General features: G+C 66.1%; 57 protein-coding genes (1 of these 57 cut by a window edge). 32 read left to right on the forward strand and 25 right to left on the reverse strand.

Translation table 11 applies throughout. The features are described from left to right. Positions 1–266: 266 nt before the first annotated feature. The gene (locus AWJ14_RS04980) at positions 267–1397 is read right to left on the reverse strand and encodes an anhydro-N-acetylmuramic acid kinase (RefSeq protein WP_066175734.1); all 1131 of its coding nucleotides are present in this window, start codon (positions 1395–1397) and stop codon (positions 267–269) included. A 212-nt stretch (positions 1398–1609) separates the two neighbouring features. On the opposite strand from AWJ14_RS04980, the gene tyrS reads away from it, so the two are divergent. Then, a complete protein-coding gene (tyrS, locus tag AWJ14_RS04985) occupies positions 1610–2866 on the forward strand; it encodes a tyrosine--tRNA ligase (RefSeq protein ID WP_066175737.1) in 1257 nt (418 codons plus the stop codon). A gap of 81 nt (positions 2867–2947) precedes the next feature. Here tyrS and AWJ14_RS04990 read toward each other — a convergent pair whose 3' ends face one another. Beyond that, entirely contained in the window at positions 2948–6337 is a 3390-nt protein-coding gene (locus AWJ14_RS04990; RefSeq protein ID WP_066175740.1) for a YhdP family protein, read from the reverse strand. Positions 6338–6461: 124 nt separating this feature from the next. Here AWJ14_RS04990 and AWJ14_RS04995 point away from each other — a divergent pair, with 124 nt between their 5' ends. The 4 genes from AWJ14_RS04995 (at position 6462) to AWJ14_RS05010 (ending at position 10934) form a co-directional block, all read left to right on the forward strand. Then, complete coding sequence (locus AWJ14_RS04995) at positions 6462–6929, forward strand: peroxiredoxin (protein ID WP_066175966.1); 468 nt, start codon at positions 6462–6464, stop codon at positions 6927–6929. A gap of 2 nt (positions 6930–6931) precedes the next feature. Further along, entirely contained in the window at positions 6932–7780 is an 849-nt protein-coding gene (locus tag AWJ14_RS05000) for a ferritin-like domain-containing protein (protein WP_245304134.1), read from the forward strand. 110 nt (positions 7781–7890) lie between these two features. Then, entirely contained in the window at positions 7891–9192 is a 1302-nt protein-coding gene (locus AWJ14_RS05005) for a M23 family metallopeptidase (RefSeq protein WP_066175742.1), read from the forward strand. Positions 9193–9392: 200 nt separating this feature from the next. Further along, complete coding sequence (locus AWJ14_RS05010; RefSeq protein WP_066175748.1) at positions 9393–10934, forward strand: DEAD/DEAH box helicase; 1542 nt, start codon at positions 9393–9395, stop codon at positions 10932–10934. A gap of 126 nt (positions 10935–11060) precedes the next feature. Here the strand turns inward: AWJ14_RS05010 and AWJ14_RS05015 are convergent, their stop codons facing one another. Then, positions 11061–11384 (reverse strand): TfoX/Sxy family protein, encoded by a 324-nt coding sequence (locus tag AWJ14_RS05015; RefSeq protein ID WP_066175749.1) that lies wholly within the window; start codon positions 11382–11384, stop codon positions 11061–11063. Positions 11385–11491: 107 nt separating this feature from the next. On the opposite strand from AWJ14_RS05015, the gene AWJ14_RS21845 reads away from it, so the two are divergent. Further along, positions 11492–11653: a DUF2256 domain-containing protein gene (locus AWJ14_RS21845; RefSeq protein WP_139112534.1), complete on the forward strand. Its 162-nt coding sequence runs from the start codon at positions 11492–11494 to the stop codon at positions 11651–11653. 6 nt (positions 11654–11659) lie between these two features. Here AWJ14_RS21845 and AWJ14_RS05020 read toward each other — a convergent pair whose 3' ends face one another. From AWJ14_RS05020 to AWJ14_RS05045, 6 genes are all read right to left on the reverse strand, one after another. Continuing rightward, positions 11660–13291, reverse strand: a complete 1632-nt coding sequence (locus tag AWJ14_RS05020; protein WP_066175750.1) for an NTP transferase domain-containing protein — start codon at positions 13289–13291, stop codon at positions 11660–11662. Positions 13292–13294: 3 nt separating this feature from the next. Next, positions 13295–13996, reverse strand: a complete 702-nt coding sequence (locus tag AWJ14_RS05025) for an XdhC family protein (protein ID WP_066175752.1) — start codon at positions 13994–13996, stop codon at positions 13295–13297. Further along, positions 13996–14340 carry an XdhC family protein gene (locus AWJ14_RS05030; RefSeq protein ID WP_245304138.1) on the reverse strand — a complete coding sequence of 115 codons (345 nt, stop codon included), beginning with the start codon at positions 14338–14340 and terminating at the stop codon, positions 13996–13998. The genes AWJ14_RS05025 and AWJ14_RS05030 overlap by 1 nt, the downstream gene beginning before the upstream one ends. Positions 14341–14423: 83 nt before the next feature. Further along, positions 14424–15650, reverse strand: a complete 1227-nt coding sequence (locus AWJ14_RS05035; protein ID WP_066175754.1) for a vWA domain-containing protein — start codon at positions 15648–15650, stop codon at positions 14424–14426. Further along, a complete protein-coding gene (locus AWJ14_RS05040) occupies positions 15650–16576 on the reverse strand; it encodes an AAA family ATPase (RefSeq protein ID WP_066175756.1) in 927 nt (308 codons plus the stop codon). The genes AWJ14_RS05035 and AWJ14_RS05040 overlap by 1 nt, the downstream gene beginning before the upstream one ends. Positions 16577–16607: 31 nt before the next feature. Further along, positions 16608–17057 carry a flavin reductase family protein gene (locus tag AWJ14_RS05045; RefSeq protein WP_083220043.1) on the reverse strand — a complete coding sequence of 150 codons (450 nt, stop codon included), beginning with the start codon at positions 17055–17057 and terminating at the stop codon, positions 16608–16610. A gap of 198 nt (positions 17058–17255) precedes the next feature. Here AWJ14_RS05045 and AWJ14_RS05050 point away from each other — a divergent pair, with 198 nt between their 5' ends. The 7 genes from AWJ14_RS05050 to AWJ14_RS05080 all read left to right on the forward strand — a co-directional run bounded on the left by AWJ14_RS05050 (position 17256) and on the right by AWJ14_RS05080 (position 23233). After that, positions 17256–18389: an ABC transporter substrate-binding protein gene (locus AWJ14_RS05050; RefSeq protein WP_083220031.1), complete on the forward strand. Its 1134-nt coding sequence runs from the start codon at positions 17256–17258 to the stop codon at positions 18387–18389. Next, on the forward strand, positions 18386–19420 hold the full coding sequence (locus AWJ14_RS05055; protein WP_066175762.1) for a P1 family peptidase: 1035 nt from the start codon (positions 18386–18388) through the stop codon (positions 19418–19420). The genes AWJ14_RS05050 and AWJ14_RS05055 overlap by 4 nt, the downstream gene beginning before the upstream one ends. 53 nt (positions 19421–19473) lie before the next feature. Further along, complete coding sequence (locus tag AWJ14_RS05060) at positions 19474–20220, forward strand: DUF2259 domain-containing protein (RefSeq protein WP_083220033.1); 747 nt, start codon at positions 19474–19476, stop codon at positions 20218–20220. Beyond that, complete coding sequence (locus AWJ14_RS05065; protein ID WP_245304135.1) at positions 20217–20801, forward strand: hypothetical protein; 585 nt, start codon at positions 20217–20219, stop codon at positions 20799–20801. The genes AWJ14_RS05060 and AWJ14_RS05065 overlap by 4 nt, the downstream gene beginning before the upstream one ends. A 79-nt stretch (positions 20802–20880) precedes the next feature. Continuing rightward, positions 20881–22203, forward strand: coding sequence for an adenylosuccinate lyase (purB, locus tag AWJ14_RS05070; protein WP_066175771.1), 1323 nt, complete (start codon positions 20881–20883; stop codon positions 22201–22203). A gap of 160 nt (positions 22204–22363) precedes the next feature. After that, positions 22364–22597, forward strand: coding sequence for a hypothetical protein (locus tag AWJ14_RS05075; protein ID WP_139112535.1), 234 nt, complete (start codon positions 22364–22366; stop codon positions 22595–22597). An 81-nt stretch (positions 22598–22678) separates the two neighbouring features. Further along, positions 22679–23233: an RBBP9/YdeN family alpha/beta hydrolase gene (locus tag AWJ14_RS05080; protein ID WP_066175777.1), complete on the forward strand. Its 555-nt coding sequence runs from the start codon at positions 22679–22681 to the stop codon at positions 23231–23233. A 36-nt stretch (positions 23234–23269) separates the two neighbouring features. Here the strand turns inward: AWJ14_RS05080 and AWJ14_RS05085 are convergent, their stop codons facing one another. Both AWJ14_RS05085 and AWJ14_RS05090 read right to left on the reverse strand, forming a co-directional pair. After that, positions 23270–24031 carry an HpcH/HpaI aldolase family protein gene (locus tag AWJ14_RS05085; protein ID WP_066175778.1) on the reverse strand — a complete coding sequence of 254 codons (762 nt, stop codon included), beginning with the start codon at positions 24029–24031 and terminating at the stop codon, positions 23270–23272. Between the two features lie 136 nt (positions 24032–24167). Continuing rightward, the gene (locus AWJ14_RS05090; RefSeq protein ID WP_066175781.1) at positions 24168–24488 is read right to left on the reverse strand and encodes a DUF1476 domain-containing protein; all 321 of its coding nucleotides are present in this window, start codon (positions 24486–24488) and stop codon (positions 24168–24170) included. Between the two features lie 224 nt (positions 24489–24712). On the opposite strand from AWJ14_RS05090, the gene purC reads away from it, so the two are divergent. The 7 genes from purC to AWJ14_RS05125 all read left to right on the forward strand — a co-directional run bounded on the left by purC (position 24713) and on the right by AWJ14_RS05125 (position 29951). Further along, positions 24713–25477, forward strand: coding sequence for a phosphoribosylaminoimidazolesuccinocarboxamide synthase (purC, locus tag AWJ14_RS05095; protein WP_066175784.1), 765 nt, complete (start codon positions 24713–24715; stop codon positions 25475–25477). Positions 25478–25496: 19 nt separating this feature from the next. Further along, positions 25497–25739 (forward strand): phosphoribosylformylglycinamidine synthase subunit PurS, encoded by a 243-nt coding sequence (gene purS / locus AWJ14_RS05100; RefSeq protein ID WP_066175787.1) that lies wholly within the window; start codon positions 25497–25499, stop codon positions 25737–25739. Positions 25740–25742: 3 nt separating this feature from the next. Then, the gene (purQ, locus tag AWJ14_RS05105) at positions 25743–26417 is read left to right on the forward strand and encodes a phosphoribosylformylglycinamidine synthase subunit PurQ (RefSeq protein ID WP_066175790.1); all 675 of its coding nucleotides are present in this window, start codon (positions 25743–25745) and stop codon (positions 26415–26417) included. Between the two features lie 219 nt (positions 26418–26636). Continuing rightward, the gene (locus AWJ14_RS05110) at positions 26637–27014 is read left to right on the forward strand and encodes a hypothetical protein (protein WP_066175792.1); all 378 of its coding nucleotides are present in this window, start codon (positions 26637–26639) and stop codon (positions 27012–27014) included. 147 nt (positions 27015–27161) lie between these two features. Then, the gene (gene purL / locus AWJ14_RS05115; protein WP_066175796.1) at positions 27162–29393 is read left to right on the forward strand and encodes a phosphoribosylformylglycinamidine synthase subunit PurL; all 2232 of its coding nucleotides are present in this window, start codon (positions 27162–27164) and stop codon (positions 29391–29393) included. Between the two features lie 21 nt (positions 29394–29414). Next, the gene (locus tag AWJ14_RS05120; protein WP_066175798.1) at positions 29415–29648 is read left to right on the forward strand and encodes a BolA/IbaG family iron-sulfur metabolism protein; all 234 of its coding nucleotides are present in this window, start codon (positions 29415–29417) and stop codon (positions 29646–29648) included. 9 nt (positions 29649–29657) lie between these two features. Beyond that, positions 29658–29951 (forward strand): hypothetical protein, encoded by a 294-nt coding sequence (locus AWJ14_RS05125; RefSeq protein WP_066175802.1) that lies wholly within the window; start codon positions 29658–29660, stop codon positions 29949–29951. Positions 29952–30005: 54 nt separating this feature from the next. On the opposite strand, the gene AWJ14_RS05130 is transcribed toward AWJ14_RS05125, so the two are convergent. Continuing rightward, positions 30006–30836 (reverse strand): phosphodiester glycosidase family protein, encoded by an 831-nt coding sequence (locus tag AWJ14_RS05130; RefSeq protein WP_245304136.1) that lies wholly within the window; start codon positions 30834–30836, stop codon positions 30006–30008. Between the two features lie 106 nt (positions 30837–30942). Between AWJ14_RS05130 and grxD the strand changes: the two genes are divergently transcribed. From grxD to AWJ14_RS05150, 4 genes are all read left to right on the forward strand, one after another. Beyond that, the gene (grxD, locus tag AWJ14_RS05135; protein WP_066175808.1) at positions 30943–31275 is read left to right on the forward strand and encodes a Grx4 family monothiol glutaredoxin; all 333 of its coding nucleotides are present in this window, start codon (positions 30943–30945) and stop codon (positions 31273–31275) included. A gap of 92 nt (positions 31276–31367) precedes the next feature. Beyond that, positions 31368–31850: a YtoQ family protein gene (locus AWJ14_RS05140; RefSeq protein ID WP_066175811.1), complete on the forward strand. Its 483-nt coding sequence runs from the start codon at positions 31368–31370 to the stop codon at positions 31848–31850. Further along, positions 31847–32560: a TIGR02453 family protein gene (locus AWJ14_RS05145; protein ID WP_066175812.1), complete on the forward strand. Its 714-nt coding sequence runs from the start codon at positions 31847–31849 to the stop codon at positions 32558–32560. The genes AWJ14_RS05140 and AWJ14_RS05145 overlap by 4 nt, the downstream gene beginning before the upstream one ends. Before the next feature lie 11 nt (positions 32561–32571). Beyond that, positions 32572–33591 carry a hypothetical protein gene (locus AWJ14_RS05150; RefSeq protein WP_139112536.1) on the forward strand — a complete coding sequence of 340 codons (1020 nt, stop codon included), beginning with the start codon at positions 32572–32574 and terminating at the stop codon, positions 33589–33591. Here the strand turns inward: AWJ14_RS05150 and AWJ14_RS05155 are convergent. Beyond that, complete coding sequence (locus AWJ14_RS05155) at positions 33588–34628, reverse strand: Gfo/Idh/MocA family protein (RefSeq protein WP_066175818.1); 1041 nt, start codon at positions 34626–34628, stop codon at positions 33588–33590. The two genes, AWJ14_RS05150 and AWJ14_RS05155, sit on opposite strands and share 4 nt — an antisense overlap. A 356-nt stretch (positions 34629–34984) precedes the next feature. Between AWJ14_RS05155 and AWJ14_RS05160 the strand changes: the two genes are divergently transcribed. Both AWJ14_RS05160 and AWJ14_RS05165 read left to right on the forward strand, forming a co-directional pair. After that, positions 34985–36181: a multidrug effflux MFS transporter gene (locus AWJ14_RS05160; RefSeq protein WP_066175979.1), complete on the forward strand. Its 1197-nt coding sequence runs from the start codon at positions 34985–34987 to the stop codon at positions 36179–36181. A 203-nt stretch (positions 36182–36384) separates the two neighbouring features. Further along, complete coding sequence (locus AWJ14_RS05165) at positions 36385–38094, forward strand: flagellin N-terminal helical domain-containing protein (RefSeq protein ID WP_066175823.1); 1710 nt, start codon at positions 36385–36387, stop codon at positions 38092–38094. 119 nt (positions 38095–38213) lie between these two features. Here the strand turns inward: AWJ14_RS05165 and AWJ14_RS05170 are convergent, their stop codons facing one another. After that, positions 38214–39050: an inositol monophosphatase family protein gene (locus AWJ14_RS05170; protein ID WP_066175826.1), complete on the reverse strand. Its 837-nt coding sequence runs from the start codon at positions 39048–39050 to the stop codon at positions 38214–38216. Further along, the gene (gene ttcA / locus AWJ14_RS05175; RefSeq protein ID WP_425349612.1) at positions 39047–39931 is read right to left on the reverse strand and encodes a tRNA 2-thiocytidine(32) synthetase TtcA; all 885 of its coding nucleotides are present in this window, start codon (positions 39929–39931) and stop codon (positions 39047–39049) included. The genes AWJ14_RS05170 and ttcA overlap by 4 nt, the downstream gene beginning before the upstream one ends. 194 nt (positions 39932–40125) lie before the next feature. On the opposite strand from ttcA, the gene AWJ14_RS05180 reads away from it, so the two are divergent. After that, positions 40126–41712: an ABC-F family ATP-binding cassette domain-containing protein gene (locus AWJ14_RS05180; protein WP_066175828.1), complete on the forward strand. Its 1587-nt coding sequence runs from the start codon at positions 40126–40128 to the stop codon at positions 41710–41712. 94 nt (positions 41713–41806) lie between these two features. Here the strand turns inward: AWJ14_RS05180 and rpsD are convergent, their stop codons facing one another. After that, positions 41807–42424, reverse strand: coding sequence for a 30S ribosomal protein S4 (gene rpsD, locus AWJ14_RS05185; RefSeq protein ID WP_066175831.1), 618 nt, complete (start codon positions 42422–42424; stop codon positions 41807–41809). 308 nt (positions 42425–42732) lie between these two features. Here rpsD and pepT point away from each other — a divergent pair, with 308 nt between their 5' ends. Beyond that, a complete protein-coding gene (pepT, locus tag AWJ14_RS05190) occupies positions 42733–43965 on the forward strand; it encodes a peptidase T (RefSeq protein ID WP_066175834.1) in 1233 nt (410 codons plus the stop codon). A gap of 374 nt (positions 43966–44339) precedes the next feature. Continuing rightward, a complete protein-coding gene (locus AWJ14_RS05195) occupies positions 44340–45101 on the forward strand; it encodes a hypothetical protein (protein ID WP_066175844.1) in 762 nt (253 codons plus the stop codon). Between the two features lie 163 nt (positions 45102–45264). Here the strand turns inward: AWJ14_RS05195 and AWJ14_RS05200 are convergent, their stop codons facing one another. The 4 genes from AWJ14_RS05200 to AWJ14_RS05215 all read right to left on the reverse strand — a co-directional run bounded on the left by AWJ14_RS05200 (position 45265) and on the right by AWJ14_RS05215 (position 48474). Next, positions 45265–45429, reverse strand: coding sequence for a DUF3309 family protein (locus tag AWJ14_RS05200; protein WP_066175847.1), 165 nt, complete (start codon positions 45427–45429; stop codon positions 45265–45267). Positions 45430–45718: 289 nt separating this feature from the next. Beyond that, positions 45719–46510 carry an AAA family ATPase gene (locus AWJ14_RS05205; protein WP_066175851.1) on the reverse strand — a complete coding sequence of 264 codons (792 nt, stop codon included), beginning with the start codon at positions 46508–46510 and terminating at the stop codon, positions 45719–45721. Positions 46511–46540: 30 nt separating this feature from the next. Continuing rightward, complete coding sequence (locus AWJ14_RS05210) at positions 46541–48073, reverse strand: helicase HerA domain-containing protein (RefSeq protein ID WP_066175986.1); 1533 nt, start codon at positions 48071–48073, stop codon at positions 46541–46543. A 149-nt stretch (positions 48074–48222) separates the two neighbouring features. After that, positions 48223–48474, reverse strand: coding sequence for a DUF1127 domain-containing protein (locus AWJ14_RS05215; protein ID WP_066175854.1), 252 nt, complete (start codon positions 48472–48474; stop codon positions 48223–48225). 115 nt (positions 48475–48589) lie between these two features. On the opposite strand from AWJ14_RS05215, the gene AWJ14_RS05220 reads away from it, so the two are divergent. Next, positions 48590–49306, forward strand: a complete 717-nt coding sequence (locus tag AWJ14_RS05220) for an ArsR/SmtB family transcription factor (protein ID WP_066175859.1) — start codon at positions 48590–48592, stop codon at positions 49304–49306. Positions 49307–49315: 9 nt separating this feature from the next. On the opposite strand, the gene murI is transcribed toward AWJ14_RS05220, so the two are convergent. From murI to AWJ14_RS05245, 5 genes are all read right to left on the reverse strand, one after another. Continuing rightward, positions 49316–50107 (reverse strand): glutamate racemase, encoded by a 792-nt coding sequence (murI, locus tag AWJ14_RS05225; protein WP_066175862.1) that lies wholly within the window; start codon positions 50105–50107, stop codon positions 49316–49318. Beyond that, positions 50104–50919: an RNA methyltransferase gene (locus tag AWJ14_RS05230; RefSeq protein ID WP_066175865.1), complete on the reverse strand. Its 816-nt coding sequence runs from the start codon at positions 50917–50919 to the stop codon at positions 50104–50106. The genes murI and AWJ14_RS05230 overlap by 4 nt, the downstream gene beginning before the upstream one ends. After that, complete coding sequence (locus AWJ14_RS05235) at positions 50920–51483, reverse strand: GNAT family N-acetyltransferase (protein ID WP_245304137.1); 564 nt, start codon at positions 51481–51483, stop codon at positions 50920–50922. Positions 51484–51548: 65 nt separating this feature from the next. Further along, positions 51549–52820 carry a beta-ketoacyl-ACP synthase II gene (gene fabF, locus AWJ14_RS05240; RefSeq protein ID WP_066175871.1) on the reverse strand — a complete coding sequence of 424 codons (1272 nt, stop codon included), beginning with the start codon at positions 52818–52820 and terminating at the stop codon, positions 51549–51551. Positions 52821–52896: 76 nt separating this feature from the next. Further along, positions 52897–53313 carry a MarR family winged helix-turn-helix transcriptional regulator gene (locus tag AWJ14_RS05245; RefSeq protein ID WP_066175874.1) on the reverse strand — a complete coding sequence of 139 codons (417 nt, stop codon included), beginning with the start codon at positions 53311–53313 and terminating at the stop codon, positions 52897–52899. Positions 53314–53546: 233 nt separating this feature from the next. On the opposite strand from AWJ14_RS05245, the gene AWJ14_RS05250 reads away from it, so the two are divergent. Further along, positions 53547–54758, forward strand: coding sequence for an NADP-dependent isocitrate dehydrogenase (locus AWJ14_RS05250; RefSeq protein ID WP_066175877.1), 1212 nt, complete (start codon positions 53547–53549; stop codon positions 54756–54758). A 3-nt stretch (positions 54759–54761) separates the two neighbouring features. Beyond that, positions 54762–54869: the start of a hypothetical protein gene (locus AWJ14_RS05255; RefSeq protein WP_066175882.1), read on the forward strand. The gene runs 309 nt beyond the window's last position; only the first 108 of its 417 coding nucleotides appear in the window; it begins with the start codon at positions 54762–54764; the stop codon falls past the right edge of the window.

Below are 54869 nucleotides of genomic sequence, written 5' to 3' on the forward strand. Positions count from 1 at the left end.
ACGCCAGCTGCTCGGCCGCCGAGCAGGCCTGGCTCAGATAGCCGCCATTGTTGCGCATCGAGTGCTCGAACACCCGTCTGCGGATCCCCATGGCGATGTCTTCGGTGGAACGGTCGTTGCGCACGGATGCCTCCCTGTTTGGGGTGACCATGTCGCGACAATAGGCAAATGTCAACGCCACTGGCAAATGTATAAAACATTCACCAGTGGCAGTCGTCCTTGCTCACAGCGGATCTCTGACCGCGCAACCGCGGCCGAATGCCGTGCTAGGCGCGAGCCCGGGCGAGCACGCCGCCGGTGGCCGGTTCGCGCACGCCGGTGGTGCCGGGATAGGTGAGCGGCAGCCCCTTGAGCGAGCGCACGGCGAGCCAGGCCCAGGCCTCGGCCTCCATCGAATCGCCGTTGAAGCCGGCGTCCTCGGCCAGGATCAGCTGTCCGGTGTGGCGCGTCGCCACCGTCAGGTCCTCGACGATGCGGCGGTTGTGCCGTCCGCCGCCGCACAGGATCCAGAGCTTCGGCTTGACCGGCAGGTGCGCCTGGGACTTGGCGATCGCCGCCGCTGTCACGAAGGCAAGCGTGCGGGCTCCGTCCTCAAGACTCGCCTCGCTGTCGTCGGGCAGCGGAAAATCGTTGCGGTCGAGCGAGATCCGCTCGGGCGCGGTGAAGAACGGATGGTCGAGATAGCGGTTGACGAGGCCCGCTAGCACCCGGCCTTCGGACGCGATCGTGCCGTCCGAATCGTAGGGAACCCCCGCATGCCGCTTGACCCAGCGGTCGATCAGCGTGTTGCCGGGCCCGCTGTCGAAGGCGATCAGCGTATCGTCCTCGCCGATATAGGTGATGTTGGAAATGCCGCCGATATTGACGAAGATGACCGGCGTCTTCCCGGCCCAGTCGCCCTCAAGGCCTGCGGCCAGCGCCCGGTGATAGGCCGGCACCAGCGGCGCCCCCTGCCCGCCGAGCCGCATGTCGTTGGCGCGCAGGTCATGCACCACGTCGATGCCGAGCCGGTCGGCAAGCCGCTGGCCGTCGCCCAGTTGTACCGTCAATCCCTCGTGCGGCCGGTGCAGCACCGTCTGGCCGTGGAAGCCGACCACGCCGATCGCGTCCGGCGAGAGCTTTTCGCGCGCGAGGAATGCCTCGACCGCAGCGGCATGCCGGTCCGTGAGCTCTGCCTCGAGCGCGGCCAGATCGCCGGGACGCTCTTCGCGCGCACCAATCTCCCTGGCCGCATCCAGAGCCTGCTCAAGCCGTGCGCGAAACGCCGGCTCATAGGCCGTGAACGAACTGGCGCCGCGGCGGACGACGCAGTCCCCGTCGGTTTCGACCATCGCCAGGTCGATGCCATCCATCGACGTGCCGCTCATCAGCCCGATCGCCCGTGTCAGCTCTGCCATCCTGTTCGTCCTCGATGCTCGTGTCGTTCCGCTTCCAGACGGAATCGGGGTGCGGGAGTGACCTAGCATGCGAGCGGCGGCCGCGTCAGCACCGGCGTGGCCCGGCTTCGGTTGAATGCGCCTGCGGCAAGTGCTAAAGGCCCGCGCGGGCAAGGCGCATGATGCACTGCCCAGAGTTTTTCCGGATCTGCCGAAACCCCGAGGACAGTGATATGTCAGCCTTCAAGTCCGATTTCCTGCGCACGCTCAGCGAGCGTGGATTCATTCATCAGATGTCCGATGAAACCGGCCTCGATGAACTGCTCGCCAGGGAAAGCGTGACGGCCTATATCGGCTTCGATCCGACGGCGCCTTCGCTGCATGCCGGCGGTCTCATCCAGATCATGATGCTGCACTGGTTCCAGGCGACCGGGCACCAGCCGATTTCGCTGATGGGCGGCGGCACGGGCATGGTCGGCGACCCCTCCTTCAAGGAGGAAGCCCGCAAGCTGATGACGGTGGAGATGATCGAGGACAACATCGCCTCGATCAAGCGCTGCTTCTCGAACTACCTGAACTACGAAGCCGGCCCCAAGGGCGGCGCGCTGATGATCAACAATGCCGAATGGCTGCGCGACCTGAACTACCTCGAATTCCTGCGCGATGTCGGCCGGCACTTCTCGGTCAACCGCATGCTGTCCTTCGACAGCGTGAAGACGCGCCTCGACCGCGAGCAGTCGCTGTCGTTCCTGGAATTCAACTACATGATCCTGCAGGCCTACGACTTCGTGGAGCTCAACCGGCGTTACGGCTGCCGGCTGCAGATGGGCGGCTCCGACCAGTGGGGCAACATCATCAACGGCATCGATCTCGGCCACCGCATGGGCACGCCGCAGCTCTACGCACTCACCTCGCCGCTGCTGACCACGTCGTCCGGCGCCAAGATGGGCAAGTCTGTCAACGGCGCCGTCTGGCTGAACGCCGACATGCTGTCCGCCTATGATTTCTGGCAGTACTGGCGCAACACCGAGGATGCCGATGTCGAGCGCTTCCTGAAGCTCTACACGACGATGCCGATGGACGAGATCAAGCGTCTTGCGGCGCTTGGCGGCTCCGAGGTCAACGAAGCGAAGAAGATCCTCGCCACCGAGATCACGGCCATTCTGCACGGCCGTGCGGCGGCCGACGAGGCCGCCGAGACCGCGCGCAAGACCTTCGAGGAAGGCGCGATCTCGGAAAACCTGCCGACCATCCAGGTCGAGGCGGGCGAACTCGACGCCGGCATCGGCCTGCTCGCCCTGTTCGTGCGCGCAGGGCTCGCCGGCTCCAACGGCGAAGCCCGCCGCCATGTCCAGGGCGGCGCGATCCGCGTCAACGACACGCCGGTCTCCGACGACAAGACGCTGATCACGGCAGACCATCTCAACGCCGACGGTGTCGTCAAGCTGTCGATGGGCAAGAAGAAGCACGTGCTGGTGCGCCCAGCCTAAGGACCGCAGCACTGGTCCACCCAGATCAGGCCGCAGGACCCAGCAGGTCCTGCGGCTTTTTCTTTGCCTGCGGGAATGGCGTTACGGCCGGTATTCGAAGATCGAGCGGAACACGCCCGGCGCGATCACCGACAGCGGATTGATCTGCAGGAGCGGCGACTCCGACTTGCCCGCGAGCCGGAAGGTGATGCCGAACAGGCCGCGGTCGCGGCCATTGCCGAGAAGGGTCCCGATCACCGGCAGCTCGGCGAACAGGCGGTTGATGCCATAGGCGAGCATCACCGTTCCGGTCATGTCGATATTGCCCTTGGCGTCGCTCACCGTCCCCTGGAACGAGGCGCCGATCTGCGGACCGCGGATGATCCCTTCCGAAACCCGGAGTTCGCCCCGGCCCGAAACCACCTTGGCATTGGCCACCTCGAAGCTCGCGCGGGAGACGTCCACATTCGCCCGCGCCGCGTCCTTGAGGCTGCGGCCGTCCTTTCTGCTCGGCGTCGAGACCAGCGATTCAAGCCGCGGCTCGCCCACCACCACGAAATTGCGCACATCGATCACGCCGCGCCGCCACGGCCCCTCGGTGCGGGTGAGCCGGAGATTGAGCAATCCGCCCTGCATGCGCGCGTAAAACCCTGCAAAGCGGGCAAAGGCGCCCGCGTCGCCGCTGGTGATCGTCACCGTTTCGCCACCCGTCGTGGTCGACACCTTCATCACCACCGCCTGGCCGCTCTGGGTGACGCCCTTGACGTCGAGCAGGTCCGTGCGCGCGCCCTGGCCCGCATAGCTGATCGTGGCCGCAGTCAGGCGCTCGTCGGAATAGCCGTGCATGGTGGCAACCTCGCCGCTGAGCTCGACCCGCGCCGCCCCGCCCCCGTCCGCGCCCTGGGCGGACGGGCCGTCTGCGGCCTTGGCCAGCGCGATCACCGGGCGCGTGTCGATCGAGGCGCCGCCGAGCCGGACCCGGTAGGTCTTGCCGTCATAGGCGATGTCGACGTGATAATCGTCCCGCGCCGAGAGCGCGACGCGGTCGAAGCTCGCCGTCGCAAGCCGCCCGCCCTTGAGCGTCACCGCCCCGCTTGCCGCAAATCCCTTGCCGGAAAGGGCAAGGTCGGACAGCCGGGTCTCGTCGCCTTTGGCCTGCATCGCAAAGGTCAGGTTCGCCGCGATGCCCTTGTCCTTGGTCCAGCCGATGCCGGGAACCGTCAGCCGCGCGGGCTTGAGATCGAGGCTGACCTTCTGCACTCCGTCGGCCTGGGTCTCGAGCCGGAACCCGACCGGACCGCTGATCAGCACGCCCGAGCCCGGCGCCATCTTTTCCCGCATCTCGGCACTGAGCGTGCCCGAGAATTTGCGCCGGGCCGCAACGCCGGATCCGCCGACCGGCTGCAGCACATCGAGCGTCATCCGTGCGCCGTCCACCAGCGCATCCGCCTTGAGTTCCGCACGGTCGGGCGTCACATACAGGCTGCCGTCCATGTCGGTGAGGGTGCGACCCTCGACCGGCTTGCCGAGATCGACGCCGCTCATCTGCAGATCCACCGTCCAGTCCGGCGGCGGCGGCGACTGGTCGGCGATCAGGCCGAACCGCGCCGTCACCCTGGACGAGATCTCGCCGCTGAGTTCGGAGGGCTTGAAGCCGATCTGGTCGAGCGCGTTGATCGGATGGTAGCTGATCAGTTCGGCCACCGCATCGGCATGGCCTTTGACCGCCATGGAGAGGTCCGCCATCAGCGGCTGCTGGTTGGTGGCCGGGATCGAAAACAGCGCGTCCGACAGCTCCACCGTGCGACCGGTGGGGAAAAAGGCGGTGGCCGTATCGATGCTCAGATCGACGCGCGAACCGCGCAGCCGCATGTGGCCCACCGTGTCGCGCAGCGGCGGAATGTTGCCCGCGACATTGATCCGCGCGCGCTCGACGTCGAAATCGATCTGCAACTGGTCTTCGCTGAAACTGACGTCGCCGAACGGCTTGTAATGGCCCGCGGGCGCGGCCAGCTGGATGCGGGCATTGCTGACCGTGCCGCCATAGAGATTTTCAAGCACCCATTTGCGCGCGAGCTTGCCCACCCAGTAGGGCCAGAACTGCTTGACCGCGGTGGTCGACATGCGCCGCGACTGCGCGACCAGATTGATCTCCGGCGAGATGCCCTCGACAAAGCGCCAGGAGGCCGATCCGACCATGTCGCCCTGCGGCGTCGCCAGCGCCAGTTCCTCGGCCACCAGCAGCCGCTTGGCGGCATCGAAACGGCCGAGCGCCTTGCCATCGAACGAGATCGGCGCCTCGTCGGAATCGCCCGGCGCCGCCCGTCCCTCCTTGATGACGAAGTCGAAGGCGATGCCCGCCCCTTCGACCTCTTCGACCCTGTCCGCGTCGATCAGGCCGCCGGTGAACGGCAGCACCGTCTCGCCGACCCGGATCAGCGAGCGCGTGACCTCGATCTTGTTCTGGAGCGGCATGTAGACCAGCTTGACCCGCGCATCGCGCAGCATCGCCTCGACCCCACCCATGGTGATGGTGCCATCCACGGCCTTGACGTCGACCGCCAGTTCCGGTGGCTTGCCGGCCTGGGCCCGCGCTGCGGAAAAGGAGATCGCCAACGGCGCGGACACGCCGTTGCGGCGATCCGGCGCCACGTCCGTCATGTAATTGAGCGCGAAGCCCTCGACGCTGCCGGAGATCTGCGACAGCCCGCGTTCGCCCGCAAGCCCGGCGGCGCTGCCGACAAAGGTGATGCCATGGCCCGCACGCTCCAGTTCCACGCCGATCTGGTAGTGTCGCCGGTCGATCCTGCGCACCTCGGCATTGCGGATCACGATCCCCTCGCCCGGCCCCGTCATGGTGATGTCGGTGAACCGGAAGGCGCCGGCCTCGATCGCATCGATCTGGCTTACAACCTGGTTGAGCCCCAGGAAGGCCTGCTCGATCATCGCGCCAGTGGCATCGATGCGGAAGCTCGCAAGATCGGTGAGGTTGAACCCACCCCCCTGCGGCGCGGCCACGCTGACGCCACTGATATCGACGAATTTCACCGACAGCCGCCCCGTCAGCAGCGCCACCGGATCAAGCCCGATCAGCACGCTCTTGATCGAATTGGCCTTGGAGGGATCCTCGCGCGGGGCCACCGACACCCCGCGCGCCTCGAGCGCGAGATGCCCCCGGCGGGTCAGACGCACCGCAGCCGAACTCAGTTCCGCCCGGTATCCCGGCCCGACCGCCTGCGCCAGCGCATGCTCGGCCCGGCTCCTGACCAGCCCGTCGACGACGCCTGCCTCGAGCAGCAGGAACAGCACGGCGGCGAGGAGCGCCAGCCCCAGCACCGGAACCGCGACCCAGCGCATGAGCCGCCCCGTCCAGCGGCGCGGGTGGTGACCGCGCACGACAATCAGGTCTTCGCCCTGGGCCGACGGAAGTTCGTGCAGCGCGACGATGTCGCGTTTCCTGAACTGGACCTTGTCGATGCGGTTTTCCGGCATGGGTTCTGGTATGTCCGCTTTCTTTTTTTGACGATTCTGTGGACTGCGACCCTTGCGTTTATATATCGCCCCGGGACAGGGTCACCTGCAAAACCAATTCGAGTGACGATGAAAGGTCTGGATGATGAGTGAACTTGGCGAAGGCATGACAGCCCCCCGATTCGACCTGCCACGCGATGGCGGCGGAAACGTGTCGCTTGACGATCTGGCAGGCAAAATCGTGGTGCTCTATTTCTACCCCAAGGACGACACCAGCGGCTGCACCACCGAAGCCGTCGATTTCACGGCAATGGCGGAGGATTTCGCCAAGGCCGGCGCGGTCGTGGTCGGCATGTCTCCCGATTCGGTCAAGGCGCATGACAAATTCGTGGCCAAGCACGGGCTGGGCGTGATCCTCGCCTCTGACGAGGACAAGACCACGCTCGAGGCCTATGGTGTCTGGACCGAGAAAAGCATGTATGGGCGAACCTATATGGGCGTCGAGCGCTCCACCTTCCTGATCGACCGCGACGGCAAGATCGCCCGGGTGTGGCGCAAGGTAAAGGTCAAGGGCCACGCCGCCGAGGTGCTCGACGCGGTCCGGGCGCTCTGAGCGTGACCGACCAGGCAAGTCCCGCCGCGCTCAACCGCCCGGTGCTGTCGCTGCGCGACGGCGCGGCACGGGCGATCCGTGCGGACGATCTCGACCTCAAGACCCGGCTCGCCCAGGACGTGGCGAGCCGCTGGCATTCCCGGCGGCTGTCGCTGCGCTCGCCGCTCGACACGCTTGCTCCCGAGCGGCCCGGCCGGCCGGCGCGGCCCGAATTGGTGCCGCCGACCCAGGTCAAGCGGCGGTCGTTGCACTCCACCCACGGCCGCATCTCGCTGCTGCACGCGCTCGCCCATATCGAGTTGAATGCCGTCGATCTGGCGCTCGATATCGTCGCCCGCTTCGCCGCCGCACCGATGCCGCAGAGCTTCTTCGACGGCTGGATGCAGGTCGCCTTCGAGGAAGCCAAGCATTTCAACATGATACGCAAGCGTCTTCATGCGCTCGGCGCCGATTATGGCGACATGCCCGCCCATGACGGGCTGTGGCAGGCCGCCCACGACACGCGCAACGACCTGACCGCGCGGCTCGCCATAGTGCCGCTCATCCTCGAAGCCCGCGGGCTCGACGTCACGCCCACGCTGCGCGCCAAGATGCGCGAGGCCGGGGACGAGGAGAGTGCCGCGGTGCTCGACGTGATCTACGAGGACGAGAAGAAACATGTCGCCATCGGCGCCAAGTGGTTCCGCTTCCTGTGCGCCCGGGAAGGCAAGGATGCGGCGGAAACCTTCCGGCTGCTGGTACGGGCCAATTTCCGCGGCGCGCCCAAGCCGCCCTTCAACGATCTCGCCCGCGCGGCCGCGGGCCTCACCCCCACCTTCTACCGCGCGCTGTCCAGCCAGAGCATGTCGTAGCGCGGGCAAATCGCTGCCGGACCGGCCGCGATCAAAGCTTTGTTAACCTTAACAGGGTGTAATCACGCTCGATCAAGCAACGGTGAACCGTTCTGACGAGGTGGTATTCAGTGGCGCACAGACAGGACAGCCGCGTCTTCGGCAAACGGCCGAAACAGTCGCACACCCTTATCCTCGCAAGCGGCGACACCGTCCGCCACATGACGGTGCGCCCCTGGGTCGCCGGCGTGTGCATGTCGATGCTGGGCGTGATGGCGATCGGCTATCTGGCAGCCACCTCCTATCTCGTGCTGCGCGACGACCTTATCGGCGCCTCGATGGCGCGCCAGGCGCGCATGCAGCATGCCTATGAAGACCGGATCGCGGCGCTGCGCTCGCAAGTCGACCGGGTGACCAGCCGGCAACTGCTCGATCAGCAGCTGATGGAAGAGAAGGTTGCCGAACTGATCGCGCGCCAGAACGCGCTGAGCACCCGCCACGGCAAGCTCGGCCCGCTGCTCGATCGCGCGGCCGCACTGCCGACCCCCGCCCCCGAAGCCTCCGATACCGCCAACACCCAGGCATCGCTGTCGCCGGGCACCGGCAAATCCGGCCGCCTCGCGGCACTTGCGGCCATGCCCGAGACACTGTCCAATCCGGCCACCAACCCGATCAATCCGCTGGCCTATGCCCCGACGCCCGGCACAGGTTCCGGCGAATCCGTGAGCGAGCGCGCGGACCGCGTGTTCTCGACGGTGACGCTGTCGCTCAAGTCGATCGAGCGCGACCAGATCGCGCGCATGCAGGGCCTTGCGGTCGAAGCCTACGAGACCGCATCGGAGATCGACGACATCATCCGCGCGACGGGCCTTCCCGGCGCCTCGGTCGACGACACCGCCGTCGGTGGCCCCTTCGTCAGGCCCAACGATCCGAACGCCTTCGACACCACCCTCGAGGATCTCGACCAGGCCCTGAACCGGCTCGACACCGTCAAACGCCATGCACGCGCGCTGCCGATCGGCATTCCCGCCCCCGGCCGCGAGATCACCTCGCGTTTCGGCAACCGTCCCGACCCGTTTCTCGGGCGCCTCGCCTTTCATGGCGGCATCGATTTCCGCACACCGACAGGAACCCCGATCTTCAGCACCGGCGCCGGCGTGGTCACCCATGCCGGGCGCAATGCCGGCTACGGCAAGATGGTCGAGATCGACCACGGCAACGGGATCACCACCCGCTACGCCCATCTTTCCGCCGTCGAAGTGGCCGAAGGCGACCGTGTCGCGCCCGGCACGCGGATCGGCAAATCCGGCTCCACCGGTCGCTCCACCGGCCCCCACCTGCACTACGAAGTCCGCCGCAACGGCAACGCCGTCGACCCGATGCGCTACCTGAAGGCAGCCCGCGAACTGAAGCCGCTGCTGGCCTCCAACTGAGCCACGGCGGAGCCCCGGGCCCGCCCTTCCCTGACCCAAAACCGGCCACCCGCGGCGGCATGCGGACGGGGGTGCGACACCGCGAAACCGGGCTTTTCCTTGACTTCCCGCACTGCACCGACTATGCGGAGCACAAAGGGCACGCACTTGCACCGCGCGCTCGCGCATTGACGCAACTCCGAAACGGAAAACACTCCCAATTGACCACTTTCGCTGACCTTGGCCTAAGCCAAAAAGTTCTGTCCGCCGTTGCCGACGCAGGCTACACGACGCCAACCCCGATCCAGGCTGGCGCAATCCCCCCAGCGCTCGAACGGCGCGACATTCTGGGCATCGCCCAGACGGGGACCGGCAAGACAGCAAGCTTCGTCCTGCCGATGCTGACCATGCTCGAAAGAGGTCGCGCCCGGGCGCGCATGCCGCGCACGCTGATCCTCGAGCCGACGCGCGAACTCGCTGCCCAGGTCCACGAGAACTTCGAGAAATACGGCAAGAACCACCGCCTCAACATCGTGCTCCTGATCGGCGGCGTGTCGTTCGACGAACAGGACCGGAAGCTCGAGCGCGGCGCCGACGTGCTGATCGCCACCCCGGGCCGCCTGCTCGACCACACCGAGCGCGGCAAGCTTCTGATGACCGGCGTCGAACTGCTGGTGATCGACGAGGCCGACCGCATGCTCGACATGGGCTTCATCCCGGACATCGAGCGGATCGTGAAGTTCATCCCCTTCACCCGCCAGACCCTGTTCTTCTCGGCCACCATGCCGCCGGAAATCCAGAAGCTCGCCGACACCTTCCTGCAGAACCCGGCCCGCATCGAGGTGGCACCGCCGTCCTCGACGGCCGCCACCGTGGAGCAGCGCCTGGTCGCCTGCGGCAGCAAGGATTTCGAGAAGCGCGAAACCCTGCGCACCCTGATCCGCTCGCAGGAGGAACTGACCAACGCCATCATCTTCTGCAATCGCAAGAAGGACGTGGCGGATCTCTACAAATCGCTGCAGAAGCACGGCTTTTCGGTCGGCGCCCTGCATGGCGACATGGACCAGCGCTCGCGCACCAACACGCTGCAGGGCTTCAAGGACAACGAGATCACGCTGCTGGTCGCCTCCGACGTCGCCGCCCGTGGCCTCGACATTCCCGCCGTGAGCCACGTCTTCAACTTCGACGTTCCGATCCATGCCGAGGACTATGTCCACCGCATCGGCCGTACCGGACGCGCGGGCCGCGCCGGCGCCGCCTTCACGCTGGTCACGCGCCGCGACGGCAAATATGTCGACGCCATCACCAAGCTGATCGATCGCGAGATCGACTGGCTCGACGGCGACGCCGCCCTGCATGCCTCCTCCGACGAGGCCGACGACAAGCCGGCCCGCGGCCGCCGCAGCGACAGCAAGGGCACCGCCCGCCGCTCGAGCCGCGGCGCCAAGCAGGCTCGCGCCGACAAGGTCGAGACCCAGGCCACTGAGGAGAGCGTGGAAGACACCGCCGCCAACGACATGGCCGTGGATGCCGACCCCATTGCCGCGCGCGAGGAAGCCGATACCCGTCCCGCCAGGGCCGAGCGCCAGCCGCGGCAGGAGCGCGACCACCGCTCGTCGCGCCAGCGCGCACCCGAGCCCGCCAACGCCAATGACGACCGCAGCCGCAATCGCGGCCGCCACAACCGCGACAATGACGACCGCGAACCGACCCCGGTCGGCTTCGGCGACGAGATCCCCGCCTTCATGATGATCGGCAGCTGAACCTGCCGCATCGACACAAGTTCAAGCCGCTGGCAGCAATGCCGGCGGTTTTTTTCATGGGCCGGTTCCACAGGGCCTGACTTCGCGCGGAGCCTGGGCGAAAGCCACGTTCTTGGCGGCCCGCGGCTATTTCCTGGTCCGCAGCGCCGCCTCCCAGGCAAACCGGACCCAGCGCGCCATCTCGACGGCATCGTCGAGCGCCGCATCGGGGATCGACCAATAGGGCATCGCCACCGGACGCGCGCGTGCCTTGCCCTCATAGACCCACTGGCCCGCCCCCGCCTCGCGAAAGACCGGCGCGCTCTCGGCATCCGCCTTGAGCAGGATGTCGCCTCCCACCTCCAGCGCCAGGATCACGCCCTCGTGGTAGATCCCCTTGCCGCCGAACATGCGCTTGATCGTCACCTCGCCGAGACTGTCGAACATCTCGCAGATCGCCTCGTTGTCCATCGGCTCCACCTTTCCCGCCCTGTCGCCGCACCCACGGCAAGATCAACTTCTGCTGCCCATCGTCGACGGCGCCTTGCCGCTGAGCCGCCCCGCGCCATATCCCGCCCATGCCCAAGCGCCTAGGCAAATCCGATCTTCCGCAAAAACCCTGCGCCTACTGCGGCCGGCCGTTTTCCTGGCGGCGCAAATGGGCCGCAGTCTGGACCGAGGTCCGCTACTGTTCGGACCGCTGCCGGACGGAGGCGCGCCGCAAACGCCCGCCTGCATGAACCGGGTCAGGTGATTTCCGTCGCGCCACCGGCGCGCCGCACGGCTTCGGGCGTATCAACGTCGAGCCGGGCGGCCGGGCCGATCTCGACATCGACCACCGACCAGGCGCCGCTTTCGATCAGTGCGCGTGCGCCGACATCGCCCGACAGCTGCATTGCCTCGGCAAAGGCCGCACGCGGCAGGATCACCGGATTGCCGCGCCGCGCGCCATCGCAGGCCCTGACGATTGCCTGCCCGCCATGGCTTGAAAAGCGTTCGATCAAGGCATCGAGATGGGACGCCTCGATCGCCGGCATGTCGCCGAGCAGCACCAGCGCGCCCGCCATGCGCCCGTCGAGCGCCGCAAGCCCGCAGCGCAGCGACGTCGCCATGCCGGCGGCATAATCTGGGTTGGAGACCAGCTCGACATCGAGGCCTTCAAGCTGGCGCGCGATATCCGCGCCGCGATGGCCGGTCACCACGACGGTCCGGGTCGCCTGCGACGCGAGCGCGGTCTCGGCCATGCGGCGGATCAGCACCTCGCCGCCGAAGGTGGCGAGCAGCTTGTGGCCCGCGGCCTCGCCCATGCGGCTCGCGCGGCCGGCGGCAAGCAGCACCACGCCCACCTCCGTTTCGGCTCCCACCTTCACATCGCTCTCGCCCGCCTGGCGCGGATGCGGACGGGACGGGATTTCTTTCAGCAAGCCGCCCACGCCCATCCGCGAAATATCCTGCGAGGCCAGCTGCTGGCCTGTCAGCAGCCGGTGAAGCACCCAGTCGAAGCCATTGACCTTGGGGCTGCGCGCACAGCCCGGCGCGCCGATCACGGTCGCATCGCCGACCCTGCCCAGCACCAGAAGATTGCCCGGATCGACCGGCATGCCGACCCGCTCGACCATCCCGCCGGCGGCACGGATCGCGGCCGGGATCACGTCCGCCGGATCGATCACCGCGGAGGCGCCGAACACCACGATCAGGTCCTCCCGGGCCGCCATGCGGGCGAGTTCGGCGCCCAGATCCGCTTCCGCGTGGGCCACGCGGGTCTCCTGCGACAGTTTCAGCCCGGTAAGCGCGAGCCGGCTGTCGAGCATTGCCCGCGTCTTGTCCATCACCGAGGCCTTGAGCCCGGGCAGCGTGGTCGCGATCAGGCCCACGCGCAGGCGCCGGAACGGCAGGATCCGCGCCATGGTTCGCGTCTCGATCGCCGCCTGTGCGCGCTTGAGCGAGGCACCGGGCACCGCGAGCGGTATGATCTTGATGGTGGCCACCATTTCCCCGGGCTGAACCGGCGTCTGGTCGGCCAAACAGGCAAATGTGATGGCCGGATCGATGGCGTTGAAATGATCGACCAGCAGGCGTTCGGCACGGAACAGCCCGGCGCGCTCGGCATGCAGGTTGACCCGGCCGGTGGACGCATTGGCGGCGCGGATATGGGCGCCGCCGAAGGCCTGCGCCAGCGCTTCGGCCGCTGCGTCCTCGGCGACATCGCCCGGATCGAGGCGCGCCGCGATCACCTCGGTGACGCCGCCCTGCTCCAGCATCATCAGGTCGGAGGCTGTGAGCCTGTGCCCCTTCTTCAGTTTCAGCGTGCCCAGAGCGAGCGAATGCGCGAGCAGCGCATCTTCGGCATCGGCGATGGCGACCGGGCCGAACCGCATGGCCTAGGCCCCCGCGGCGTCGGCGGGCTTGCGCAAGGCGGCCACCGCCTGCGCCAGGATCGCCACCGCGATCTCCTGCGGGCTCTGCGCGCCGATATCGAGCCCGATCGGCGCCGCGATCCTGCCGATCTGCTCCGCGGAAAGCCCCGCTTCCGTCAGGCGCTCCACGCGCCTGGCGTGGGTCTTGCGCGAGCCGAGCGCGCCGACATAGAAGGCGCCGGCTTTCAGCGCCGAAACAAGCGGCCAGTCGTCGATCTTCGGGTCATGGGTCACGGCCACCAGCGCCGTATAGGCGTCGATCGGCCGATCCGCCAAGGCTTCCTCCGGCCATTCCGCGCGCAGATCGATGCCGGCAAACCGCTCTTCGGTGGCAAAGGCCGTGCGCGGATCGATCAGCCGGACATCGAAGCCGGTCATCGCCGCCATCGGCGCCAGCGCCTGGGAAATATGCACCGCGCCAATGATGACCATGCGCGGCGCGGGCAGATGCACATTGAGAAACAGCCGGCTTTCGCCGGCCTCCACCACCCCGGATTTGCCGGTGACGAATGCCTTGGCGACCGCCTCGGCAAGCACCGGGTCAGATGGCGCGACGTCGCCCTTCATCACCAGACGGCCTTCGCCGGTGGCGAGATCGGTGACGAGAACGGCGGCCTGCCGGTTGCGCCGCGCGGCGTTCAGGCCCTTGAGCAGCTCCGCATCCATCAGCCGACGCGCTCCAGATAGACCCTGATCCGGCCGCCGCAGGAGAGCCCCACCCGCCAGGCGGTTTCGTCGGCCACGCCGAATTCGAGCATGCGCGGCGCGCCGGCCGAGATCACCTCGGAGGCTTCGGCGATCACCGCGCCCTCGACGCAGCCGCCCGAGACCGAGCCGCTAAAATTGCCCTCGCCGTCGATCACCAGATGGCTTCCGACCGGTCGCGGCGCCGAGCCCCAGGTTTCGATCACGGTGGCGACGGCCACGCTGCGGCCCTCATCCACCCAGCGTTCGGCGACCGCCAGCGGATCGAGCCGCTCGTCTCCCGGCGCACCAGTCTCCATGTCCATGGACGTCATGCCTGCCTCCAACTCCCTTAATGCGAGTATGGTCGCGGCTCCGCGACGAATTCAAGACACAACCGCAGCTTCGTTCAAAGATACCTGCGCGGATCGGCGCCGGCGGCATTGCGCGCGCCGAGCGCGGCCACCAGGTCGGCCATCGCCGCGATGTTGTGGACGGCGCGGAACTCATCGACATGGGCGAGCATGGTGCGCACGCCCCGCGCGCGCGCCTCGAAGCCGTCGAACCGCAGCAGCGGGTTGAGCCAGATCAGCCGCCGGCAGGAGCGGTGCAGCCGGTCCATCTCCGCGTCGAGCTCGTCGATCGAATCGCGCTCAAGCCCGTCGGTGATCAGGATCACCACCGCTCCCTGACCCAGCACCCGGCGCGACCAGTGCCGGTTGAACAGTTTCAGCGCCGCGCCGATGCGGGTGCCGCCCGACCAGTCCTTCACCGCGCCGGCGCACTGGTCGACCGCCTCGTCGGGGTCCTTGTGGCGCATCTGCCGGGTGATGTTGGTGAGCCGCGTGCCGAACAGGAAGGTGTGCACGCCGCGCCGGGTCTCGCTGATCACATGCATGAAATGCAGGAAGACGCGCGTATACTGGCTCATCGAGCCGGAAATGTCGGCGATGATCACCAGCGGCGGCTGCACCTCGCGGCGCGTGCGGAAGCGCGGCAGGATCAGGTCTCCGCCGGTGCGCATGGCCGCCCGCATGGTGGCGCGTGGATCGATCCGCCGGGCCGAATTCGACGGCCGATAGCGCCGCGTCTTGACGCGATCGAACGGCAGCGACAGCGCGGCGATCGCCCGCTTGGCCTGATCCAGTTCCGCGGCCGTCATCTGCGCGAAATCCTGCGCGCGCAGCACCTCGTTGCCCGACGCCGTTTCGCGCGCGTCGACGTCGATCATCGGCTTGTCCTCGGGCGGGCGCGCCTTCTCGTGGCCTTCGAACAGCGCCTGGCTCACACGGGTCTCGCCGGCTTTCAGCTTCTCGCGTTGCTTGTTCTCCATCGCCACCGGCGAGAACATGGCGATCATCTTCTCGATCAGGTCGCGCGTGCGCCAGAACAGCCGGAACGCCTGGTCGAACACCTGGTGGTCCTCGCGCCGTTTCACGAAGACCGAATGCAGAACCCAGTAGAATTCCTCGCGGCTGCCGATCCCGGCGACCTGAACCGCCTCCACCGCGTCGCGCACCGCCGCCGGCCCGACCTTCATGCCGGCCTTGCGCAGCACACGGGCGAAATAGACGATGTTGTCGACGATGCGCCCGTCGCCGTCGCGGAAGACGATGGCGTTGCCGGCCTCCGCCATCACAGCGCCCGGGCCAGCTCGGCCTTCACGTCCGCAAGCACTTCGCGCCCCGCCCCGCCCTCGATCCGGGCGATGTCGTCCTGGTACTTGAGCAGCGTGCCCAATGTGTCGGACACGGTCTCGGGATCGAGCGCCAGCCGGTCGAGTTCGGTGAGTGCCGTGGCCCAGTCGATGGTCTCGGCCACGCCCGGGCTCTTGAACAGGTCCATTTGCCTCAGCTTCTGCACGAAGGCCACCACCTGTCGCGACAGCTCCTCATGGCAGCCGGGCACCTTGAGCCGGATGATCTCGAGCTCCACCTCGGCGCTCGGATAATCGACCCAGTGATAGAGACACCGGCGCTTGAGCGCGTCATGGATCTCGCGGGTGCGGTTGGTGGTGATGATGACGATCGGCGGTTCCTGCGCGACGATCGTGCCGAGTTCGGGAATGGTGACCTGGTAATCCGACAGGATCTCCAGCAGGAACGCCTCGAAGGCCTCGTCGGTGCGGTCGAGCTCGTCGATCAGGAACACCGGCGCGCGGCCGCCGGAGCCGTCGAGCGCCTGCAGCACCGGACGCCGGATCAGGTGCCGTTCGGAGAAGATCGAGCGCTCGATCGCCGAGCGGTCGTCCTCGCCGGTGGCTTCGGCAAGCCGGATCTCCAGCATTTGCGCGGGATAGTTCCACTCGTAGACGGCCGAGGAGACGTCGAGCCCCTCATAACACTGCAGCCGGATCAGCGGGCGGTCGAGCGCCTTGGCGAGCACCTTGGCGATCTCGGTCTTGCCGACGCCCGCCTCGCCCTCGAGGAACAACGGCCGCTGCATCCTGAGTGCCAGGAACAGCACGGTCGCGAGCGCACGGCCGGCGACATAATCCTGGCCCGCCAGCATGTCGAGCGTCTCTTCAATGGAAGTCGGCAGCGGATTGGTAATCGACATCATGGCTCCATCGGCGGTCGCATCCGCCTCAAGGCTAGATCGAATGGTAGGCGCGGTCCATATACAAAAGCGGCGGCGCGGTCTCGCCGAGCCGCAGTCCCACCACCTCGCCGATCAGGATCGTGTGGGTGGCCACCGGCTTGGCCTCGATCAGCCGGCAGTCGAACACCACGCGCGCGTCCACGAGCGTCGGCGCCCCGGTGGTGATCGTGTCCCATTCGGCAAGCGCGAAGCGGGCGTCGACATCGAGATGGTCGACCCCGGAAAACGCCACCGCCAGCGGTTCATGGGCGCGCTTGAGCGTATTGAGCGCGAACACGCCGGCCTGCGTGAAGATCTCGTTGAGCGGATTGGAATGGTTGAGACACACCAGCAGCGTGCCGGGATTGTCGGAGACCGAGCAAGCAGCCGTCACGGTCACACCGCGCCGCACGCCCTCATGCGCGGTCGTGCAAAGCTGCACATGACCGGCATAGCGCGCCATCGCATCGCGATAGTCCCTGGAATCGATGGTCTGCCGTTTCAACACGCCCTGGCCTCACCCTACGCACTCATATCGGGTCATACATAAAGACTGGCGCCGAATTTGAAACCCGCGGCCACGACTTTTTGTCTTCCGCAACCGGCACGCGGACCGGAGCGGCCCGGAATTCGGTTGGTATTTCAAACGCGGACGGGCTAAATGTCGCGCATGATCTTGCGCGCCCTGCTTTGTCTTCCGGTTCTCGTCGCGGCCCTTGCGGCCGCCCCCTCGCCTGCGCGCGCAGACGCCCTTCACGTCGGCCTCGTCATCCCCCAATCCGGCCAGTTCAGGCTTCTGGGCGATCATGTCCGCGAGGCCTTCCAGGTCTGGGACGCGGACAATCCCGGCGCATTCGGCGACATCGTTGAAGGCGACGACGGCTGCACCCCCGAATCGGGTGTCGATGCGGCCGCGGCCATGATCGAGGCGGGCGTCGACATCGTGGTGGGTTTCCTGTGCACCGAAAGCCTCGCCGCAGCATTGCCGATCCTGTCGAACGAGAAGATCCCGGTGATGACGCTCACGGTGCGCGCCGACATCATCGGCGAGGAAGCGGCACGGCTTGGCTGGAGCTTCTTCCGCCTGGCGCCGCGCGCCGGAAGCGAGGCGGAGATTGCCGCCGACGCGATCTACCGCTTCTGGGCGGACAAGCCCTTCGCCCTGATCGAGGACGGCGCGATTTCCGGCCGCGAGCTGGTCGAGGCGGTCCGCACGCGGCTCGAGGAGCGGTCGCTCAAGCCGAACTTCGTCGACAACTACCGCCCCGGCCAGGCCACCCAGCCAAGCCTGGTGCGACGGCTGAAGGCGGCTGGCGTCAGCCGCGTCTTCGTCGGCGGCGACCGCTCCGACCTCGCCGTGATCGCAGCGGAAGCCGAGCATCAGGGCGTCGCACTCAGCTTCATGGGCGGCGATGCGCTGCACGCGCCCGAGGGCGAACTGCCGCTTCCCGACGGCACCATGGCCGTGCTCGCATCCGGCGTGGTGCCGGGGCCGGAGGCCGAGGCGGCGCGCCAGGCCTTCGCAGCCCACGACATGATCGCCGAGGGACTGCGCATTCCCGCCTATGCGGCCGCCGAGATCATCGGCGCGGCCGCCAACCGGAGCGACTATGGGCAGACCAATCTCGTCGACCTGCTGACCGGCACCCCGTTTTCGACGGCGCTCGGTCCGGTCACCTTCGATGCCACCGGCGAGCGCCAGGAGCCGGGCTTCGTGCTTGCCATCCTTGAGGACGGAAAGTTCCGGCGCCTGAGCGTCGACGATGCCAGCCGACTGACCGGGGAATCCCAATGACCACTGCACAGCCAAGCCAGACGGGCCGGACCGGCGAGCGCAACCTGATCACCGATGTCGCCGGGCTGACCGTCGGCCATGCCTCGCACGAAGCCGTCAATTCCGGCACCACCGCGATCCTGTGCGATCTGCCCGCCACCGCCGCCGTGCAGGTGCTCGGCGGAGCCCCCGGCACGCGCGAAACCGACCTGCTCGAGCCGCACAACACGGTCGAAAGCGTCAACGCCCTGGTGCTGTCCGGCGGATCAGCCTTCGGGCTCGACGCGGCGAGCGGCGTGCAGGCTTTTCTGCGCGAGCGGGGCCAGGGATTTCAGGTCGGCCCGCACCGCATTCCGATCGTGCCGGCGGCAATCCTGTTCGATCTCGTCAATGGCGGGGACAAGGACTGGGGCCGATACCCGCCCTATCGCGATCTCGGCTACCAGGCCGCCGCCGCCGCGGCGCGTGACTTTTCCATCGGCACCGCCGGCGCGGGCACCGGCGCGCTGACGGCGACGTTCAAGGGCGGGCTTGGCTCGGCCTCGACCGTCGTCGCGGGAGAGCATGTGGTCGGCGCGCTGGTCGCCGCCAACCCGGTGGGCTCGGCCACGATCGGCGACACCCGCCATTTCTGGGCCGCGCCGTTCGAAATCGGCGACGAATTCGGTGGCCTCGGCCTGCCGGTCCCCTTCCCCGCCGATGCGGGCGACCTCCGGATCAAGTTCCGGGAGCGGACGCGCGCCGTCGCCAACACCACCATCGCCGTCATCGCCACGGATGCGGTTCTCTCCAAGGCCGAGGCCAAGCGCCTGGCGATCGCGGCCCATGCAGGCTTTGCGCGCGCGATCTGGCCGAGCCATACGCCATTCGACGGCGATCTGGTGTTCGCGCTGGCGACCGGCGCTTCGGGCCGCAGGCCTGCGCCGGAGGCCTTCCTGGATCTCTGCGCGGCGGCCGCCTCGACCATGTGCCGGGCCATCGCCCGCGGCGTGCATGCCGCCACGCCCGACCCGCGCGACCTGAAGCCCGCCTGGGGCCGCGACCAAGTTTGAGCCCGATCCCGGTTGCCCGGCCCGCGGCGTGGTGATACCGGGTCGGGATCGCCATGAAAGAAGTCCGAATGCCGATCGTCCGCCATCTTTTCCGCGCCCTTTGCGCCTCGCTCCTGCTTTCCGGACCGGCCCTCGCCGGCGAGGTTTCCGAGCTGCGCCCGATCGGCTTTTCCGCGGACGGCAAGGTGTTCGCCTTCGAGGAATTCGGCGTCCAGGACGGATCCGGCTTTCCCTTCGCCAACCGCTTCTACATCGACACCACCAGCGACACCTTCCTGCCCGGCTCACCCGTCGAGGTGATTCTCAAGGACGAGCAAAAGCATGTGGGCGATGCCCGCGCCGCAGCCAAGGCACAGGCGGCGGCGTTCGATACCGCTTATGCGTTCGACGCCAATCCCGGTGTGATCGCCGCCTTCAACCCGCTCACGGAACTGGGGGCTGACGCAGGTCGCCTGAGCTACGCGTCGGTCACGCTCGGGCCGCAACCGTTCGGGACCTACGAACTGGCGCTCGAGGAGAAGCAGCTGCCGACGCAAAGGCCCTGCCGCTCCATGAACGGCAGCGCCGCGGGCTTCCACCTCGCCTTCACCCGCGTCAACGGCAAACCCGCCGGCATCACCCTGCACGACGACACCGTGATCCCGGAAAGCCGCGGCTGCCCGCTCGGCTACCGCATCGGCGGCGTCGTCACCCACATGTCCCCCGGCGCGATCACCCATGCCGTGCTGGTGCTGGTCTTCAGCCCCGGCTTCGAGGGCGAAAGCGCCCGCTGGACCGCCGTCACCCGTCGCCTTGAATGAACACGCCCATCAAACGGCACAAGGGACCGGCGCCCAGACCGGCCAACGACAACTCCGATTTTGCCGACCGGTTGCGGGCCGCGCGGCCGGGCTGGCGCGACGCCATTCTCGGCGCCATCGGCTGGGGTGCGGCGATGAGCCTGTCCGCGCAGCTCGCGCTGTGGCTGTCGATGGCCGCGCTCACCTCCCACTACTGGAGCCTGTCCGCGCTGGTGTTTGCCGGCGCGGCGCTCGCCTGGCCGCCAAGCCTGGCGCTGATCCGCTTCCTCGCCTTCGGCCGGTCGCGCGAGACCGCCTTCGCCGCCGCCTTCCTGTGCCTGAGCGTGCTGACCATCGGCATCACCGCCGCGATCTTCGCCATCATCTACCGCAACTTCTATGCCCAGTGGCATGGCGAGCCGTTCACCAAGCTGTGGCTGCTGCAGCTCGCCTTCACCACCGCCTCCGCGCTCTACCAGTTCGCAGTGCTCGGCCTCAGGCTCTACCTGCCGCTCGGCCTGGCCTTCCTGTTCGGCGCCTCCTGGCTGCTGGCGCGCAGCCACAGGCAGGAGAAACTGCCGTCCAGACCCGTTGTCCCCTGAACAACGCCGATCGTGCATTTGATTCCGCGGCAAAATGGACTAGACCGGCCGCACAGCCAACCAATTGACGGAACCCGACATGATCCCGCGTTACTCCCGCCCCGAAATGGTCCACGTCTGGTCGCCCGAATCCAAGTTCCGGATCTGGTTCGAGATCGAGGCGCATGCCTGCGATGCGCTCGCCGAACTGGGCGTGATCCCGAAGGAAGCGGCGCGCACCATTTGGGACAAGGGCGGCGCGGCCACCTTCGACATCGACCGCATCGACGAGATCGAGCGCGAGACCAAGCACGACGTCATCGCCTTCCTAACGCATCTCGCCGAAATCGTCGGACCCGACGCGCGCTTCGTGCACCAGGGCATGACCTCGTCGGACGTGCTCGACACCTGTTTCTCGGTGCAGCTGGTCAAGGCCACCGATCTTCTGCTTGCCGACATGGACGCGCTTCTGGCCGCCATCAAGCGCCGCGCAATCGAGCACAAGGACACCGTCTGCATCGGCCGCTCGCACGGCATCCATGCCGAACCCGTAACCTTCGGCCTGAAGATGGCAGAGGCCTATGCCGAATTCGACCGCTGCCGCACCCGGCTCGTGAACGCCCGCGCCGAGATTGCCACCTGCGCCATTTCCGGCGCCGTCGGCACCTTCGCCAATATCGATCCGCGCGTCGAGGAACATGTCGCCAAGGCGCTGGGGCTCGAGGCCGAGCCGGTCTCGACCCAGGTGATCCCGCGCGACCGCCACGCCATGTTCTTCGCAACGCTGGGCGTGATCGCCTCCTCGATCGAGCGGGTCGCCACCGAGATCCGGCACCTGCAGCGCACCGAGGTGCTCGAGGCCGAAGAATTCTTCTCCAAGGGCCAGAAGGGCTCGTCGGCGATGCCGCACAAGCGCAATCCGGTGCTGACCGAAAACCTCACGGGCCTCGCCCGGCTGGTGCGCATGGCGGTCACCCCGGCGATGGAGAACGTGGCGCTGTGGCACGAGCGCGACATTTCGCACTCTTCCGTCGAGCGCATGATCGGGCCGGACGCCACCGTCACCCTCGATTTCGCGCTGCACCGCCTGACCGGCGTGATCGACAAGCTGGTGGTCTATCCCGAGCGCATGGCCGGCAACATGAACCGGCTCGGCGGGCTGGTGCATTCCCAGCGCATCCTGCTCGCGCTCACCCAGGCCGGCTCCTCCCGCGAGGACGCCTATCGCCTGGTGCAGCGCAACGCCATGAAGGTGTGGAACAGCTACCAGGTCTCGGGTGACTCCGAAGTCGACTTCCTGACCGAACTGCTCAATGACGAAGATGTTCGCAAGTATCTCTCTGAAACGGAGATCCGCGACCGCTTCGATCTTGGCTATCACACCAAGCATGTCGACACGATCTTCAATCGCGTCTTCGGCTGAAATCCTTCCAGGGTGGCGGGTCGCGAAGACAGCCGCGGCCCGCCTGAATCAAGTCTGTCACAAAGCGTGAGCGCTCCGCCTCGCTCTCGCCTATTTGCTGCCGCGTTACCGCCCCTGTTCTCGGCCATGATCGCTTCATCCGTGAGAGATGGAGAGTTTCATGCACGACATTCGCAGTTTCTCGACCGCCCAGCGGCAGAAGAACCAGGAACGGGGCTATGAGCCCCCCGACATGGCGGAAGCCAGCGCGGCGCTCTGGGTGGCGCTGGCCGCCATCATACTGATCATCGCCGGCCTGTCCCTGTTCGCCCACAACGGGCTCAACAATGGCGGCGCGCCGTTCGTGATCACGCCCTCGCCGCAGGCTGGAGACCATTTGTCCGCCGTGCAGTGACGGCGGTTCCGGACCCGGTTTCACCGGTTCTGACGGCATTCGGCGGTTGACATTTGTGCGGCACTCCGCCACCTCGGCCGCATGAAAGCCGCCGAAGCAGACATCCTGATCGTCCCCGGATACACCAATTCCGGCCCTGACCACTGGCAATCGCGCTGGCAGGCGCGCCTCTCCACCGCCCGCCGCGTCGAACAGGACGCCTGGGCCAAGCCGGTCTGCGAAGACTGGACCGCCCGGTTCGCCGACTATGTGGAAAAGGCCAAGCGGCCGGTGGTCGTCATCGCCCATTCGCTCGGCGTGGCCACCGTGCTCAAGGCCGTGCCGCAATGCGGCGACAAGATCGCCGGCGCGTTTCTGGTGGCGCCGCCCGAAGTCGACAATCCCAAGATCAGGCCGCGTCACCTGATGACCTTCGGCCCCTATACGGAAGATCCGCTGCCGTTTCCCTCGATCGTGGTGGCAAGCCGCAACGATCCGTTCGGCTCCTTCACCCATGCCGGCGACATGGCCAATGCCTGGGGCGCGATGCTCGTCGATGCCGGCGAAGCCGGGCACATCAACGCCGAATCCGGCCATGGTCCCTGGCCGGAAGGCATCATGGTGTTCGCGCATTTCCTGGCCCGGCTCACCCGCTGAGCCTGCGCGGGGCGCGCGCCAGGCGCGCCTTCAGGCTCAGCCCCGGGCCTTGCCCAGCATCACCGCAGCCCCGGCCTGCATCAGGCCCGGATCGGTGTTAAGTGCGGCCAGCCGGTAGCCCATGGACGCAAAGCGCGGCACGTCCGCGGGATCGACCGCAAAAATCGCCGCATGCTTGCCGGCGGCGCGGGCCCTGCCGCCGATTTCGGCAATCACGTCCTGCAGTTCCGCATTGTGCGGATCGACCCCCGCCCCGTTGAACCAGGAGATCGACAGGTCGGACGGACCGACGAAGATCCCGTCGATGCCGTCGGTTTCCAGGATCTCGTCGAGTACGGCGAAGGCTTCCCGGGTCTCGATCATCGCCAGCGAGACCGTGCGCGCATTGGCTTCGGCGAAATAGCGCGCGGGCGTGAAATCGGAATAGACCTGCAGCGCCTTGGTCGGCCCCCAGGAGCGCTCGCCGAGCGGCGGGTATTTCATCGCGCGACCGAAAGCCCGCGCATCGGCCACCGAATTGATCATCGGCGCGATCACCGCCTCGAAGCCCATGTCGAGCCCCCGGCTGGCAAGGTCGTTGCGTCCCACGGGAATGCGCAGGATCGCGGGCTTGTTCGCCGCCACGATGCCCCGGACGGAGGCAAAGGCGGTCGATTCGCTGTGGGCGCCGTGCTGCATGTCGATGGTCACGGTATCGAACGGGCACGCGGCCATGAGTCCCGCCATCTCCGGCGAGGCCGAACCCGACCAGGCGGTGATCAGCATCTTGTCCTGATCCAGCAAATTCTTCAAATACATGTCACTCTCTCTCCCTGTCGCGGGTCCCCATGCGGCGGCTGTGTCCCCGCCCCGCGACCCGGCCCTCCTTCAAGACAACAAAAAACCGCCCACGGCAAGCCGAAGGCGGTTTTTCAGGAGCGCTGCCGCGCCCGACTCAGCTGTTCTGGACCTGGTCGACCGCGACGGCCAGCAGTTCCTGCATGTGGCGGCGGATCTGGTGATCCGACTGCTCGACGCCCGCCGCATCGAAATCGCCGCGCACCTTGCGGAACACGTCCTCGTCGCCGACTTCCTCGAGATCGGCCATCACCACCGACTTGGCATAGTCTTCGGCTTCCTGGCCGGATTTGCCGAGCAGTTCGGCAGCCCACAGGCCCAAAAGCTTGTTGCGGCGGGCTTCCGCCTTGAATTTCAGCTCCGCATCGTGGGCAAACTTGTTTTCGAATGCCTTTTCGCGATCATTCATGCTGCTCATGGTTGGCTCCCGGCTTTGAATCGACAGACCCCATATGGGTGTTGGCCCCATAAAACAAAAGAGCGGCGAAAGTGCAATCTAAACCCGCACTGCGCGCGCAAATCGGGGGACACTGCCGATAACGGCGTTGTGAAACGCCGGACAATCGGCTAAAGCACGGCTCAAAATCGACCCAAAGCCGAGTTGCCGCGGCTTCAGCCGGCTCAACTGACAGAGATCCCCACATGACCCGTCGCCGCCGTATCTATGAGGGTAAGGCCAAGATCCTCTATGAAGGCCCCGAACCCGGTACGCTGATCCAGTTCTTCAAGGACGACGCCACCGCCTTCAACAAGAAGAAGCACGATGTCGTTGACGGCAAGGGCGTGCTCAACAACCGGATTTCCGAGTATATCTTCTCGCATCTGAACCGGATCGGCATCCCCACCCACTTCATCCGCCGCATCAACATGCGCGAGCAGCTGATCAAGGAAGTCGAGATCATCCCGCTCGAGGTGGTGGTGCGCAATGTCGCCGCCGGCTCGCTGTCCAAGCGGCTGGGCATCGAGGAAGGCACCGTGCTGCCGCGCTCGATCATCGAATTCTACTACAAGGCCGACGCGCTCGACGACCCGATGGTGTCGGAAGAGCATGTCACCGCCTTCGGCTGGGCAAGCCCCCAGGAAATCGACGACATCATGGCGCTCGCCATCCGCGTCAACGACTTCCTGACCGGCCTGTTCCTGGGCGTCGGCATCCAGCTGGTCGATTTCAAGATCGAATGCGGCCGGCTGTTCGAAGGCGACATGATGCGCATCGTCGTCGCCGACGAGATCTCGCCCGATTCCTGCCGCCTGTGGGACGTCAACACCCAGGCCAAGTTCGACAAGGACGTCTTCCGCCGCGACCTGGGCAACCTGGTCGAAGCCTACCAGGAAGTCGCCCGCCGGCTCGGCATCATGAATGAAAACGAGATGAACCGTCCCTCCGGACCGGTTCTCGTCAAGTAAGCCTGGGGAGTAACCGGAGATGATCAAGGCACGCGTGACAGTGACGCTCAAGAACGGCGTCCTCGACCCGCAGGGCAAGGCCATCGAGCACGCGCTCGGAGGCTTGGGCTTTTCCGGCGTCGGCCAGGTCCGCCAGGGCAAGGTGTTCGACGTGGTGCTGGAGACGTCCGACCGCGCCAAGGCCGAAGCCGAACTCAAGGACATGGCCGCCAAGCTCCTCGCCAACACGGTGATCGAGGATTTTTCGGTCGAGGTGCTCTGAGCCATGAAAGCCGCAGTCGTCCTGCTCCCCGGTTTGAACCGCGATCGCGACATGATCGCGGCGCTGACCAAGATCTCCGGCCAGGCGCCGCAGACGGTCTGGCAAACCGAATCCGCCATCGATGACGATGTCGACCTGATCGTCATTCCCGGCGGTTTTTCCTATGGCGACTACCTGCGCTGCGGCGCCATCGCCGCGCGAATGCCGGTGATGCAGGCGGTGCGCGAGAAGGCCGAAAGGGGCACCCGCGTGATCGGCGTGTGCAACGGCTTCCAGATCCTGCTCGAAGCAGGCCTGCTACCCGGCGCGCTGATGCGCAACGCCTCGCTCAAATTCGTCTGCCGCGAAGTCCGGCTGGAGGTCGCCAACGCCGACACCGCCTTTACCCGCGGCTACAGCCAGGGCCAGATCATCCGCTGCCCGGTGGCCCATCACGACGGCAATTATTTCGCCGAGGCCGACACGCTCAAGCGCATCGAGGACGGCGGCCAGGTGGCGTTCCGCTACACCGCCGAGACCAACCCCAACGGCTCGGTCAACAACATTGCCGGCATCGTCAACGAGGCCGGCAATGTGCTCGGCATGATGCCGCACCCGGAAAACCTGATCGAATCCGCCCATGGCGGCGCCGACGGGCGCGCCCTGTTCGAAGCGGCCCTCGGGCTCGTCGACGCCTGAGGGCATCGATGCAGCAGGCCGCTCACCCGTCGCGCCTGAAAGGGCCTGACAGGGGCGCCACCCGTCTCCGGCCGGATGGCGACGCCGCTTCGCTTGCGTCGTAACGCTTGTCGGTTCGGGGCGCCCCGCCGGTTGCGCCCGCTTCGCGGCATCGGGAATCGTGCTAAGGCACGGGCATGAACGGTCCGGAGCCTTGCCCGGCCCTATCGGGAGACAGCGATGAAGCGATTTTGGCGAATGCATGTCGTGGCCCTGGCGCTGGCGCTCTCGGGCTGCGGCCCGAGTTCCAAGCCCCCTTCGGCCTCGGGCGCGCATGCGGCCGCGGTCGCCACACTGCAGCGCGTCAACACCCAGGCACATGCCTGCTGGCTGAAAGACAGCGCGTTTTCCGGCTACGGCATCGTCCCCGAACTCGACACCGCAGGCACGCCGCGGCTCCTGGTGGTGCCGCGCGGCAAGCCGCAATCGCTGCCGCAGGCGGTGATCGTCGCCTCCGCCGACCGTGCCCAGTTCTACGGGCCGCTCTCCTCCGCGCCGATCGCCACCCGGATCAACTCCGACATTTCGCGCTGGGCGGCGGGCCGGGCCGGCTGCTAGCGGCATCCTGTCCCCAGGCGGACTGCACAGGCCGAATCCACAGATTTGCCCGCAGATCGACGATTGAGGCGAAATTCAAGGTGCCATCCGGCGCGCCAGTGCGCTATAGGCTCGACAACGCGTATGACCAGAAGGGCGACCGCCGCCATGAGCATTTCCAACACGTTCCCGATCACCGAAGACCTGATTGCCGCCCACGGGCTCAAGCCTGACGAGTATCAGCGCATCCTCGACCTGATCGGTCGCGAACCGAGCTTCACCGAACTCGGCATCTTCTCGGCCATGTGGAACGAGCACTGCTCCTACAAGTCCTCGAAAAAGTGGCTCAAGACCCTGCCGACCACCGGTCCGCGGGTGCTGCAGGGACCGGGCGAGAACGCGGGCGTGGTCGATATCGGCGACGGCGATTGCGTGGTCTTCAAGATGGAGAGCCACAACCACCCCTCCTATATCGAGCCCTACCAGGGCGCTGCCACCGGCGTCGGCGGCATCCTGCGCGACGTCTTCACCATGGGCGCCCGCCCGATCGCGGCGATGAACGCGCTCCGCTTCGGCGCCCCCGACCATCCCAAGACCCGGCATCTGGTTTCGGGCGTGGTGGCAGGCGTCGGCGGCTACGGCAATTCCTTCGGCGTGCCGACGGTCGGCGGCGAAGTCGAGTTCGACGCGCGCTACAACGGCAACTGCCTGGTCAACGCCTTTGCGGCCGGCATTGCCAAGACCGACGGCATCTTCCTGTCCGAAGCCAAGGGCGTCGGCCTGCCGGTGGTCTATCTCGGCGCCAAGACCGGCCGTGACGGCGTTGGCGGCGCCACCATGGCCTCGGCCGAATTCGACGAATCGATCGAGGAAAAGCGCCCGACCGTGCAGGTGGGCGACCCGTTCACCGAAAAATGCCTGCTGGAGGCCTGCCTCGAACTGATGCAGACCGGCGCGGTGATCGCCATCCAGGACATGGGCGCGGCAGGCCTGACCTGCTCGGCCGTCGAGATGGGCGCCAAGGGCGATCTCGGCATCGAGCTCGATCTCGACAAGGTGCCGGTGCGCGAAGAGCGCATGAGCGCCTACGAGATGATGCTGTCCGAAAGCCAGGAGCGCATGCTCATGGTGCTCGAACCCTCCAAGGAAGAGGTCGCCAAGGCGATCTTCGTCAAATGGGGCCTCGACTTCGCGATCGTCGGCAAGACCACCGACGACCTGCGCTTCCGGGTGCTGCACCAGGGCGAGGAAGTCGCCAACCTGCCGATCAAGGAGCTGGGCGACGAAGCCCCCGAATATGACCGCGAATGGCGCGAGCTCGGCGGCCTGTCGCCGCTCGCCACATCCGATGTCGAGGAGCCGGACGATTACGCCCAGGCGCTGCTCGATCTTCTGGGCTCCCCCAACAATGCTTCGCGGCGCTGGGTCTGGGAACAGTACGACACCCTGATCCAGGGCAATTCGCTGCAGATCCCGGGCGGCGACGCCGGCGTGGTGCGCGTCGACGGACACGCCACCAAGGCGCTGGCCTTCTCCTCGGACGTGACGCCGCGCTATGTCGAGGCCAACCCGTTCGAAGGCGGCAAGCAGGCGGTGGCCGAATGCTGGCGCAACCTCACCGCCACCGGCGCCGAGCCGCTCGCCGCCACCGACAATCTCAATTTCGGCAATCCCGAGCGGCCCGAGATCATGGGTCAGCTGGTGATGGCGATCCAGGGCATCGGCGAAGCCTGCCGCGCGCTGGATTTCCCGATCGTGTCGGGCAATGTCTCGCTCTACAACGAGACCAATGGCGAGGCGATCCTGCCCACCCCCACCATCGGCGGCGTCGGGCTGATCCCGGACTGGGGCCACATGGCCCGCATCGGCGGCGCCAAGGCGGGCGACGCCGTGATCCTGATCGGCGGCGACGGCAGCCATCTCGGCCAGTCGGCCTGGATGCGCGATTGCCTCCAGCGTGCGGAAGGCGCGCCGCCCCCGGTCGACCTGATGGTCGAACGCCGCAACGGCGATTTCATCCGCTCGGCGATCCGCAACGATCTCGTCACTTCCTGCCACGACATCTCGTCGGGCGGGCTGGCGATCGCGCTTGCCGAAATGGCGATGGCGTCGGATCTCGGCCTGAAACTCGACCTGTCGGACTGCCAGGGGCCGGCGCATGCGCTGCTGTTCGGCGAGGACCAAGCACGCTATGTGATCACCGTGCCAGCCGATCTCGCGGCCTATGTCACAGCCAGCGCCGAGGGCGCGGGCGTGCCGTTCCGCAAGCTCGGCACGGTGGCAGGCAGCAGCCTGCACATCGAGGGGATTCTGTCCGTGCCGCTTGGCGCATTGCGCAACGCCCATGAATCGTGGTTCCCTTCCTTCATGGACACCCCGGCGGCACTTGCCGCCGAATAGCCCGATCAGGAGCCCTGCCCGATGCCGATGAGTGCGAATGACATTGAGAAGATGATCAAGGCTGCGATTCCCGACGCCCAGGTCACGATCCGCGACCTGGCCGGCGACGGCGATCACTACGCGGCCGAAGTGGTCGCCGAGAGTTTTCGGGGCAAGTCCCGCGTGCAGCAGCACCAGATGGTCTACCAGGCACTGCAAGGCAATATGGGCGGCCCGCTGCATGCGCTCGCGCTGCAGACGAGCATTCCCGAATAGGCTCACCCCATGGCCGGATTTCTCGAAGATCTCGTCTCACAGGTCATGGAAGGCGTGGTCGATGGCCTGACCCAAAAGACCACGAAGCGGCGCACGCCGCGCACCAGCACAAGCCGCAAGAAACAGGCGGCCCGGCGCAAGAAATCGGTCAAGACCACGCTTGAAAAGGCGCTGACGGAGGTTCTGTCTGGAACCCAGACCGCCAGCAAGCGGACCAGGACCCGCAAGCTGGCGACACGAGCCACGCGACGCGCCAAGGCCACCCGTGCCCGGACTCCACGCAAGCCCCGGACGCCAGCCTGACGGCAGACCCACGGCGGGAATCTGCTGCTGTGGTCGGCATTTGGAACGACGGCTTCAGCTTTCGGGCGAGCTGGGTTTTTCGAACACCGCCACGATCGGACCGGCCGGCTCGCCCGGGTCGATTTCCATGTCCGTGCCCCAGGCGAGGCTTGAAACGCTGCCGTCGAAAAAGAGCGCGTCGGGGCACTGCGCCACGTCCCGGAACAGCCGCGCGAACGCCCCGAAGCTCACCGGGTCGCGCGTGATCGCGAACACCAGCTTGCCGTCTGCCCGCACGCCCACACCGTTGCGGATATACCGGGTCGTGCCGTCGGGAAGGATGCGCGGATGGATCTCGCCGCCGATCACCAGCATCGGCCCGGACTGGGTGGCAAAGGCAGGCGCGATCCCCGCCTCGCGGTAGGCCTCCGTCTCCATCACCCCTGCCGATCCATCGGCGCGCAAGAAGAACACGCCGTTGGGCTTGAGGTAGAAATTGCCGAACCCGCCACCGGTGTTGAGCGGCGACAGTTCCACCCCGTCCTCGACATAGAGCCCGACCGGCGTCATGTCGGCGTGATACATCCCGGCATTCATGGCGAGCACCGGTGTCCTGCCCTCGGCCGCGAGCGCGGCCACGGCGGAGCGGACCCGCCCATGGGGCTTGCCGCTCTCGCCGCGGTAGACGAGCCTCGTTGCATGATCGGCCGGATCGACCACGCACAGGATCGCGCGCGCGCCCTCGAAGGTCGTTTCGGAACAGATGTCGGGGCGGACCGCTGCCGTCATCGGCGGTGCCTCCCCAGTGCCGGTGGCACGATCGCGGCGCGGCCCGTGCCATGCCAGAAGTGCTGTCGCCGCCGCCACCACGATGAGCGCGATCCAAAAGATGACGGTGCGACGCATCGACATAGTCTCCGGTTAAAAGGGGCTGCTTCTTGTGTTGTCATGCCGGCCGCGTTATCTGAAGGCAAAGAAATATCGTGGCCACACGTTTTGAAAGGATACAACGATGTCAGGCATCAACGAATTCATCGACAACGAAGTCAAAAGCAATGACGTGGTCCTGTTCATGAAGGGCACTCCCCAGTTCCCGCAGTGCGGCTTTTCGGGCCAGGTCGTGCAGATCCTCGATTACCTCGGCGTGCCCTACAAGGGCATCAACGTGCTCGCCGACGACGATCTCCGCAACGGCATCAAGGAATACTCGAACTGGCCGACCATCCCGCAGCTCTACGTCAAGGGCGAGTTCATCGGCGGCTGCGACATCGTCCGCGAGATGTTCCAGTCCGAAGAACTGCAGCAGCACATGGCCCAGGCCGGGGTGCCCGTCAAGGCAGCCTGATGCTCACTTGAAAAACAGACGGCAAGAGGCGGATTTTCCGCCTCTTTTCGTTTCAGGAAACGGCAATTGCCATCACTGACGGGAGTCTCTTCATGACCTGGACCATCTACCTGTCGGGCGAAATCCACACCGACTGGCGCGAACGGATCGAATCCGGCGCCGCGGAGGCGGGCCTCGCCGTGCGCTTCACCGCACCGGTCACGCATCACGAAGCCTCGGACGACGCCGGCGTCGCGATCCTCGGCGCGGAAGCCGAAAAATTCTGGCACGACCACAAGGGCGCGCAGGTCAACGCCATCCGCACCCGCACCCTGATCGGCAAGGCCGACATCGTGGTCGTCCGCTTCGGCGAGAAATACAAGCAGTGGAATGCAGCTTTCGACGCGGGCTACGCGGCAGCGCTCGGCAAGCCACTGATCGTCATGCACCAGGACGAGCACGCCCACGCGCTCAAGGAGGTCGATGCGGCAGCGCTCGCCGTCGCCAAGACCCCGGAGCAGGTGGTCGCCATCCTGCGCTATGTCATCGACGGCGCGCTCGAGGGTTACACCGATGGCAAGGACGCCGCCCGATGACGACGCCGTCCTATTCGGGCTTCGGCGACAAGGCCCTGCCCTTTCTCAAGGCACTCGGCTTCCACCAGAGCCGCGAGTGGTTTCAGGACAACAGGGATCTGTTCGAGGAACATTTGAACGCGCCGCGCGCCCGGTTGCTCGACGATCTCGCCGAACGTCTCGCCCGCGAGAAGATCCCGCTCACCTGTTCGCCGAAAACCTCGACCTTCCGCATCAACCGCGATGTCCGCTTCACCAAGGAAAAACATCCCGACAACACCCATGTGAGCGCGGTCATCACCCGCTCGGGCACCAAGAAGGACCAGGGCCTGCTCTATGTCCACGTCTCGCCCGACGACAGCTTCCTATCGACTGGCTTCTACGCCATGGAAGCCGACGAACTGCGGGCGTTCCGCGAGGCCATCGTCGCCCGCCCGCAGCAGTTCGCGGCAGCCGTCGCGCCGCTCGTTGCACTCGGCTTCAGCTTCGACCGCGAAGACGCGCTCAAGCGCACACCGCGCGGTTTCGAACACGTGACAGACCCCGGGACCCTCGATCTCGTCAAACTCCGGCACCTGACGCTGTCGCGGCGCTTTTCACCCGACCGGCTTAGGGATAGGTTGCTGCTCGACGATCTCGTCGAACTGGCACGGGCAGCCCAGCCATTCCTCGGGTTCGGCTGGCGGGCGATCGATCCGGTCCGCGCCGCCCGGGATGAAGCAAGCCGCTGAAAGGGTGCACCATGCCGAAACGACTGATGACGGGACTGATGGCCGGTATCCTGGCCTTTTTGCCGGCCACCTCGCACGCAGCCGACGCCAACGACATCGACCTGAAACTGTTCGGCGACGACGTCACCGACGGCTGGGAGGGGTGTCGGCTCGCCTTCTGGCAACAGGACCGCGATCCCACCGAGGACCGCTACGCCTATGTCTTTTTCGCGCCAATTCCGGATGGCGAGGCTCTGCCCGCCTGGGTCAAGATCGGCGACGAGGTGACCGATGTCTCTCCTGTCGACATCGGCTCCGCGGAAACCGGCATGCTGGAACCCTTCCGCCTCTACCGCGGCCAGGACGGCAGTCTGACCGTGATGATGGAAATCTTCGAGCAGGCCCGCTCCGATCGCGGTATCGAGGTGTCGAGCGGGCGCCTCACCTTTCTCGAGAGCGACAAATTTCCCTTCGCGGTGCGCGTCAAGGGCCTCAATGGCTGCCCGGCCGGCATGGAGTCCGCGGACGGGGACAGCGCCGGTGACGGCTTGGGCCTCACGCTCGGCGCCGAGCGCCAGTTGGACGGACTGGACCAGATCCCCGCCGCGGTGATGAAGGCCGTCGCCGAATACGGTTCGCTCTGCGATCCCCAGAGCACGGCCGGCTATTCCTCGGCCTACCCGGTCTCCGACGACATCACGCTCTGGCAGGTGCCCTGCAATCTCTTCGCCAGCAGCGCCTCCAGCGTGTTCGTGGCGAGCTACGCCTCCGCGCCCGATGTCGCCCAGGTCTTGTCCTTTCCGCGCGAACCGGGATCGACGGAGGCGGACATGATCGAGATCGTCGATGCCGTGGTCACGCCTCAATCGGCAACCGTGGAATCGGCTTCTCTGGACAGCGGCGGCGATTGCGGCACCTATGCACGGCACCAGCTCGTGGCCGCCCCTGGCGAAGTGGTCGAATTCGAACTCCGCGAGTTTCGCGCCAAAGCCGTCTGCGACGGGGTGGCGACCGAGCCTGCCGAGTTCCCGCTGGTCTACGAAAGCCGCTAGCCGACCGGCGGCACGGCGACGATCCGGCCCTCGCGCGCCGACCGGGTCATGGCGTCGATCAACGCATGCACGTGAAGCGCATCGCGGCCGGTCACGCGCGGCGGCCGGCCGCGGCGCACCGCGTCGGCGAAATCCGTGATCAACGCGGCATGCCAGTCACAGGGAAACGCCATCGGATCCGCGCCGCCGCCCGTGCCCGAGGGCGCGCAGAAGGTGTCACGCCGCCCGTCATGCCAGGTGACCACGAGTTCCCCGCCGCAGAGTTTCGCCGACCCCAACGTGCCGTCGATCGCGATGGTTTCGGCGCCGCCGGGAAAGGCCGCCGTCGTCGCGGTTACGGATCCCACCGCCCCGGAGCGGAAGCGGATGCCCGCCGCAACGAAATCCTCGGCCTCCATCGCATGCAGCCGCGTGGTCGCGAAAAACGCCTGCACGCTTTCTGCCGGCCCGACCAGGCTCAGCATCAGGTCCAGGATATGGATCGCCTGGGTGATCAGCACACCGCCGCCATCGCGGTCATGGCTGCCGCGCCCAGGCTGGTCGTAATAGGCCTGGTCGCGCCACCACGGCAGGTCGACGCGCACGGCGACGATCTCGCCCAGCACGCTGGCGTCGAGCAGCTCGCGCAGCCGCTGCATGTCGGGCCGGAACCGGTGCTGCAACACGATGCCGAGATGAACGCCCGCGCGGTCGCAGATCTCCACCAGTTGCCGTGCCGCGGCATAGGTGCGCTCGACCGGCTTCTCCATGAGAATGGGCTTGCCCGCCCGCGCGAGCGCCTCGACGAGGTCCAGCCGCTGGTCCGGCGGCGTGGCGAGGATCACGCCGTCGATCGATGCATCCGCGCAGATCTCCCCGATCCCGTCGTAACGGCGCAGGCCGGCCGGTCCCGCCACGGCGTCGGCGGTCGCGCGGCTGCGGCTCATGACCCCGGACAGCTCCACCCCGTCGAGCGGCAGCCCGAGCGCGGCCAGATGCGGCCTGGTCGCCATGCCGAGCCCGATCAGGGCCAGACGCACCGGTCTGATGTCGTTCATCACCTGTCTCCTCCGCGTTCGCGCCCGCCCGCGCCACCCCGGCATGAAACCATTTCCCGCATGCCGCGCACAGGATTTTGTATGCCCCGATCACGCAGATGTCAGCTTTCGCGCACCTTTCCCCGTCTTGCCCGATCCTGCCTCCGGGTCTATGAAAGCCTCTGGTGGTGCGCATTTCAGCCGGCTCCTTACTCCCCAGACCGCAATGGTCCAGGCATGGCGCCTTGAAGATGGTGCCTGTGGGGAGAGTTTTTGCAACGAACAGATATCAGAGCGCGGTCTGTTCCCGACAGGATGGATATTTGATGCACGGAACATCGGCGCCAGCCGCAAGCCAGCCCGCGACCATCGGAGGCATCGGCCGCCCGCAATTCATCGCCATCGTCGCCTCGCTGATGGCGCTCAACGCGCTCGCCATCGACATCATGCTGCCGGCCTTCCCCAATATCGCCGAGGGCCTCGGCGTGGACGATGCCAACCGCGTCCAGTTCGTGCTTCTGTCCTACATCATCGGCTTCGGCGGCGCGCAGCTGATCTTTGGGCCGATTTCCGACCGCTTCGGCCGGCGCAAGCCGCTGTTCGTGGGCATCGCGCTCTATGCGACCTGCTGCATCGCCGGGGCGCTGGCGCCGAGCTTCGAATTCCTGCTGCTGGCCCGCTTCCTGCAGGGCATCGGCGCGGCGGCCACCCGCGTGATCGCGCTGTCGGTGGTGCGCGACACCCATTCCGGCCGCGGCATGGCGGCAACCATGTCGCTGGTGATGATGGTGTTCATGGTGGTCCCGGTGTTCGCGCCGATGATGGGCCAGGTGATCATCCTTGGCGGAGAATGGCATCTCATCTTCATCTTCATGGCGACGGTTTCGCTCGTCGTCGGCTTCTGGGCGGCGATGCGCCTGCCCGAGACGCTCAAGCCCGAACGCCGCCGGCCGCTCACCATCGCCAGCATCGGCCAGGCTTTTTCCATCGTGCTGACCAACCGCATCGCGCTGTTCTACACGCTGGCCACCAGCTTCTATTTCGGCTCGCTGTTCGGCTTTCTCAATGTCGCCCAGCCGATCTATGTCGAGATCTATGGCCTGGGCGAGTATTTCCCGATCGCCTTTGCCGCGGTCGCCGTCGTCATGGCCGGATCCTCGTTCCTGAATTCGCGCCTCGTCGGCCGCCTGGGCCAGCGCCGGCTCTCGCACGGGGCGCTGATCGCCTATCTGGTTCTCGCCACCATTCTCGCCGGCCTCACCGCCATGGGGCCGATCCCGTTCTGGGTATTCTTCGGCATCTCGCTGTTCATGATGCCGCTGTTCGGCTTCGTCGGCTCGAACTTCAACTCGCTCGCCATGGAGCCGCTCGGCGCGATCGCCGGCACCGCTTCATCGACCCTTGGCTTTGCCCAGACGGTGGGCGGCGGACTGGTCGGGGCAGCGATCGGCCAGGCTTACAACGGCTCCGTGTTCCCGCTCGCCGCCGGTTATGCGCTGGTTTCCGGCATCGCCCTGGTGATGGTGCTGATCGCAGAAAAGGGCCGCCTGTTCGGCGTCGGCACCCAGGATTGAGCCATCGCCGGATCACCGGAACCTGCCTGGCGCGCAGCACCGGTGACACGGTTGGCGCGCCTGCACATAAGCCTTTAAATTCAACATGTTGCATTCTTCGGATTTCAGCCGGACGTTAAGCGCCCGTTAACCATCGACCGGCTCTATGGGCTGAATTACGCAGCCCCTTCTTTGTTGCCAAAGAATTTTAGACCGCAGATTTCATGACCAGTCTTCATACCAATGCCGGCGCCATGTCGGCGCTCCAGACGCTGCGCTCGATCGGCGCGAGCCTGACGACGGCGCAGAGGGCCATAAGTTCCGGCCTCGACGTCCAGACAGCTGCCGACAACGCGGCCTACTGGTCGATTTCCACGACGATGCGCTCGGACCACAAGGCGCTCTCGACAGTCACGGACGCGCTCGGACTGGGCGCCGCTGCAGCCGAAGTGGCCTACACGGCAACCGATTCGATCGTGGATGTCCTGACGACATTCAAGGCGCGGCTGGTCGCTGCGAAAGAAGACGGAATAGACAAATCCAAAATCCAGGCGGAACTCTCCGAACTCGTCAAGCAGACCCGGAGCGTGGTGGGTGCGGCGAGTTTCGGCGGCGTCAACTGGCTGGAGACCTCCGCCCCCTCGCATTTGATGAACACGCCGGATCTGCACACCTCCGTGGTCTCCGGTTTCGTGCGGTCAGCCGGCGGTTCTGTCGCGGCAAAAACAACCGAGCTGAACCTCAAGATGACGAGCATGCTCAATGACGGCGGAGGCGGCATTCTGCAAAAGGAATTGGGCGGGATCGGAGACATCGGCGGGTTCCGGGGAACCAACGCCAATTCGATCGCGCATCAGGGCCATGAGGCCCGCACTTTCACCGGGCCGGCGAGCTTCGGCGCGACGGACTATGTCGAGTTCGATCTCCTCGTCGATGCCGGGGCCTTGTCGGCCGGCCAGACATTCGCAGGACTGCGGATCGACAAGGCCCTGGTCGATGCAGCGCTCGGAACGTCCGATGGCACCATCAGCACGGGAGCCGAAATGAGGACGGTGCTCGAGAAGCTCTTTGTCGACAACTCCATTCCCGCGACAGCCTACGAGACCATGTTTTCCAGCACCGATCCCTCCAAATTCGAGATCGGCTCTCTCGAGACATCCGGCGAGCCCGGTTCGAGCATCGAGGTCATGAACGTCAATTCCAGTTTTGGAGGCGCCTACCCGCCAGGCTATGCCCTGGGCCTGGAGAACCCGCCTTACAGGGATCATGACAACATGTATCCGTCGGCCGATATCACGTTCAGCAAACCGTTCACGGTTTCGCCGACCAGCTCCTTCTGGTTTGACGTCCAGGTTGGGACCGGCGCGCTGACCACCCACACCGTCGATCGCAGCGTGGTGGATGCCGCCCTCGGCACGACAGACGGATATATCGCCGATGCGACCGCTCTTGCCACGGTGCTCGCGTATGTGGCGGCGCCGAGCAATCTGGCGGTGACCGCAAACGGCACCGAGATCACCTTTTCAGCGGATCTTTCGGTCTATCCGGAGGCCGGCAATCGCGCCGCCCGGGTGAATGTCGGCAATGTGCAGTCGAATCCGAGCTGGGCTCTGGAGTTCGACCTTGACGAGGTCGACATCACGGGCGACGACTTCACGCTCGACGAATATATCCGCGGCGTGGAATTCATGCTCAAGGGGTCCATTGCGAGCGCCAGCCTACTCGGCTCGCTCCAGTCCCGCATCGATCTCCAGAGTGAATTCACGACGACCCTGATGTCCTCGATCGACAGGGGCATCGGACGCCTCGTCGATGCGGACATGAATGAGCAGTCGACCCGCCTCAAGGCTCTCCAGACACAGCAGCAACTGGCGATGCAGTCGCTTCAGATCGCCAATTCAAACGCGGAAAGCATCCTCGCCCTGTTCCGGTGATCAGATCAGCGATCGATGAACTGCCGCGCCGCGCACCCGTTCGGATGCGCGGCGCTTTAAAACCTTGAATGAATGCCTGGCGTTGGCGTTCAAATGAATCCGTTTGAACGCGACAAGCATTAGGCCCGCCAAAGCGCCTCGCGCACGATCTGCCAGCTGTCGGGATCGGTGGCCGCAAGCACCCCGCCCTCGACATGGTCGGGCCGGTAGGCTTCGCCGTCGAAGCGGCGGACATGCCCGCCCGCTTCCTGCGTGATCAGCGCACCGGCCAGATGATCCCACGGCATCAGCTTGTTGTAGAGCGCGAAGTGGATGTGACCGCCGGCGAGCAGCCGGTATTCCTGCGCCGCACAGCGATAGGCGACGCTGCCCAGGCACTGGCCCTGGTTGCGCGCCACCCGGCTGCGCTCGGGCTCCGCCATGTATTGCCAGGACGCCGAGCCGATCATCGCGCCGATCGAACCGGCGGGCTCCGCCACCTTGAGCGCGCTTTCGCGCCCGTCGCCGCGCCTCAGGGCCGCGCCCGCGCCCTTCTCGGCCAGGATCCAGTCGCGGCCGACGGGATCGTGGATGATGCCGGCGATGGTTTCGCCATCCCTGACCACCGCCAGCATCACGCCGAAGGCGGCCACGCCGGAGGCGAAATTGAAGGTGCCGTCGATCGGGTCGATCACGAAGGCGAGTTGATCGGTCTTCCACCAGCCGTCGAGCAGCGTGGGATCGTCGGCAACCGCTTCCTCGCCGATCACGACGGCGCCGGGAAAGCGCGCGCGCAGCTCAGCCGTGATCATCCGTTCTGCCGCGACATCGGCTTCGGTCACGAGATCGGCGGCCGACGTCTTCTGCTGGACCGCGCCGTCACCCAGATTGCGGAACCGCGGCATGACCTGTTCGCTCCCGGCCCGCGCCAGAAGATCCGTGAGCCAGTCGATGTCGTTTGCGCCAAGCGATGTCATGCCTCTGCCTTTTCCTCAGTGAGCGACAGGCTCGCGAAATCGAACAGCGACCTGTCGAGAAGATGGGATGCGCGCACATTGCCGAGCGCGCGGATCATCGTGTCCTTGCGGCCCGGCATGCGCCGTTCGATATCGGCGATCATCGCCTTCATCGCGTTGCGCTGCAGGCCGTCCTGCGAGCCGCAGAGGTCGCAGGGGATGATCGGAAACTGAAGCGCCTCGGCGAAGCGGACGAGATCCTCCTCGGCGCAATAGGCGAGCGGCCGAAGCACCTGCACGTCGCCCTCGTCGTTCAAAAGCTTCGGCGGCATCGCCGCGAGACGTCCACCATGAAACAGGTTGAGGAAGAATGTCTCGAGAATGTCGTCGCGGTGGTGGCCGAGCACCAGCGCCTCGCAGCCCTCCTCGCGCGCCACGCGGTAGAGGTTGCCCCGCCTGAGCCGCGAGCACAGTGCGCAATAAGTGGCTCCTTCGGGCACCTTCTCGGTCACCACCGAATAGGTGTCGCGGTACTCGATCCGGTGCGGAATGCCGTGGGCACTGAGATAGTCGGGCAGAACGTGCTTCGGGAAATTCGGCTGGCCCTGGTCGAGATTGCAGGCGATCAGGTCGACCGGCAGCAGCCCGCGCCATTTCAGATCCATCAGCAGTGCCAGGAGGCCGTAGGAATCCTTGCCGCCCGACAGCGCCACCAGCCAGCGCGGCCGCGCACCCGATGCCGCCGCATCATGGTCGACCATGCCGAAATCCTCGATCGCCTGGCGCACATTGCGGATGAGCCGCTTGCGCAGCTTGTTGAAGCTGACGCTTGATGGCGCATGCGCATAGACCGACGGCCCGGCGCCGGCATCCGGTTCTGTGATCTCTGAGGGAGGCGTCATTTGGTTCATGGCGTTGGGGATGAGCACTTTGCGCGTATCCGTCAAGCCCGAACACGCATCCGTGCCCGCGTAAACTTGCGCAAGGGCGACAACGCGCCTATCTTTGAGGGGATCCCGAACAGGAGATGCTTTTGTCATGAACAAGTCCCTCGCAGCCCTCACCCCTTTGCCTTTGCCGCGAGAAGTCTTGTCCCATGCCATCATCCATCTCCCTTTCCAATCTCGGTTGGTCCACGCCTGACGGCACCCCGCTTTTCACCCAACTCGATCTGAGTTTCGGCCCCGGGCGTACCGGCATCGTCGGCCGCAACGGCACCGGCAAGAGCACGCTTCTGCGCCTGATTGCAGGAGAACTGACCCCATCGGCTGGCCAGATCACGGCCACCGGAACATGCGCGCTGATGCGCCAGGAGGCGCTGGAGCGGCCCGGCGACACCATCGCCGACCTGTTTGGCGCGGCGTTTGCGCTCGACCTGATCGAGCGCGCCGGACGCGGCGAGGCGGCGGCCGGGGAACTCGCCGATGTAGACTGGACCCTGCCCGCCCGGATCGAGGCGGCCCTTGCCCGCAGCGGCCTCAGGGCCGGGCCGCGCACGCCCCTTGCCACCCTGTCGGGCGGCGAGCGCACCCGCGCAGCACTCGCCGGCCTGATCCTGGCCGAACCCGACATCCTGCTCATGGACGAGCCGACCAACAATCTCGACCGCGACGGACGCCGCGCGGTGATCGAACTGGTGCGCACCTGGCGGGGCGGCGCGATCATCGTCAGCCATGATCGCGGGCTTCTCGAGGAGATGGACGCGATCGTCGAACTGACCACGCTCGGCGCCTCCAGATATGGCGGCAACTACACCGCCTACCGGGAGCAGAAGGCCGGCGAGCTCACGGCCGCGGCCGTGGACCTGGCCCACGCGGAAAAGGCCCGCGCCGAGGCTGCGCGACGGGCGCAGCAGGCCGCCGAGCGCAAGGCGCGAAAGGACAGCGCGGGCCGCAAGTCGCGGGCGAAGGCTGACCAGCCCAAGATGCTGCTGGATGCGGCCAAGGCCCGCGCGGAGGCGTCCGGCGGCGCCGGCAGCCGGTTGCGCGACGCCCGGCGCGAGGACGCCGAGCGTGCGCTGACCGCCGCCCGCGAGAAGGTCGAGGTGCTCGACCCGCTGCGCATGCAGGTGGCGCCGACCGGCCTTGCCTCCGGCAAGCTCGTGCTCAGCCTCGATCGGCTCACCGGCGGTCACGATCCGGACCACCCGGCAATCCGAAACCTGTCGCTGACCGTCACCGGTCCCGAACGGATCGCCATCGCCGGCCCGAACGGCAGCGGCAAGACCACGCTGATCCGCCTGATCACCGGGCAGATCGAGCCGCTGGGCGGGCGGGTGCAGGTTCCCGCCACATGGGCCTTGCTCGACCAGCATGTCGATCTGCTCGACCGCGGCGCCACCCTGCGCGACAATTTCATGCGCCTCAATCCCGGCGCAACCGGACAGGGCGCGCATATGGCCCTTGCCCGATTCGGCTTTCGCGCGTGCGACGCCTTGCGCCCCGCCCGCGATCTCAGCGGTGGCGAAAGGCTGCGCGCCGGGCTTGCCTGTGTCCTCGGCGGCACCCCGCCGCCGCAGCTTATGATCCTCGACGAACCGACCAACCATCTCGATCTTGCGGGAATCGAGGCGCTCGAAGCCGCGCTGGCGGGCTATGACGGGGCCGTGCTGGCGGTCAGCCACGACCAGGCCTTCCTGGCCGCCTTGCAGCCCGACAGAATCCTGCATCTCGAAGAGCAGTGAGAAGCATGGCGGGCCCCGGCTCTTGCCGCCCCGCCAACGCAAAAGGGCCGCCCCGAAGGGCGGCCCTGAACTTGGAAATCCGGGTGGAAGCCGGTTAGCGCGAATAGAATTCGACGACCAGGTTCGGTTCCATGACGACGGCGTAGGGCACGTCGCTCAGCGTCGGGATGCGCACGAAGGTCGCGCTCATCTTGTGATGATCAACTTCGATATATTCCGGCACGTCGCGCTCGGCGAGCTGCGAGGCTTCGATCACGAGAGCCAGCTGCTTGGACTTTTCCTTGACCGCGATCACGTCGCCGGCCTTGCAGCGGTACGAACCGATGTTGACGCGCTTGCCGTTGACGGTGACGTGGCCGTGGTTGACGAACTGACGGGCAGCGAAGATGGTCGGCACGAACTTGGCGCGGTAGACGATGGCGTCCAGGCGCTGCTCGAGAAGGCCGATCAGGTTCTCGGGCGTATCGCCCTTCATCCGGTTGGCTTCGTCATAGGTCTTGCGGAACTGCTTTTCCGAAATGTCGCCGTAATAGCCCTTGAGCTTCTGCTTGGCGCGCAACTGCACGCCGAAGTCGGAGAGCTTGCCCTTGCGGCGCTGACCGTGCTGGCCGGGACCGTATTCGCGGCGGTTGACCGGGGACTTCGGACGGCCCCAGATGTTTTCGCCCATGCGGCGGTCGAGTTTGTACTTGGACGATTCGCGCTTGCTCATCGCATTTCCTTTCAAAAGGTTGCTCCGGCCTGTTGCCAAACCGGATGAAGGAAACGCGCCCTCCTCTGGCCCCCGTTTTCGGGACCTGACAGAACGGTTCACGCACGCATTGTGACAAACCGTCCACGGGACACGTAAGAAAACGCGGGAACCGATCGGCCCTCGCGCTGGCCGGGTGTCTAGAGCATCGGGCCGCAGCTGTCAACGCCGCCGTCCGCCTGTCGCCTCAAAGCTGCGGTAACGGCACCTATTCCCGTGGCCTGCGCGCTTCGTTATAGCTTGGGTTCCCGCCAGAAGGATAGTTTTCCATGACCGATACCGTTCTCGACCGTTTCCTGCGTTATGTCGTCATCGACACCCAGTCCGACGCCTCCTCCTCGACCCAGCCCTCGACCGCCAAGCAGAAGGATCTCGGCCGCCTGTTGGTGGACGAGCTGCTGGCGCTCGGGCTCAAGGACGCGCATATGGACGAGCACGGCAACATCTACGCGACCGTGCCGGCCAACACCGACAAGGACGTGCCGGTGATCTGCTTCTGCTCGCACATGGACACCGCGCCGGATTTCACCGGTACCAATGTCCGCCCGCAGGTGCTCAGGAACTACCAGGGCGGCGACATCACGCTGCCGGGCGACCCGAGTCGCATCATCAGGATGAGCGAGCATCCCGATCTCGCCAACCAGATGGGCCATGACATCGTCACCACCGACGGCACCACGCTTCTGGGCGCCGACGACAAGGCGGGCATTGCCGAAATCGTGAGTGCCGCCGCCACGCTTCTCGCCACTCCCGAGATCCGCCACGGCGCGATCCGGCTCCTGTTCACCACCGACGAGGAGATCGGCCGCGGCGCCGACAAGGTCGACCTCGACAAGCTCGGCGCCGCCTTCGGCTACACCCTCGATGGCGGCGTGATCGGCGAGGTCGAGGACGAAACCTTCTCCGCCGACGGCGTCGAAATCGAGATTGTCGGCGTCGCCCAGCATCCGGGCACCTCCAAGGGCGTGATGGAGAACGCGATCAAGATCGCGGCCGACATCGTCGCGCGTCTGCCCAGGGACCTTGCACCGGAGAGCACCGAAGGCCGCGAAGGCTTCATCCACCCGACCGGCATCTCCGGCACCATGGACCGGGCGCGGCTCGGCTTCATCATCCGCGATTTCGTCAACGAAGGCCTCACCGAAAAGGAAGACCTGCTCAAGACCATCGCCGAGGACGTGATGACCGCCTATCCCGGCTCGACCATGCGCTTTGCCGTGACCGAGCAGTACCGCAACATGAAGGAAGTGCTCGACCGCCACCCGGAGGTGATGGACAATCTCATGGAAGCCGTGCGCCGCGTCGGGCTCGAGCCGGTCACGCATTCGATCCGCGGCGGCACCGACGGCTCACGCCTGTCCTTCATGGGCCTGCCCTGCCCCAACATCTACACCGGCGGCCATTCCTACCACTCGCCGCTCGAATGGATCAGCGTCCAGGACATGGAAAAATCCGTGGCCACCATCGTCGAACTGGCAAAGGTCTGGGAAGAGCGGGCGTGAGCCGGACCGCCCAGAACCAAGCCCAAATGAGGAACTAGTCGACATGGCCTGCTGCAGCTTACGCATTCTCCCCTCTAGTATAGCGCACCAGGTGTTGATGCCGAGGACCGGATAAACCTTCTTCTCGGCCCTATAAGCTGACTGCCCCAATTTACGGCAGGATTATGCGGCGCCGGCTGAGGCCTTGATACCACAACAGTCAGAAAGACACCCACGTCCTGCGACCGCGTGCCACGCCCAAGCGCCCGCCCGGCAACTTGGATTTCATGTAAAAAAAGGCAAATATACTCACGTCAACCTGAGGATGCTCTCCTGCAATCGTACTTTCCAAGAAAGACGATTGCGTATTATTCCAACAGGGAGGCTTGAACACCATGACAAAACCTGTTTCAGGAAGGCGACTGCGCGATCTGTTTGCGGCGACGATACTTGGTGCCGCATTTCTGGCCGGCGGCACGTTCGCAGCCAACGAGCCGGCGTTTTCACAAGAATCTCAAACTGTCCAGGGCGTCACTCCTTGGCAGGCACAGCGGGAGATCCAAGACTTCATTGATAGGTTCGTCGATGCGCAGAAATCCTTCGGACGGAGCAAGCTGGGCAGCAATGATTTCTCGGTGCGGACCAAGGTCGAGGGGCTCACACGCGTCTACAATGAGGAACTGGGCGCGATATGGGTCGCTCAATTCTCAGGCGCAATCCTGCCTGCCGTCTACAATTCAGACGCCGAGCAAGGCTATGCACACGGTATCCTGAAGATCTATTTTGACAAGACCAATGGCATCCAGGTGGTGGTGAACGAAGGTCAAGGCCTCTGGCAGATGCAGCAGAAGACGGGGATCCTGTATGAGGATCTGCCCGAATATCCAGGATCCTGGAAAGAGTGGGGCGGGCCAGGCGAAGAGCCCGAACCCGTCGCCGAAACAGCCGCACCAGCTTCGTCTCCGAGCCAGCCGAACCAGTTGTCTCCGAGCGGCCATTCAGGGGATCAGAGCATGACCGAATTGGGCAGCCGCGTGAAGGAACTGGGGGCCAGACTTGATGAACTTAAGCGATCGGGTGGCGACAGTTCTGAGATTCAGGCGGTGTACGAGGCCTGGCTAGCCGCCAAAAGGGAATACATGGAAGCTGCGCAGTAACGCCATGCAAGGACATCAACCGATCTCAATGAGGATCGCGCCTCCACCCGGTGTTCATGATCGGGTGCGTCGCCGCTACGCGCGCAGCCTGGCCGCATCATCCCTTCTGCAACAGGACGATGGGACCGCACCGGCAGAGCGCTGGCGCAGTCCCGCCAGGCCGTCAGATTCGTCCCATGAGCACGAGAACGAGCAGCACGATGACAAGAAGGCCGAGCACGCCGACGCCGCCGTGTCCGAAGCCGTAGCCGTAGCCTCCGAAGCGGCCGCTGAAGCCGCCAAGCAGCGCGATGATAAGGATGATGAGCAGAATGGTGCCGAGCGTCATGCGATTTTCTCCTGTGCGTGGCGCCGACCTCGACAAGAACTGGGGCCAGGACCCGGATCGGCACGTCTCAACGCGGGCAGGTTTGAATGGTTCCCTTGCGCGTCGATCCCGACTTGCGAAAGCCGCCTTGTGAGTGCCGCCGGCGACCGGCGCTTGCCGGCCTCTGCGTTGGACTGACGGATCGGGGCACCGACGGCTTGCAGCATCCCCCGCTGACGCGGTGATTGCGACCGGACAGAAAGCCTTCAGGCCGCTTCTGCAGGCCAGCCAGTGGCGCCCGGCGGCAGCGCTACAGACCGACCTCGCCATCCTCGCCGAGCGCGTCGGCGATGAAGCGGTCGGGATCGGACGTAAATGTCCAATAGAGCCTGAAATGCTCCGTGTCCTGGTAGTTCACCTCGTCGATGCCGTGCCGGGTGATCTCGAGCAGGCGGGCCCCGGGCAAGGCCATCAGGATCGGCGAATGGGTCGCCATGATGACCTGCGCCGCGGCGCGCTCCTGGATGCCGTGCAGGATGCGCAGCAGCTCCAGCTGCCGCTTGGGCGACAGGGCGCTTTCCGGCTCATCCATGAAATAGATGCCCTGCCGCGACATCCGCTCCTCGAAAAACCGGACGAACCCCTCCCCGTGGCTCCAGGACAGGAAATCCGGGGGCGGCCCGGACATCGGGTCATCGAGCGCGGCGACATCCAGATACCGGGCGACGGAAAAGAACGTCTCGGCCTTGAAGAACCAGCCGGTGGTCACCTTTGGCAGCCAGGCGCCGCGCAGCACGTCGGCCAATGCCGCGCCGCTTCTGTCGAGCGCCCGCTCGTGATCGACAGGGCGGTAGCCCTTGCCGCCACCGGCTTCGTCGAAGCCGCAGAGCGCAGCGATCGCCTCCACCAGGGTTGATTTTCCCGTGCCGTTTTCGCCGATGAGAATGGTGACCGGGGTGGAAAAGCGAAGATCGAAGCTGTCGTCGCGCAACCAGGGCAGATCGAACGGATAGCCGGTCTTGCCCGCGATCTTGTCCTCGACAAGCGTCAACCGCTTCAGAAATGGCGCCGGCAGCCGGGTCTGTCGTTTGTCGCGGGCCAATCGCTCACCCTCAAGCCTGGAAGCCGGACGTTACTCCGCGGCTTCCGCATTCCCGGCCTCGTCGTCCGGCGCATCCGCGGCGCCCGGCGCGGTTTCGGCCTGCAAGTCTGGAAGGCCGACGATGCGTTTTCCGGAATGGTCGGCATGGACGATGATCAGGCCCTGCTCCTCGAAATAGCCGAGCAGCCGACGTGCGCGCCGGGCCGAGTGGGTGCCATAGGCGCGGGCGATGCGCGCGTCCGACGGACAGGGCTCGCCCTTGATCGCGGCATGCGCGAGCATCAGGAACACGCCCTGCAGGTCTTCCGTGACGGTGGCCGAGAGCGTGAGCGCCGTGGCCCAGACCTCGGTTTCCGCGGTTTCGGCATCGACCCCGGAGCGGGCGATGGCCACGCGGCGGCGGAATTCGCCAAGCGGCATCGGTGAGCCCGGCACGCGCCGCATCCTCAGCCGCACCATGAAATCCTGGTAGAGCGCCGCATCGGTGCGGTAGCCCGATTGCGGATCGGCGAGAATTTCGGTCAACACCGCGTCCACCCGCCGCTCGCGCTCGTCCGCATCCATTTCGGGCGCCGAGGCGTCGCGGCCGGGCCGCGGTGACGGCTGGTCGCTCAGGGGCGTGGCGCGGGACAGTTCCGCCAAAATGTCGGTGGTGGGACGCGGCGCCGGCCGTACCCGGCGCTGGGCCAGACGCGTGAGTTCCTCCGGATCCGGCGTGAAGATCAGGTCCTTGAGATCCTCCACATCGGCGGGCGCTTCGGGCATCGGCATCAGCTTCGGGCTCGAGGACCGTGCCTGCGTCTCGACCGCGCCGATGGCGATCGGCAGCGGCCGCCGCGACAGCGCCGGGCCAAGACCCACGAAATTGCCGCGCTGGAGATCGCGGAACATTTCCGCCTGGCGCCGGTCCATGCCCAGGAGATCGGCCGCACGCGCCATGTCGATGTCGAGAAAGGTGCGGCCCATCAGGAAGTTCGAGGCTTCCGCGGCCACGTTCTTGGCGAGCTTGGCAAGCCGCTGGGTGGCGATCACGCCGGCGAGCCCGCGCTTTCTGCCACGGCACATCAGGTTGGTCATCGCGCCGAGCGACATCTTGCGCGCGTCTTCCGAGACGTCGCCGCCGGCCGCGGGCGCGAACATCTGCGCCTCGTCCACCACCACCAGCACCGGATACCAGTGCGCATGCTCGGCATCGAACATCGCGTTCAGGAAAATCGCCGCAGCCCGCATCTGCTGCTCGACTTCCAGGCCTTCGAGCGAGAGCACGCAGGAGACGCGGTGCTTGCGGATGCGGCTGGCGATGCCGGCGATCTCGCCTTCGCTGCGCTCGCCCTCGACCACCAGATGACCGTATTTCTCCGACAGCGTGACGAAGTCGCCCTCGGGATCGATGATCACCTGCTGCACCCACTGCGCCGATTGTTCGAGCAGGCGGCGAAGCAGATGCGACTTGCCGGAGCCGGAATTGCCCTGCACCAGAAGACGGGTGGCGAGCAGTTCCTCGATGTCGAGCTTGGCCGGCTGTCCGCTGGTCAGGCTTCCCATGTCAATTCCGACCTTCACTCCGGCTTCACTCCCAAGATTGAACGCGGGACGGCCCGCAACCGGGTCGCCCATAAAAATCGGCCACCGCACTCCCTAGCAGAAATTATCCGCCACGATTGCGGCGATCCGGGAAATACACAGAAATTCGAGGAATTTCGAGGGGTCGTCTAGGAGAAGAACCAGCGGCTGGCTTCCCGCCGCGCCTCCCGGCGGCTGACGCCGATATCCTTGAGCAGGTGGTCATCAAGTTCACCGAGATGCAGCCGTTGCCGCCGCCGGTCGCAGGCGCGGGCCAACCACCGTCCGAGCGACCATACCACACGTGCCCCCGCAGCAAAGCCCGCCTCCGGCCTGGCGGCGCCCTCCTGGCTCGTCTGCTGGCACAGGGGCAATGCGGTGGGTCGGGTCTCGCTGGTCATGATGTCGCTCCGTTGGCTGAAGCGACCACCTAGCCCGGCGCATGCGGGCGATGCTTCGGCCGTGGCCGAAGCATCGGAGGATGACGCGGCAAGCTGCAGCCGCTAGGGTCCGGGCATGACAAACCAGGCAAGCGCAACCACGATAGCCGCCATCGCCGCCCTGATCGGCGACATGGCCCGGGCCAACATCCTTTCGGCGCTGATGAGCGGCAAGGCGCTCACGGCGACGGAACTCGCCCATCACGCGGGCGTCAGCGCCCCGACCGCCAGCGCCCATCTCGCGCGGCTGGTCGACGGCCATCTGATCGCAGTCGAGAAACAGGGCCGCCACCGCTATTACCGGATCGCATCGTCTGCGGTCGCCGACGCCTTCGAAAGCCTGTCCCATCTCGCAGCCATCGGCCCGAAACGTCACCGGCCCACCGGCCCGCGCGACCTCGCCATGCGCCAGGCCCGCACCTGCTACGACCACATGGCAGGGCGACTGGCCGTTGCCATGACCGATGCGCTGATCGCGCGCGGGCTGATCGTGGTCGAGGACCGCTCCGGCCTCGTCACCAATGACGGCCGGCGGTTTTTCGCCGATTTCGGCATCGAGCTCGATCCGAAGCCGAAATCCGCCCGGCCGCTCTGCCGCACCTGCCTCGACTGGAGCGAACGGCGCATGCATCTGGGCGGCCGGCTCGGCGCGCAGTTGCTCGACCAGTCCCTCAAACGACACTGGGTCCGCCCGTTGACCGACAGCCGCGCGCTCGGCATCACCCGCGACGGCGAGCGCGGCTTTCACGAAACCTTCGGCCTTCCGCTGGATCTGCTGGCGCCGCCGCGTTGATTGCCGGCCTCAGCCGGCGCTCAGTCCGAAGCCGTGCATCAGCCGCTGCACGTTCTGGTCCGGGTTGCCCGAGGTGAACACCACCGTGTCCTTGTCGTCAGGCAGCGCGTCGCCGCCCGGCAGCGTCTCGACGATCGCGAGCGCCCGGCGCGCGATCGCCTCGGCCGGATCGATCCAGTCGACCGGCCACGGCGCCATTTTGCGCATGCGGTTGACCAGAAACGGGAAATGCGTGCAGGCCAGCACCACGATATCGGTCTTGCGGCCGTCCTGCTCGACGAAGCAGGGCGCGATCTCCGCGCTCACCGCCGCCTCGTCGACAAAGCCCTTGCGCATATAGGTCTCGGCCAGGCCTGCGAGATTTTCCGACCCCACCAGCCGCACATGCACCTTGCCGGCATAGTCGCGGATCAGGTCCCTTGTGTATTGCCGCTTGACGGTGCCAGGCGTCGCCAGCACCGAAACCAGGCCCGAGCGGGTGCGCTCGGCGGCGGGCTTGATCGCCGGCACGGTGCCGACGAAAGGCACCTCCGGAAACGCCTGCCTGAGCGCCGACAGCACGATGGTCGAGGCGGTGTTGCAGGCAATCAGCGCCAGCGCCGGCCGGTGCGTTTCGATCAGGCCGGAAAACAGCGCGACGATGCGGTCGCGCAGGGCGTCTTCCTCCCAGGCGCCATAGGGAAAACCCGCATCGTCGGCGACATAGACGAAGCGCCGCCCGGGCATGATCACGCGCGCCTCGCGCAGCACGCTCAGGCCGCCGATGCCGCTGTCGAAAACCAGGACCGGTCCGTCGCTCATTCCTCAGTCTCCCCGTGATCGCGCAGCGCGTCGCCCTCGTCCGGCTGTCGTGTGCGATCAAACTTCTCAAATGAGGCGAAAAGACCGCGCAGCAGATTGATTTCCGCGGTCGAGAATCCGGGCCGGGTCAGCACCGCACGCAGATTGTCGACGGTCTTCATGCGCTTGGTTTCGGAGCGGAAATAGCCGCGGGCATCGAGCCCGCGCTCGATCTGGCCGAACAGCCCGTGCAGGTCGGCCTTGGGGGCTGGCGTGACCTCGGGCCTCGCGAAGGCGGTCTGGTGCGGATCGGCGAGCCCCGATTTCATCCATTCATAGGACATCAGCAGCACCGCCTGGGCGATGTTGAGCGAGGCATAGGCGGGATTGACGGGAAAGGTGACGATCGCGTCGGCAAGTCCGACCTCCCAGTTGCGCAGGCCGATGCGCTCGCGCCCGAACAGGAGGCCGGTCTTTTCGCCCGCATTTTCGCGGCCGCGCAGGGCTTCGCCGGCTTCGACCGGCCCCACCACCGGCTTGTGCCCGTCGCGCGGCCGCGCCGTGGTGGCATAGACGAAATTGAGATCCTCGAGCGCCTGTTCGAGGGTCTCGAACACCACCGCGCCCTCGATCACATGGTCGGCGCGCGAGGCGGCGCTGACCGCCTTGTCGTTGGGCCAGCCGTCGCGCGGATTGACGATCCTGAGATTCGACAGCCCGAAATTGGCCATGGCGCGCGCCACCATGCCGATGTTCTCGCCAAGCTGCGGCTCCACCAGCACGATGGCCGGCCCGCCGGTGATCAGTTCCCGGTTTCTGTCGGTTCCCGCCATCTAAGCTTCTTCCCGGTCCTGTTCCGCCCATTCGCGCGCAAGCAGGGCATAATAATATTCCTGGTCCCACTCGCCCTTGAACAGCGCATGCTCGCGAAAATGCGCCTCGCGGCGCATGCCGAGCCGTTCCATCAGCCGCCAGGAGGCAGCATTGCGCGCATCGCAACGGCCGAAGATGCGGTGCAGCCCGCACGGGCCGAAGCCGAAGCCGAGCACCGCGCGCGCAGCCTCGGTGGCATAGCCCTGCCCGCCGAAGCCCGGATGGAAGGTGAAGCCGATCTCGCCCTGGCGCGCCTCCCTGTCCCGGAAAAACAACACCATGTCGCCGATCAGGGTTCCGTCCTGCTTGAGCGTAACGGCAAACACGGCGCAGTCCTCGCCCTGCGCTGCCATGTGCTGACGCACCCAGTCGTCCACTTCCGTGGCCACCTCCTCGCGCGTGCGCGGCTCCCAGAACTGGAACCGCGCCACCGCGTCGAGCCGGTGGTAGGCATGAACGGCGTCGACATCGGCGGAAGAAAACGGGCGCAGCCGCAGCCGGGCTGTGTCGAGGAAATCTGTCATGGCGGCCATCCGGTGGTCAGGGGCGACAGCACTACTGCCGCATCGGCCGACAATCAAGGTTCGCGCTAGGACACTGCGCTGAACACCAGCGAGGCATTCACCCCGCCGAAACCGAAGGCATTGGACAGGACATGGGTGAGCTTCTTGCGTCGCGGCACCTTCGGAACCAGGTCGAAGCGGGCGGCCGCCTCGTCGGGGTGATCGAGATTGATCGTCGCCGGAATGATCCCTTCGCGCAGTGCCATGATGGAAAACACCGCTTCGATGGCGCCGGCCGCGCCGAGCAGATGCCCAGTCGAGGATTTCGTCGCCGACATCGGCAAGTCCTGCCCCCGTCCCGCGAAGACATGGCCGATGGCGGCAATCTCGGCCGCATCGCCGACCCCGGTCGAGGTCGAGTGGGCGTTGATGTAGTCGATCTCGCCGGGCGCGAGACCGGCCATGGCCAGCGCGCTGCGCATCGCCTTCTGGGCGCCGATGCCGTCCGGGTGGCCGGCGGTCAGATGGTAGGCGTCCGCCGACGTGCCGTAGCCCGACAGGATCGCCAGCGGTGTGGCGCCGCGCCCGCGGGCATGGCTCAGCCGCTCGATCACCAGCATCGCGGCGCCTTCCGACAGCACGAAGCCGGCGCGCGCCTGATCGAAGGGCCGCGAGGCTCGTGCGGGGTCGTCGTTGAAACTCGTGCACAGCGCCCGTGCGGCCGCGAAACCGCCGATCGAAATCGGATCGACCGAACCTTCGGCCCCGCCGCAGACCACCACCTCCGCCTCGCCGGTGCGGATCAGCCGCATGCCATCCCCGATCGCCTGTGCCGACGCCGCGCAGGCGGTGACCGGCGCCCCGATCGGGCCGGTGAACCCCTCGCGGATGGAGATCCACCCGGCCGCCAGGTTCGCAAGGAACGCCGGCACGGTAAAGGGCGACAGCCGCCCGGGCCCGCGCTCCTGGATCGTCGTCGCCGTCTGCGCCATCAGCGGGGAGCCGCCAACGCCAGTGCCGACGATGGTGGCGGTCGCGTCACGCTCGGCGGCGCTTTCCGGCTTCCAGCCTGCCTGCGCCAGGGCCTGCGTCGCCGCCGCGATCCCGTACTGGATGAACCAGTCCATCTTCTTGATGTCCTTGGCCTCGATCCAGTCGCGCGGATCGAACCCGTCCGGATCATCGGCCTTTGAGGGAACCAGCCCGGCGATGGTGCTGGCAAAGGCGCTGACATCGAAGCGGGTATTGGCCACCACGCCGCTCCTGCCGGCAATCAGCCGCGTCCAGGCCGTCTCCACGCCAACGCCCAGGGGGCTGACGACGCCCATTCCCGTCACCACGATCGGATCCAGATTCATTTGATTTGCCTTCTGTTGCTATTACACGGGTGTATCTACACTATGCATGTTGAAAAAAGGCCGGAAGAACGCGATGTCAGCCGGCCGTCAGGGTCTTGAGAGCCGACAGCAGATGGTCGGATTGCAAGGGTTCGAGCAGTCCCCTCACTTCGGCCTGCGCCGCCTGCCAATGCGGCACAAGTTCGTCGGCCAGGCGCTCGCCTTCCGGCGTCAGCCGGAACCTGCGGCCGTTGCCCTTCTCCGCCGGCGCCGCCAGGACCAGCCCCTTGCGCTCAAGCAGGTCGAGATTGCGAATCAGGGTCGTCCGGTCCATCGCGATGCGCTCGGCCATGTGGCTCACCGGTTCATCGCGTCCCTGCCGCAGCACCATCAGGACCGAGAACTGCACCACGGACACGCCAAAACGCTGCAACCGCGCATCGTATCGGCGGGTCATGGCCCGCGCGGCCATCACCGTGTTGAGCAACACGCAGTCGGAAAAGTCATATGCCATTCGCGCACCCTACCGTGTATCTACACCTTGTCAACCACACGCCAGCGCCCAAGCCCCTGCGCCGGGGCCCGCCTGCCCGGTCTTGCCTCCGCAGATCGCGACTACCCACAGGCCGCTCCCGTGGCCGCGCGTGCGTGTTGTGCGCCCGCGTGGCTTTTGTTAAGAGAGGCGCAAATTCAACGGACGGCTTCGCGCCTCCCCCCACGACAACGCTCTCAAAAGGTCGATAAAGTATGGCGAAGATCAAAGTTGCAAATCCGGTTGTGGATCTCGATGGCGACGAGATGACCCGGATCATCTGGCAGTTCATCAAGGAAAAGCTGATTCTGCCCTACCTCGATCTGCCCATCGACTACTACGACCTTTCGGTGCAGTACCGCGACGAGACCGACGACCAGGTCACCGTCGACGCGGCCAACGCCATCAAGAAGCACGGCGTCGGCATCAAGTGCGCGACCATCACCCCCGATGAAGCCCGCGTCGAGGAATTCGGGCTGAAGAAGATGTGGCGGTCGCCCAACGGCACCATCCGCAACATCCTCGGCGGCGTGATCTTCCGCGAGCCGATCATCATGAAGAACGTGCCGCGCCTGGTGCCGGGCTGGACCAAGCCGATCATCGTCGGCCGTCACGCCTTCGGCGACCAGTACCGCGCCACCGACTTCAAGTTCCCCGGCAAGGGCAAGCTCTCGATCAAGTTCGTGGGCGAAGATGGTGAGACCATCGAGCACGACGTGTTCGACGCTCCTTCGGCCGGCGTCGCCATGGCGATGTACAACCTCGACGATTCGATCCGCGATTTCGCCCGCGCTTCGTTGAATTACGCGCTGATGCGCGGCGTGCCCTGCTACCTGTCGACCAAGAACACCATCCTCAAGGCCTATGACGGCCGCTTCAAGGACCTGTTCGAGGAAGTCTACGAGGCGGAGTTCAAGGAGCAGTATGCCGAGGCCAAGATCTGGTACGAACACCGCCTGATCGACGACATGGTCGCCTCTGCGCTGAAATGGTCCGGCGGCTATGTCTGGGCCTGCAAGAACTACGACGGCGACGTCCAGTCCGACATCGTCGCGCAGGGCTTCGGCTCGCTCGGCCTGATGACCTCGGTGCTGATGACGCCGGACGGCAAGACCGTGGAAGCCGAAGCCGCCCACGGCACGGTGACCCGTCACTACCGCCAGCACCAGAAGGGCGAGGAAACCTCGACCAACTCGATCGCCTCGATCTTCGCCTGGACCCGCGGTCTCGCCCACCGCGCCAAGCTCGACGACAATGCCGAGCTCGCAACCTTCGCCGAAACGCTGGAGCGGGTCTGCGTGCAGACCGTCGAATCGGGCTTCATGACCAAGGACCTGGCGTTGCTGATCGGCCCCGACCAGCCCTGGCTGTCGACCACCGGCTTCCTCGACAAGATCGACGAGAACCTGCAGAAGGCCATGGGCTGACGCATGGCCGCCGGCCCCGTCGCGACCCTCAAAAGGCTGTGGCGGTCCAACCGGTGGCTCACTCTCGGGTTCATCCTGACCATCACGCTGGCGCTGGTGTTTCTCATCCGC

This window comes from Parahoeflea olei (genome assembly GCF_001703635.1).
In the GTDB taxonomy this organism is placed as follows: Bacteria; Pseudomonadota; Alphaproteobacteria; order Rhizobiales; family Rhizobiaceae; genus Hoeflea; species Hoeflea olei.

What these genes read in the sequence shown, in the direction of transcription:
- AWJ14_RS05110 (WP_066175792.1), top strand. Translation starts at nt 26,637, where the DNA reads ATGAAGCGATTTTGGCGAATGCATGTCGTGGCCCTGGCGCTGGCGCTC.
- AWJ14_RS05230 (WP_066175865.1), bottom strand. Translation starts at nt 50,919, where the DNA reads ATGGCGGGAACCGACAGAAACCGGGAACTGATCACCGGCGGGCCGGCC.
- ttcA (WP_425349612.1), bottom strand. Translation starts at nt 39,931, where the DNA reads ATGACGCCTCCCTCAGAGATCACAGAACCGGATGCCGGCGCCGGGCCG.
- AWJ14_RS05130 (WP_245304136.1), bottom strand. Translation starts at nt 30,836, where the DNA reads ATGCGTCGCACCGTCATCTTTTGGATCGCGCTCATCGTGGTGGCGGCG.
- AWJ14_RS05200 (WP_066175847.1), bottom strand. Translation starts at nt 45,429, where the DNA reads ATGACGCTCGGCACCATTCTGCTCATCATCCTTATCATCGCGCTGCTT.
- AWJ14_RS05195 (WP_066175844.1), top strand. Translation starts at nt 44,340, where the DNA reads ATGACAAAACCTGTTTCAGGAAGGCGACTGCGCGATCTGTTTGCGGCG.
- purL (WP_066175796.1), top strand. Translation starts at nt 27,162, where the DNA reads ATGAGCATTTCCAACACGTTCCCGATCACCGAAGACCTGATTGCCGCC.
- purS (WP_066175787.1), top strand. Translation starts at nt 25,497, where the DNA reads ATGATCAAGGCACGCGTGACAGTGACGCTCAAGAACGGCGTCCTCGAC.
- AWJ14_RS04995 (WP_066175966.1), top strand. Translation starts at nt 6,462, where the DNA reads ATGAGTGAACTTGGCGAAGGCATGACAGCCCCCCGATTCGACCTGCCA.
- AWJ14_RS05085 (WP_066175778.1), bottom strand. Translation starts at nt 24,031, where the DNA reads ATGTATTTGAAGAATTTGCTGGATCAGGACAAGATGCTGATCACCGCC.
- tyrS (WP_066175737.1), top strand. Translation starts at nt 1,610, where the DNA reads ATGTCAGCCTTCAAGTCCGATTTCCTGCGCACGCTCAGCGAGCGTGGA.
- AWJ14_RS05145 (WP_066175812.1), top strand. Translation starts at nt 31,847, where the DNA reads ATGACGACGCCGTCCTATTCGGGCTTCGGCGACAAGGCCCTGCCCTTT.
- AWJ14_RS05170 (WP_066175826.1), bottom strand. Translation starts at nt 39,050, where the DNA reads ATGACATCGCTTGGCGCAAACGACATCGACTGGCTCACGGATCTTCTG.
- AWJ14_RS05065 (WP_245304135.1), top strand. Translation starts at nt 20,217, where the DNA reads ATGAACACGCCCATCAAACGGCACAAGGGACCGGCGCCCAGACCGGCC.
- AWJ14_RS05125 (WP_066175802.1), top strand. Translation starts at nt 29,658, where the DNA reads ATGGCCGGATTTCTCGAAGATCTCGTCTCACAGGTCATGGAAGGCGTG.
- AWJ14_RS05155 (WP_066175818.1), bottom strand. Translation starts at nt 34,628, where the DNA reads ATGAACGACATCAGACCGGTGCGTCTGGCCCTGATCGGGCTCGGCATG.
- AWJ14_RS05060 (WP_083220033.1), top strand. Translation starts at nt 19,474, where the DNA reads ATGAAAGAAGTCCGAATGCCGATCGTCCGCCATCTTTTCCGCGCCCTT.
- AWJ14_RS21845 (WP_139112534.1), top strand. Translation starts at nt 11,492, where the DNA reads ATGCCCAAGCGCCTAGGCAAATCCGATCTTCCGCAAAAACCCTGCGCC.
- AWJ14_RS04990 (WP_066175740.1), bottom strand. Translation starts at nt 6,337, where the DNA reads ATGCCGGAAAACCGCATCGACAAGGTCCAGTTCAGGAAACGCGACATC.
- AWJ14_RS04980 (WP_066175734.1), bottom strand. Translation starts at nt 1,397, where the DNA reads ATGGCAGAGCTGACACGGGCGATCGGGCTGATGAGCGGCACGTCGATG.
- AWJ14_RS05050 (WP_083220031.1), top strand. Translation starts at nt 17,256, where the DNA reads ATGTCGCGCATGATCTTGCGCGCCCTGCTTTGTCTTCCGGTTCTCGTC.
- rpsD (WP_066175831.1), bottom strand. Translation starts at nt 42,424, where the DNA reads ATGAGCAAGCGCGAATCGTCCAAGTACAAACTCGACCGCCGCATGGGC.
- purB (WP_066175771.1), top strand. Translation starts at nt 20,881, where the DNA reads ATGATCCCGCGTTACTCCCGCCCCGAAATGGTCCACGTCTGGTCGCCC.
- AWJ14_RS05245 (WP_066175874.1), bottom strand. Translation starts at nt 53,313, where the DNA reads ATGGCATATGACTTTTCCGACTGCGTGTTGCTCAACACGGTGATGGCC.
- AWJ14_RS05030 (WP_245304138.1), bottom strand. Translation starts at nt 14,340, where the DNA reads ATGGACATGGAGACTGGTGCGCCGGGAGACGAGCGGCTCGATCCGCTG.
- murI (WP_066175862.1), bottom strand. Translation starts at nt 50,107, where the DNA reads ATGAGCGACGGACCGGTCCTGGTTTTCGACAGCGGCATCGGCGGCCTG.
- pepT (WP_066175834.1), top strand. Translation starts at nt 42,733, where the DNA reads ATGACCGATACCGTTCTCGACCGTTTCCTGCGTTATGTCGTCATCGAC.
- AWJ14_RS05180 (WP_066175828.1), top strand. Translation starts at nt 40,126, where the DNA reads ATGCCATCATCCATCTCCCTTTCCAATCTCGGTTGGTCCACGCCTGAC.
- AWJ14_RS05150 (WP_139112536.1), top strand. Translation starts at nt 32,572, where the DNA reads ATGCCGAAACGACTGATGACGGGACTGATGGCCGGTATCCTGGCCTTT.
- AWJ14_RS05165 (WP_066175823.1), top strand. Translation starts at nt 36,385, where the DNA reads ATGACCAGTCTTCATACCAATGCCGGCGCCATGTCGGCGCTCCAGACG.
- AWJ14_RS05035 (WP_066175754.1), bottom strand. Translation starts at nt 15,650, where the DNA reads ATGGCGGAGGCCGGCAACGCCATCGTCTTCCGCGACGGCGACGGGCGC.
- AWJ14_RS05140 (WP_066175811.1), top strand. Translation starts at nt 31,368, where the DNA reads ATGACCTGGACCATCTACCTGTCGGGCGAAATCCACACCGACTGGCGC.
- AWJ14_RS05055 (WP_066175762.1), top strand. Translation starts at nt 18,386, where the DNA reads ATGACCACTGCACAGCCAAGCCAGACGGGCCGGACCGGCGAGCGCAAC.
- AWJ14_RS05120 (WP_066175798.1), top strand. Translation starts at nt 29,415, where the DNA reads ATGCCGATGAGTGCGAATGACATTGAGAAGATGATCAAGGCTGCGATT.
- AWJ14_RS05025 (WP_066175752.1), bottom strand. Translation starts at nt 13,996, where the DNA reads ATGGATGCGGAGCTGCTCAAGGGCCTGAACGCCGCGCGGCGCAACCGG.
- grxD (WP_066175808.1), top strand. Translation starts at nt 30,943, where the DNA reads ATGTCAGGCATCAACGAATTCATCGACAACGAAGTCAAAAGCAATGAC.
- AWJ14_RS05215 (WP_066175854.1), bottom strand. Translation starts at nt 48,474, where the DNA reads ATGACCAGCGAGACCCGACCCACCGCATTGCCCCTGTGCCAGCAGACG.
- AWJ14_RS05220 (WP_066175859.1), top strand. Translation starts at nt 48,590, where the DNA reads ATGACAAACCAGGCAAGCGCAACCACGATAGCCGCCATCGCCGCCCTG.
- purC (WP_066175784.1), top strand. Translation starts at nt 24,713, where the DNA reads ATGACCCGTCGCCGCCGTATCTATGAGGGTAAGGCCAAGATCCTCTAT.
- AWJ14_RS05015 (WP_066175749.1), bottom strand. Translation starts at nt 11,384, where the DNA reads ATGGACAACGAGGCGATCTGCGAGATGTTCGACAGTCTCGGCGAGGTG.
- AWJ14_RS05045 (WP_083220043.1), bottom strand. Translation starts at nt 17,057, where the DNA reads ATGGCGCGCTATGCCGGTCATGTGCAGCTTTGCACGACCGCGCATGAG.
- AWJ14_RS05235 (WP_245304137.1), bottom strand. Translation starts at nt 51,483, where the DNA reads ATGACAGATTTCCTCGACACAGCCCGGCTGCGGCTGCGCCCGTTTTCT.
- AWJ14_RS05090 (WP_066175781.1), bottom strand. Translation starts at nt 24,488, where the DNA reads ATGAGCAGCATGAATGATCGCGAAAAGGCATTCGAAAACAAGTTTGCC.
- fabF (WP_066175871.1), bottom strand. Translation starts at nt 52,820, where the DNA reads ATGAATCTGGATCCGATCGTGGTGACGGGAATGGGCGTCGTCAGCCCC.
- AWJ14_RS05080 (WP_066175777.1), top strand. Translation starts at nt 22,679, where the DNA reads ATGAAAGCCGCCGAAGCAGACATCCTGATCGTCCCCGGATACACCAAT.
- AWJ14_RS05075 (WP_139112535.1), top strand. Translation starts at nt 22,364, where the DNA reads ATGCACGACATTCGCAGTTTCTCGACCGCCCAGCGGCAGAAGAACCAG.
- purQ (WP_066175790.1), top strand. Translation starts at nt 25,743, where the DNA reads ATGAAAGCCGCAGTCGTCCTGCTCCCCGGTTTGAACCGCGATCGCGAC.
- AWJ14_RS05250 (WP_066175877.1), top strand. Translation starts at nt 53,547, where the DNA reads ATGGCGAAGATCAAAGTTGCAAATCCGGTTGTGGATCTCGATGGCGAC.
- AWJ14_RS05040 (WP_066175756.1), bottom strand. Translation starts at nt 16,576, where the DNA reads ATGATGTCGATTACCAATCCGCTGCCGACTTCCATTGAAGAGACGCTC.
- AWJ14_RS05020 (WP_066175750.1), bottom strand. Translation starts at nt 13,291, where the DNA reads ATGCGGTTCGGCCCGGTCGCCATCGCCGATGCCGAAGATGCGCTGCTC.